A 57,671-nucleotide genomic window follows, 5' to 3' on the forward strand; every position below is an offset into this window, starting at 1 on the left:
CCGCAAATTTTAATACGATAGTTTATGGAAATGATAACAGCAGACTTGACGGGACAGGGATAATCAGGCATCAGGTGGATTTTGAACGCTCACCTTTTTCAAAAAATGTGAAAATATCATGCAAGCAGCTTGAAGAACTGATAACAGATGAAAATTTTGACCTGATACACTGTCATATGCCGATGAGCGGGGTTGTTGCAAGGATTGCGGCACAGAGAGTAAGAAAAAAGACAGGCAGAAATGTTCCGGTTTTATATACGGCACACGGGCTTCATTTTTATACGGGAGCACCGTTTAAAAACTGGATATATTATCCGATAGAGAGGTATCTGGCAAGATATACAGACAGACTGATACTTATAAATGATGAAGATTATAAAAGAGCAGGAAAATTTCCAGTGCGTGGGAAAGTTGAACACACAAAAGGCATAGGAATGAACTTGTCAAAGTATGAAAAATATCAGACGGATATAGAGCGAAAAGACAAGAGAGCAATATATAAAAGATTTGGCATAGCAGAGGGAAGTAAGATAATCGTAAGTGTCGGAGAGCTTAGCAAAAGAAAAAATCATATATGTGTTATAGAAGCATTGGCACAGTTAAAAGACCTCGATATAGTATATCTGATATGCGGAACCGGTGCTATGGACCAGGAGTTGAGAAGCAGTGTAAAAGACCTAGGTTTGGAAAAGAAAGTCATATTTGCAGGATATGTAAAAGATGTACCAGATGTGCTTTCAGAATGTGACTGCTTTGTATTCCCGTCATTTCAGGAGGGACTTCCGGTGGCAGTCATGGAAGCAATGGCGGTCGGACTTCCGGTTATCGCATCAAACATAAGAGGTATAACAGATCTTATCGAGCATACAAAGGGCGGCTATCTCGTTCACGGGTTTGAACCGGTAGACTATTCTGTAAAGATACGAAGAATGTTTACTGAAAAAGACGGAAAAAGTGCAGTTCCAAGGAAAGAACGCAGAGAGCAGATGGGAATGTGGAACATAGAAAAAGTCAAAGAATTTTCAATAGAAGTCGTAGACAGGCAGATGAGAAAGATATATGCCGAGGTCACAGGTGAGCCGGTGGGTTAAAGATGATTGACAAATTGTTGTAATATTGCTTAAAGGTGTGGTGTTAGATATTAATGCGTTAAGATATTTATGTTTATCGTATGATTTGAAAATAGTGATTGTAAGTGTTTAAGCAGCAGAGCGGATTGCGAACATCCGCTCGACATTGGAAAATATGGAGGAAGATAAAGTGGCAGGAAAAGTAATACAGGTACTTATGTCCACATACAATGGTGATGAATATCTGAAAGAGCAGATAGACAGTATTCTGGCACAGGATTGTGAAAAAAAAGCTGGTACAAAATTAAAACTTTTGATAAGGGATGACGGTTCAAAAGACGGAACGCAGAAGATACTTGGGGAATATGCTAAAAAATATCCTGAAACGATAGAATGGTATCAGGGACAGAATGTAGGTGTTATCAAAAGCTTCTTTGACCTTGTGGTAAAGTCGGACGAAAAAGCGGACTACTATGCATTTTCAGATCAGGACGATTATTGGCATAAAGACAAATTAAGTGCAGGCATAACAAATATTGACAAAATGTCAAAAGAAAAAGACACAAAGAAAAATATGCCATTACTCTACTGCTGTAGTCCGATGCTTGTAGATGAAAATCTCAAAGAACTCAATAACGAAATGACGAGAAAACTAAAGAAACCGGCATTTGAAAATGCTGTTGTGGAAAATATAGTCACAGGCTGCACGCTTGTAATGAACAAAACGCTTAGGGACATGGCAAAGGCACATCAGCCGGAGTTTACGGTAATGCATGACTGGTGGTTTTATCTTCTTGCAAGCTGCTATGGGAAAGTATATTATGACATGGAACAGCATATAAGCTACAGACAGCACGGCTCAAATACCGTAGGATACAATGTCAGCAAGACAAAAGAATTTAAAGACAGATTAAAAAGATTTAAGAGAAATAGACGGAATATATCAAGACAATTATCAGAATTTGTCCACATTCATGAAAAATATAGAAAAGACACATCCTGCTTTAAAACAACAGCTAATAACAAAGTTGATGACATATCGCAAAAAAATGTTGCTAAAAGCCATGAAAAGGAAACGACAGTACCATTAAATGAGGAAATATTAAAAAGCAGTTCTGTGAAATCAAAGATAGTAATGGCAAAAAGGCTTGCTGAATACAGAGGAAATATAAAATATCTTCCAAAGAGAATGACACTTGTAAAAGAAGCAGGAATATACCGTCAGAGAAAAACAGACAACAGGATATTTAAGCTGATACTTATTTTGGGAAGTTATTAAACGGTCATCTGTGAAACTGATTATAAATTATGATGTTGGGGGAAAGAGTTATTTTGCCCCAATTGATGCCACGGATTGCTCTATTGTGTTACATTATGGTGATTTAAAAGTTATTATAAAGAAAGGAATAAAAATGGGGATAAAAGCAAAAGCAGATAAGATAACAGGTTACATCAGAGATTATGGCATAAGCTATGCAGCAAAAAAAGTGTATTACAGATATAAGGTAAAATATAAGCTCGGAAGAAAATACTGTCCGTTTGAAATATCAGATGCTCAGAGAAAAAGTGAGCAGCAATATAAGCCTGCTCAAAAAATAAAAGTCAGTATAGTAGTGCCACTCTATAATACACCTGAAAATTTCCTAAAAGAAATGTTAGATTCGGTAGAAGCACAGACATACACTGACTGGGAACTCTGCCTTGCAGATGCAAGTGATGAAAAAAACGGGCAGGTAAAAAAGACGGTAGAACAATATCAGGCTAAAGACAAGAGAATAAAATATAAAAAGTTATCTAAAAATGAGGGAATATCAGAAAATACCAACAGAGCACTGGAGATGGCAGCAGGTGACTACATAGGACTTATGGATCATGATGATCTGTTACATCCGTCAGTCCTCTATAATGTGGTAAAGACAATAGAAGAAAAGAAAGCCGATTTTATCTATACGGATGAGCTTTCATTTGTCGGAACGACCGACAGAGTGCAAAGTATTCACTTTAAACCTGACTTTTCGTGGGAGACATTCAGAAACAATAATTTCATATGTCATTTTACGGCATTTAAGAGAAGTCTGCTAAAAGAGACAGGTGGATTTAGAAAAGAGTTCGACGGGGCACAGGATTATGATATGTTTTTAAGGCTGTTGGAGAAAGCTAAGAGGGTGTGCCATATACAGAAGGTGTTGTATTATTGGAGACTGCACGCCGGATCTGTGGCATCCGGAGTTGGTGCAAAACCTTATACAGTTGAAGCCGGCAGAAAGGCTTTAGAAGAACACCTGCATAGAGAGAATATCATAGGAAAAGCGTATTCATCAGAGTTATATGGTCCATTTTATACGGTGGATTATCATATCTCTAAAAATGACAAAAATCTAGTTGTGGTTGAAAGTAAACAGGCAAGAAAGTTTGCAATGCAGGAGATAAATAAGTCTGATTTAAAATATGATATTGTTGGAGCAGATGAATTCAAAGAAAGTCAGGTATCTTCTTATGATAATGTAATCTTTGTAGCAGATGGATATGAGAGATATGAAGACAGTGATAGAGAGAATGTAGGAAAAATTGATAAAGGTGTATTTGAGGAAGTATTACAATGCTTACAGCCGTCGGAGAATGTGGCATCAGGAGCAACGGTCTATTATAAGAAGAAAGTGTATCAGTCAGGATATTGTTATGATAAAGGATTGAAAAACTTTATTATGCCGTTATACAGTGGAGTTCCTGTAAAAGATCCGGCATACATGAACAGACTTAAATTCAGACAGAATGTGTCATTATTAGGTAAAGGGGTATTTGCAATCAAGTCTGGAACTTTATTGCAATACCTGCAGAAATCAGAGAATAAAGAGGACTTGCTTTCAAACGAATTCTATTTTGCGTTATGTTTGTATATAAAAGGAAAGGCAGAAAAATGTGTAGTATCTCCTTTAGTGCCTTTGAAAATATGCAGCAAAGTAAAAAATACGAGTATAAAGAAAGATTTTATTGAAATCAGACAAAAGGATTTAACATATAATGCTAATATGAATGTGTTTGGAAAATATTACTTCTTGTGGAAATAGCTCGAAGAAAGCACTTAAAATTTGCATTTCTACAATAGCTGTGATAAGATAAAGTAGGTTTTTAGTATATAAGTGAAGAAAAAAATAAATAGTGTATATAAAGTGGGATTTTAAGTAACAGGTGAGGAAAAAGTAATGAACTTAATAAAAGAATTATATAACTACAGAGAAATGATAATATCATTGGTGAAAAAAGACTTGAGAGGTCGTTATAAAGGCTCTGCTCTTGGATTTCTCTGGACATTTATCAATCCGTTATTTCAGTTGATAATCTACACACTCGTATTTTCAACGATAATGAGAATGGGTGTAGATAAATTTTATATGTTTTTATTTGTGGCATTAGTGCCGTGGATTTTTTTCAGTGCGTGTCTTCAACAGGGAGCTACCTGCATAATGGACAACAAAGAGATGGTGAAAAAGATATATTTTCCGAGGCTGGTATTACCATTATCGTTTGTTACCAGTTGTTTTGTAAATATGCTTTTGAGTTTTGTAGTCATTTTTGCAGTTATAATCGTGACAGGTTTTGGAATAAATCCTGTGGCACTTTTGTTTTTGCCATTAGTTATGATTATTGAGTATGCATTGGCACTTGGTATTTCACTTATAACATCTGCGTGTACCGTCTATGTCAGGGATTTACAGCATATATTATCAATAATAGGACTTGGATGGATGTATCTTACTCCGGTAGTGTATCCGTCAAGTATGGTTCCGGACAAGTACAGGACATTATTTAACTTAAACCCAATGACTCCGATTATTACGGCATATAGAGATATATTATATTATAAACATATTCCGCATATGACAACTCTTATACAGGCATCAGCTATGGGACTGATACTGATAATTGTGGGAATGGTAGTATTTAGCAGACTGCAGCGCAACTTTGTGGAGGAATTATAATGAGTGAAAATGCAATCGAAGTCAGAAATTTAAAAAAGATATTTAAAATATATCCGGATAAGAGCAATAGTATTAAAGAAAAAATATTATTTTTTAAAAGAAACAAATACGAGGTCAATCAGGTACTTGATGGAGTGAGCTTTGACATAAAAAAAGGTGAAGCAGTAGGTTTGATTGGAAAGAACGGTTGTGGCAAAAGTACAACATTAAAGCTTTTAAACCGCATAATGTATCCTACATCGGGAACTATCAGGGTAAATGGCAGAGTATCAAGTCTTATAGAACTTGGTGCAGGATTTCATCCTGATATGAGTGGAAGAGAAAATATTTATACAAATGCCTCAATTTTTGGTCTTACAAAAAAACAGATAGATGAAAAACTTGACGATATTATAGAATTTTCCGAACTTGGTGAGGCAGTTGACAATCCTGTAAGGACATATTCTTCAGGAATGTATATGAGACTTGCATTTTCAGTTGCGATAAATGTTGAAGCTGATGTGCTTCTGATAGATGAAATACTTGCCGTAGGGGATGTGAGTTTTCAGAAGAAATGTTTTGAAAAACTGCGTGAGATAAAGTATTCAGGAACAACGATAGTGATTGTTTCTCATTCGCTTCAGCAGATAGAACAGATATGTGATAAGAGTATATGGATAGAAAAAGGTCATATTCGTCAGATTGGGAATCCAAAAGAAATACATTTAAAATATTTAAAAGAAATGGAAGAGGAACGCCAGAGACTTATCCATGAAGCACAGAAAAATAAAGAAAATGACATAGAGGACAGAGATAGTTTTTGTGGAAAAAAAGTTATCCGTTCGGGTAGTGGCGAAGTATATTTTACAAATGTGACTTTAAAAGATAAAGAAGAAAAATTACAGAATGTGTATAAATCACATGATTTTATGCAGGTACAATATGACTTTGTAAATAAGTCAGATATAGAAGAAGCCGTGTTTTCGGTAAGAATTTATAAAGATGATAATACACATTGTTACGGAACGACATCAGATATAGAATGTAATGATACGATAAAAATAAAAGGAAAAAATAAATTTATCGTGGATTTTGATGACCTGTGTCTTCTTGATGGAAATTACATGATAGATGTTGATGTAAAAGATAAAACAGGTGATATAGTTTATGACAGCATACATGATACAATACGATTTGATGTGATAAATGAAGATGGAAGAACGGGTGTATGTGCTATTAGGACAAGTTGGAAAGTAGAGTAGATATATGAGCAAACAGGAAGAAATCTCAGGTGTACACAATTTTTTGAGAGAAAGTACATTGTTAAAACCGATAAAATTATGTTATGCACAGTTGCTTAATATAAAAAGATATGGTTTTAAATACGAATATCAAAAAATAAAATATGGTTTTATAAGAAGACATGAGAGTAAAGTTTTCTATAAAAAGATTGTCATATCCGAACAGGAAAGACAGAAACAAAAGCAGGAAACTTATGAAAAAACATTATGTTTTAGCATACTTGTGCCACTTTATAATACACCTGAGGGCTTTTTGCGTGACATGATAGAGTCTGTTCAAAAGCAGACATATTCTCAGTGGGAGCTTTGTCTTGCTGACGGAAGTGATGACGAACATAGCGATGTAGGAAAGATAGTAAAAGAATATGCAGATGCTGACAACAGAATAAAATATAAGGTGCTTGAGGAAAACGGCGGCATTTCTGAAAATACAAATGCTTGTATCGATATGTCAAGTGGGGATTATATAGTGCTTTTTGATCATGATGATATGCTGCATGAATCAGCACTTTATGAGATAAGAAAAGCTATAGATGATAAGAATGCTGATTTCATATATACAGATGAAGCGATTTTTTCAACAGATTACAGGAAACCGGACAGTTATCATCTTAAAACAGATTTTGCTATAGATGACCTTCGTTCAAACAATTATATATGTCATATATCATGCTTTTCAAGAGAATTACTTGAAAAGGCAGGAAAGTTCAGAAAGGAATTTGATGGCAGTCAGGACTTTGACATAATACTCAGATTGACAGAAAAAGCAGAAAGTATTGTACACGTTCCTAAAGTATTGTATTATTGGAGATGTCATGAACTTTCAGTTGCCTCAGATATATCAGCAAAAACATACTGTATAGATGCAGGAAAGAAAGCAATAGAGTCACATTTAGAAAGAGTGGGTGTTAAAGCAGATGTGAAAAGTTCTGAAATATATCCCGTTATATATAAAGTGACATATGAGATAGTCGGAAAACCACTTGTTTCTATAATAGTAACAAAGCAGTATGATGAGATAGATGATTGTGTGGCTTCATTAAAAGAAAATACATTATATGACAATTATGAGATAATAATTTGTGAAAACATAGATAAAAGAAATCATGCTGTGCAAAATGCAAAAGGTGATTATCTGGTGTTTGTGACAGACGGATGCCGTTTTGAAAATAATGAATGGCTCACGGAACTGTTGTCTGTAGTACAGAGAAGCGATATTGGAGCAGTTGGCTGTAAGATAAGTCATGCAGACACAACGCTAAGGGATTTTGGAATTACACTGGGAGTTGGAATCACCTGTGGATTATCATCAAATTTCTATGGCATGGGGTATGACTGTCAGGGTTATATGGGCAATATGTACTTTACACATGAAGTATCGGCTATGACCGACTGTGGGATGATGGTATCAAAAAAAGACTTTCAAGATGCAGGGGGATTTGACGAAAGACTTTCAGAATGGTTTGCGGGAGTTGATCTGTGTCTTAAATTGAAAAATGCAGGAAAACTAAATGCAATAAATCCATATGCAAAGATTGTTTATGTGCATAGAAAAAACAGGGACAGAGATATGAACGGATGCTATGTAGGTGATAAAGAATGTATGATAATTGTAAAAGAGAAGTGGAAAGATGATATATCATATGATGAGTATTACAATAGTAACCTTACAACTAAGTGCAGTAATTGGATGATAGGATAGGTAAAAATGAGTAATAAGATAGTGAAAAGTAAGAAAAAAAATACTATAAGTAAACATAATAGAATTGATAAAAATAAGAAAAGTATTATTGTATGTTTAGCGTTTTCTTTTGTAATAAGTCTGTTATTGAGCGGAATATACTTCAATTCAAATTATATCGACAAATATCAAAGCGTCTGGTATGAGGCATCCATAACAGACTATAAGGGATATAATATTGAAGGAACGGTGTATAATTATGATGAAAATGCTTCAGAACATTACATAGATTTTTCAGTGCCGGAGGTACCGATTAAGACTTTAAATATTCAGCTTAATGCAGCACCGGGAGATACAATAGAATTAGAAGCAGATATGCTCAAAGATGGAAAGAGTTTAGGGAAAATTGACAGTAATATACCGGGACATGAACAATATGCAAAGTTGTATTTTGAAAATAGAAAAATAAATTCAGTCAGAGTATATTTAAAAGGAACATTTGATTACAATAGTGCCAATGTGCAGAGTTTTCAGGTAAATGAAGATGTGAGTCGTTTAACGGGGGTGAGACATAGAAGTTTTATTATATTTTTTGTTTTGTTTGTTATACTGTCATATATATTTATTAAAAGAAAACATAAGTTTACAGCTGAGCAAATTGATGAAAAAATTATAAGATATAAGGAAAAAATTATAAATTCAATAGATGCATATAAGAAAATAATAGTATTTGAAATAATAGGGTATATAATATTATTTTTGTTTGTAGTATGTATGCTCAAGTTTAAATTTAAGATTCATAGTTATTATGTTTTATATACTATATTATCTTTATGTATATGGGGAACATTAAGTTCTTTATATTGGTATATAAAAAACAATAAAGTCAAGTTTGAAAAAATGTTTTTAATTGTTGGTAGCATGTTATCTTGTATGTTTATTGTACTTTTACCTAATCGATTAAATATTTCATATGATGATCAGATACATTACAAAAATATTGTAGCATTATCACATTATCCTGATAAAAGTGTAAGTGTTGCGGAAGATGATTATTATTTAAGTTGTTTTGTACCGCAGCTAAGAAATTCTTGTGATGTAAAAGATAAGTCATATCATAACATAATAAATGATAGCTATAGCAAGAGAACATCAGTAGAATATAATGAAAATATTACTTATAAAAGTGTTGTGTATATGCCGGTAGCTATAGCTATGATGATATTAAGAGGAATAGGATTAAATTTAAGTTTGATTATTCTGGGAGCAAAGTTAGCAGGAATGTTATTTTATCTATATATAGTATATAGAGGAATGAAACATTTAAAAAATGGAAAGATGGTTGTTGCAGCGGCATCAACAATGCCAGGTGCAATGTTTATAATTGCTAATTTTAATTACGATTATTGGCTTATTGGATTAACTTTATATTCAACATGTTATATCGTTGGAGAATATCAAAATCCAGATAAATATATTAAAATTAAGGATTTTGTTTATATAATTGCTTCTACATTGTTAGGAATTGCGGTGAAAGTTGTATATATACCTTTATTAGGGATAATAGCATTTTTGCCAAAGAAAAAGTTTGAAAAGAAAAAGGGCATTGTTGCGTTCAGATGTTTTTTTTGTGGAATTGTTATTTGTGCAATTATAGGGTTTGCTATACTGATATTTGGTGGTGGGTTAGGAATTGGAGATACCAGAGGTGGAGAAGAAATAAATGCTATGGGACAAATAAAATATATTTTATCTAATCCGCTTCAATATACGAAAATATTGTTGACATTTATAAAGGATTATTGGTCAATAAAAAAAATACCCGACTATAATACTGCAACAGCATATCTTATGAAACCGGCTGGATATTGGGGATATGTTGCAGCATTTATGTTACTGGTAATGCTATATGACAGGAGTGACAATAATACCGTTAAATGGTATTTATCTGCAAGCAGTATTCTAATTGGATTTATTACATCATGTATGGTTGCAACTGCTTTATATGTGGTCTATAATCCAGTTGGTTCATTAAGTATTGTTGGATGTCAGGCAAGGTATTTATTCCCTATTATTGTATCTGGTATGTTGGTTGTGTCAAGAATTTATATACCAATTAAATTACAGAGTAGTATTATAAAAAGAGCTGAAGAAATTATAACAATTTTATTTATTATTGTACTTAATTGCTGTATGTTAAGGACAATGCTATAAATATAAGGTGGGTAAACATGAAACATACATTTGTAATTTGTGCATATAAAGAAAGTGCATTTTTAGAAGAATGTATCTTGTCTTTGAAAAAGCAGACAGTAAGATCAAATATTTTAATAGCAACATCAACACCAAATAAATATATAGATGATATTGCAGAAAAATATGGGATTGTTGTTATGGTAAATAAAGGGCAGGGTGGAATAACACAGGATTGGAACTTTGGACTTAGTAAAGTTAAGACCAGATATGCCACAGTTGCACATCAGGATGATATATATGAGCCTGAATATTCAGAAAAAATAATTAAGGAGATGGCTAAATCGGACAATTCGATTATTGCATTTTCTGATTATAGTGAGCTTAGAAACGGCGAAAAGATACATGACACAACAATGCTTAAAATTAAGAGGATAATGTTATTGCCATTGAGAATAAAGGCATTTTGGAAAAGCAAGTTTATAAGAAGAAGAGTTTTGTCTATGGGCGATCCAATATGCTGTCCTGCCGTTACATTTGATCTTGAAAATGTTAAAAGACCGATTTTTGCCGATGGTTTCAGAAGCTGCGAGGACTGGGAAGCATGGGAAAAATTGTCCAAGTTAAAAGGAAAATTTATTTATATAAATGAACCCCTTATGTGTCACAGAATACATGAGGAATCGGCAACAACGGCTATAATACATGATAATGCAAGAGTTCAGGAAAATTATATTATGTATTGCAAATTCTGGCCGAAACCGATAGCGAAACTGATAAATCATTTTTATACAAAATCTGAAAAATCAAATGAGATATAATGAATAGATAAAGATGAATTAGAGCTATACAAGATTAGGGAGTTAAAATACAATGAAAAAACTTGTAATAATTCCGGCTTTTAATGAAGAAGGAAATTTAGAAAAAACAATAAAAGATATAAAAGATAATGCACCGGACTTTGATTATGTTATAATCAATGACTGTTCAACCGATAAAACACTTGAAATGTGTAGGAGACATGGATTTAGTTATCTTAATCTTCCGGTAAACCTTGGAATAGGTGGTGCTGTCCAGACAGGATACAGATATGCATATTATCATGGTTATGATATAGCAGTCCAGTTTGATGGTGACGGACAGCACAGTGCATCACATTTAGAGGATATGGTTACGACACTTATTGATACAGAGTCAGATATGGTAATCGGTTCAAGATTTATTGAAAAAGAAGGTTTTCAGTCCTCTGGTTTAAGAAGAATAGGAATTAAATATTTTACTGGACTTATTAAATTGCTGACTGGAAAGAAAATAACAGATCCGACTTCAGGAATGAGGATGGTTAATAAAAAGCTCTTGGAAAAATTTACAGATGAATATCCCAAAGATTATCCTGAACCGGAAAGTGTAGTAACGATTTTATCTGAAAAATATAAGGTAACGGAAATTCCTGTAGTTATGAATGAAAGAGAAGAAGGTGTATCTTCAATTTCATTAAAAAACAGTGTATATTATATGATTAAAGTTAGTTTTGCAATACTGATAGCAAGAATGAAAAAATAAAGGTGGATAAAAATGTCGATAAAATTACAGATTTTGATAATAGTTGTCATTATTTTGGCAATGTTATATATTGTTAATCATGTTAGAAAGAAAAGCATAGATTTTAAATACGCATTATTATGGCTTTTCGTATGCATATGTGTATTGGTACTAGCGATATTTCCTAAATTGTTGAATGTGGTTGCAAAAGCATTTGGGATAGCATCACCGGTAAATATGTTATTCTTTTTTGGATTTTGTTTGTCTATAGTAATTATATTTACGTTGTCTATAGCATTGAGTAACCTGACTGACAAGGTTAAAAAGATGGCACAGGAGATTGCTATTATCAGAAAAGATATGTATGAAAGATACAATGGGAACAATAGAGAAAATAGTGGAGGAAATTAAATGTGTGAAATTTCTGTAATAATACCAATATATAACGCTGAAAAGTTTATTGCCAGATGCTTGGAAAGCGTACTAAGGCAGTCATTTCAAAGTTATGAGATTATTTGTGTTAATGATTGCAGTCCTGATGGAAGCAGAGAAATTATATTAGAGTATGTTAAGAAATATTCCCCAAAAATAAGATTCCTTGAAAATGAAAAGAATACAGGTCCGGGCTTGTGCAGGGACTGGGGAGTAAAAGAAGCAAATGGAAGGTATGTGACATTTATAGATAGTGACGATTACATAGCAGACGATTTTTTAAAGACATATTATGATGAAATGAAAAAGGAAGATTATGATATTGTTATAGGTGGATATACAAAAGATATTGCGGGAAAGTATAAAAAATACTTAGTGAATGATTGTATATGGTCTGTTTTTAGTTATACCATAGGATGTGCAAAATTATATAATAAAGATTTTTTGATAAATAACAATATAGATTTTTCCGAGATAAGATGCGGAGAGGATATTCTATTCTCTATGTCTGTATTTTTTAATGATGCGAAATATAGTGTTATAAGATATGCAGGTTATTATTATTATTTCAACGAAAAATCAACTACAAGTACATTGTCATATGATAAAAAACTTGAGTGTGATATTTCTAAAATTTTTGATATGTTTTTAATGAAATATGATTATGAGTCTGCCGGTCAGGAAAAAAAATATCTGATACAATATAATTATATTGCGAATATGATAAATGCCCTGATAGTGTATGGACATGGTTGCAAACCTGATATTATGGATAAAAAATACAAATTTTTTATTGATGATTTAAAAAATAAATTTCCTGATTATAAAGAAAATAAATTTTTGAAGTTTGGAAAAGCTAAAAAGCAGTCATTAAAAATAAGGCTTGCAGTAGAGACAATGATGTTTTTTAATAAGATTGGTATAGACAAGTTTGTGTATAGAATAATTTCACTATTATAAAACAGGTATTATTTTGTTATTGGTGAGCATTAAAGAGTGATAGAGGTGAAAAAAATGGATTTGGTATGTGCATTTATTATTTTACATTATAATTCGTATGAAGCGACAAAAGTTTGTGTTGATTCAATTTTGGGGTTGGATAAGCAGGAATGTGTAAAAGTTATAGTAATAGATAATTCATCTGCTAATGATTCATATAAAAAATTATGTGAAACATATTCCGGTACGAAAGTTGAACTTTTACAAACGGAATATAATTGCGGTTTTTCGGCTGCAAATAATATTGCATATGAATATTGCAAAAAAAAGTATGATTGTGATTTTGTGATTTTTGCAAATAATGATTTAGAGTTTATTCAGAAAGATTTTGTAAAAAGAATATACGAAGAATATCAAAATAGTAAATTTGCAGTAGTAGGACCGGATATATATAATCCTATAATAGATACACATCAAAGTCCTATAAGTTATGAGATGCAGAGAAGTAAAAGTCAGGTGAAAAAGACTATTATATTTAACCGTCTGGCATTAACTTTTTTTGATTTATATTATATGTTTTTTGGAAAAAGCAGAAATGATAAGCCTGAGATAAAGGATGCAGGAGTTTATCAGGAAAATGTGATACCGTTAGGTGCCTGTTTAGTTATATCAAAGAAGTTATTGAAAAAAAAATCGGTTGTATTTTCACCGGAGACTTTTTTTTACTATGAAGAGTATATATTAGCAGACTGGTGTTTGAAGAATAATGAAAAAATGGTCTATCAGCCTGCGATAAAAGTTAAACATTACCATGGAATGGCTACAAAAACAGTTGGAAATGCAAAGCAAAGTGAATTGTTTAGAATGAAAAATATATATAATTCAAGTAAAATATATTATAAGCAGTTACAAATGAGGTGAAAAAATTGATTATAGATATGTTTGTAAAATTTTTTGAAAGAAGAATTGGATGGAGAATTAGAAACAGACATAATAAGACATATTGTTTGAATGTATATGATATAAATTGTGTAAGTGTTGGAGTTGGAACATATGGACCTATAGATATTGAAATGTCAAGAAATGATGTTTTCTTGAAAATAGGAAATTATTGTTCTATTGCAAATGGAACAAAGTTTATACTAAGTTCAGAACATGATATGAAGCATATATCTATGTATCCTTTTAAAACAATGATGGGGTTTAATGGCAATGATGCCACATCAAAAGGTGATATAGTATTGGAAGATGATGTATGGATAGGGTGTAATGCAGTTATCCTTTCAGGAGTTCATATTGGACAGGGAGCAGTTGTCGCAGCGGGAGCAGTTGTGACTAAAGATATTCCGGCATATGCGGTAGTAGCTGGAAATCCGGCACATATCATTAAATATAGATTTGACAAAGAATACATTGATGAGCTGTTGAAAATAGATTTTTCTAAGATAGACAAAAATATTGTGAAATATAACGAAAAATTGTTTTTCGATGAAGTAGGTGATTATAAAAAGTTGCGTATTTTGCCGCAGAAAGATAACAGGAATGTGTAAAATTAAAAAGAAAGTGTATGGATATGTTAATAAAGAGCAATGTAGATAAAAAAAAGGTTATTATATTAGGTGGAAATGGATTTATAGGAAAAAATCTCAGTAAGTGTTTTTATAAACATGGTCTTGATGTATATAGCTTAGATATAAGAGAGCCTGATGAGGAATTAGAGGGAATAAACTATATATCAGGTGATTTTTTTGATGAAATATTTTTAAAAGAGATTATTTCTGATAAGGATATTATATTTCATGCGATAAGCACGATACAGCCCGGAAATTCCAATCAGAAATATATGAGTGGTTATAACAGGGATATGATAGAGTCGATAAGACTTTTCTCGTATTTACTTGGGACAAAAAAGAAATTGATATTTTTATCTTCAGGCGGAACTGTTTATGGAAATCAGAAAATCCAGCCTATAAAGGAAGATGTGATGGCTTTACCGATAAATCATTATGGCAATGTGAAGCTGTGCATTGAAAATACTATGAGAGTGTTCAATACACAGATGCATTCCAAAATGTTGATAGCAAGAATTTCAAATCCATATGGTCCGGGACAGGATTTTAATAAAGGTGTTGGATTTATAGATGCAGCTATAAAAAAAGCAATGCTTGGTGATGTGCTGGAAATATGGGGAAATGGTGACACTGTTCGTGATTATATTTATATAGATGATGTATGTGAGATGTTATATTCACTTATTGATTATAGCGGTGATGAAGAGGTGTTTAATATAAGTTCAGGTATTGGAACAAGTCAGAATGATATTATAAATATTGTTGAAGATAAGATAAGAAAGATTAATATCGTATATAAGGACAGAAGAAGTGTTGATGTAAATAAAATTATATTAGATAACAGTAAAATTTCTAATATATGTGACATTAAATTAATATCATTAGAAAATGGGATAGAAAAGACCATTGACCATTTGAAAAAGTATCAGAATATATGGAAATAAATGTTTATAGGAAATATAATTGATTATTATTAGAGTGATATGGAGGTTATGAGAATGCAGCCTTATGTTTCGTTTTGTGTTCCAACAAATGGCATAAAAGAGTGGGTTATACCTGTTCTTGACAGCATTTATTGCACAAATGCAGATATTGAAGAATTTGAGGTGATTATCACAGATAATGGAAATGATAAGGATTTCTATGAGACATTGCTTGATTATTGCAAGGACAAGTCGAATTGTATATATAAAAGAACAGATGCAATTCAATTTCTTAATCAGATTGAAGCATTTAAAATGGCATCGGGAAAACTTATAAAATTTGTAAATCATCGTCATACTCTGGTAGATGGGGCGGTACAATATCTGATTGAAGTTTCAAAAAAATATTCAGATTTAAGACCGGAACTCTATTTTATGAATGGAGCAATAGCCGGGAAGTCAGGAGAAGAGGTTTTAAATACATTTGACGAGTTTGTATATGGTATGCAAAGATTTTCCTCATGGTCTGCCGGAACTGCAATGTGGAAAGAGGAATTTGAAAAAATATCTGATAATAAAAAGTATAATAGATTATTTCCTCATATTGATTTAATATTTAATAATAAAGAAGCATCAAAATACATAATAGATCATACGGTTTTGTTTAAAGAAATAATGATTGACGATAGCAAAAAGGGAAAATATGATTTATTCTATGCATTCGGAGTTGAATATCCTGCAATTATTCTTGAATTGTATAGGCAGGGGGAAATATCATATAAAACATTTGATAAAGTAAAAGAAAGTAATCTGGTTTTACTGGCTCAGTTATACTATGCATATGTGTTACGAAAAAAAGAGTGTTCGTATGATTTAAGCAGCTTTTCAGAGAATATACAGTGTTTCTATAGTAAGACAGAGATATGGAAAATGATAATTAAGATTGCTATTGGAAAATTAAAATTTTGGAAATAGAAACAGTTATTTTATATGAGGAGAAATTTGATGAAAATAAATAAGAATATAGAAAATAAATATGTTTATTATAGCAGTGCTTTACCGAAAGGGATTAAGGGGTTAATGTTGAAGTTGTATGCTAAGGGGATGAGTTGGATATATAAGCCTGTATTAAATATTATAAGACCGCATCAGAATAGTACGGAAGAAAAAAAATATGATGTAGTTGTTGGAGCAATTTTTAAGAATGAGGCAAAATATTTAAAAGAATGGATAGAATTTAACAGGATTGTCGGTGTGCAGCATTTTTATATGTATAATAATTTTTCTGATGATAATTATATGGAAGTTCTTGGACCGTACATTCAAGAGGGAATTGTCGATCTTATAGATTGGCCGGTAAAACAGGGACAGATTTCAGCATATAAAGATTGCTATGATAAGCATAGAAAAGATGCGAAATGGATAGGTTTTATTGATATAGATGAATATATAGTACCAAATAAAATGGAAAGCATATATGATTTTTTGAAATTGTTTGAAAAAAACAGAGCGGCAGTTATTATTAATTGGAGAATATTTGGAACATCAGGACATATCGAAGAAAATATGAATGAAACAATGGTTGAGAGATATACGGTTTGTTGGGATAAATATTGTTCAATAGGAAAATGTTTCTATAATACAAAATATGATATTGACAAAGATTATAAAAATAATACAGGTTTTCATCATACAGGATGGGGAAAACTAAAAAACATGAATCTTCCGCCGGTAAATGTTTTTGATAAAGTTTCAATTTTTCAAATGAATTATATAAAAACAAATGAACTTCCAATACAGATAAATCACTATTTTACTAAGTCATTTGACGAATATGTTGAAAAGAGAGCAAAAGGTGATGTATATTATGAAGTAAATCCTCATGATGAAGAATATTTTTATGCTCATGAGATGCGATGCAGGGCAGTTGATTATTCAGCTTATAAGTATCTTATAAAGTTGAAAAGAAAGATGGGAAACATATGAAAAGTTATTTAGTATTAATGCCATTTTTTATGGAATATGAGAAAAGTATTTGCAATGAGTTCAAAAAGAGATATGAGGTTACCTTATATGACAATGAAAAGGATTTATATGAAATAGACAAGTATATTCAGGATAGATTTTGGCTTAGGGTTTTGAGACAATTTTTCTTATACATAAAAAAACTTGATGTCTTTTATGAACATATGGAAAATAAATTTGCAGATAAAAATTTAGATATATTACTCAGAAAAAAATATGATGAGATTTTGTGTATTAACGGACATTTGCTTGCGGATAAAGTTTATCGCAGCTTAAAGGAAAATAATCCTGATACAAAAATGAGACTATATTTGTGGGATGATGCAAAGATATTAAGAAAAAATACACATTTTAAATACTTTGATGAAGTTATGTCGTTTAATATGGATGAATGTAAAAAATATGGTTTCAAGTACATGCCTATGTTTACTCAACATGAATGGATAGGACATGCAAAACAAAACAAGTATGATTTAGCATTAATTGGAACTGCACATCCTGATAGAATAAAATTGGCAAAAGAAATTTACGAGAAATACAAAGAAAAGTACAAAATGTTTATTTATTTTTATCATCCTGATTTTAAACCAGACTTTTTTGGGCATACAGAGTCTCTTAAATATGAGGAGTATTTAAAGATTTTGCAGGAGTCTCATGCTGTATTGGATTTACCATTGTATAAACAGGTTGGATTGACAACAAGACCTTTTGATGCATTATTGACAGATACTAAAGTAATAACTACAAATAAATATATAACGGAGTATCCAGTATATTCAGAAAACATATCTGTTATTGACAGGGAAAATCCGGTTATAGATGATGCTTTTATGACCGACAGTTATGTAAAGAATGATAAACATGCTATATCTGTTAGAGAATGGCTTGATAATATTTTGAAAGATTGAGTAGGATTAGGAGATTAGATTATATGCAGGCTGCAAAAAAAGGAATGCTTAATATCGTGTGTGGCTTTTTGGGACAGATTGTCATTATCGCTATAGGAATTGTAGTTCCGAGATTAGTTGTTGTAAGTTATGGTTCGGAAGTAAATGGTCTGCTGACTTCGGTAACGCAGATTTTTACTTGTTTTAGTCTGTTTGAAGCAGGGATAGGTGCAGCATCATTACAGGCTCTATATGCACCTGTTGTCCACAGTGATAGAGAAGAGATACAGGGAATAATTGTAGCTACTCACAAATTTTATATAAAAACAGGAACATTATATGCAGGTTCAGTTGTTTTATTGGCATTATTATATCCTGTTTTTGTAAAGACAAGTATATCATATTGGACAGTAGTTGGAATAATAGTATTTGGTGGATTGGGGAATTGTTTTAATTTTCTTTATCAGGGCAAATACAGAATTTTAATGGAAGCTGAGGGTTACCTTTTTATAGCAACCAATATAACAACCGTCATAAATGTAATAACCAGTCTGACAAAGGTTGCATTACTGCTGATGGGATATAATGTATTAGCAGTGCAGTTTTCATACTTTTGTATTAATATTTTACAAATGCTTATCTATTCATTCTTTATAAAAAAGCACTATTCATGGCTTGATTTTAATACAGCTCCAAATTTAGAAGCGATTTCGCAAAAAGGTGCGACATTGATACATCAGATATCAGGTATTATTTTTTACAATACAGATACTATTTTTTTGACGCTTATTTTGCAAAATCTTAAGGTGGTAAGCGTATATACTATGTATAATAATATAATCCAGATGGTAAATACAATGCTCGTTCAGTTGGTAAACGGTTTTAATTTTAGACTTGGACAGATTTTTAATACCGATAAAAAAGAGTATAACAGGCTGCATCATATAATGGAGGTGATAAGTCTTGGTAGTATGTTTTCGGTTATGACAGTTGTTTATATATGCATATTACCGTTTATGCGATTATATACTTCCGGAGTGAATGATGTTAATTATATAGACAAACTTTATCCTGTTTTTTTTGTACTTGTTCCGATCATGAGTTATGGAAGGAATATTGGAAATAATGTAGTAAATTTTGCGGGACATTTTAGGCAGACGCAGTGGAGAGCGGTTACGGAAACTGTTCTTAATATAGTTATATCAGTTGCACTTATCTGGAAAGTGGGGATAATAGGTGCATTGCTTGGTTCGATCATAGCATCTGCCTACAGAACGGTTGATATAATATTTTACGCATATAAGCATTTGCTTGAAGGAAAACCGTGGCTTACGCTTAAAAGGTGGCTTGTTTGTTTTATTATATTTATCGTTATAGTATGCACTGTAAATCAGAATATGTTATTTGCTGACAGTTATCTAAAAGTTATTTTATTAGGCGGAGTATCATTAATTATATGTATATGTATATATTTTGCCGGATTATTTATTACAAACAAAGAGGAGGCAAAGGATATAATCAATATGGCAAAAAATTATATATTTAAGAAAGAGTAGTAACGGTAAAATACAGAAAGGTGAAATTATGGGTTATTAAAAAAATAAGAAAATATTAGCATTGTTTTTAATTGTAATTGTAATTATTTTAAATTTTTCTAGTGTTGGCAAAACTATTTCAAAAGCATCATCAGATAAGAGTGTCAATTATTCAAATGCAGTTTCAGAAAGTAGAAAGATCATAAATATAAATAAGGACTGGAATTTTGACAGTTGCGATGAAAGTGATGATGGATGGGACTTTCCGACAGGAGCAAAATCAGGCAAAATTGATTTGCCGCATACATGGGAATATACTCATCCAACGAAATCTTATATTGCTAATATGAATAAGAAAACCGTTGAGTACACAAAGTCTTTGGATGACAGCAGTTATAGAAATAAAAATTGTTTTATTAAATTGAATGGTGTGAGCAGAAATGCGGATGTGTATATAGACGGGGAAAAAGTTGGAACACATATTTGGGGATATACGGCATTTGTATTTGATATTACGGATTATGTAAAGGGAAAACAGAATGTTCAATTAAAAGTAAAGGTTAAAAATATAGATACGGACACAATACCTATCAATGTCGATTACACACAATGGGCCGGAATATACAGAGATGTTGAGATTATTTTATATAATGACCAATACATATCGTTGGAAGATAACGGAAGTTCAGGAATTTTTATTAACAGTAATCAGGTTGCGAGCAATGCTGCGGTAAGTACTAAGAGTGAATTTAGCAATAAGGCAGATAAGGATACTGATGTAACATTGAATGCTGTGATAAAAAATGCAGAAGGAGAAGTAGTAGCTTCAAAAAATGAGAATGTTAAAGTTACAGCCGCAACGACAAGTGAGGCAGTTACTCTGAGTCAGGAAATTAAAAATGTGACATTGTGGAGCAGAAATGCAAACGGTTGAGAATAGAAATATTCATAAGAGAACACGTTACTATCAGGGAATGATAGATTTGAATATATTAGAAAAAGGAGAAAATTATAAAAGTTTAAAGAAAAGCTTCGTTATTTTTATTTGTACATTTGATTTGTTTGGAAGGGGACGGCATATATATACTTTTGAAAATCGTTGTATTCAGGATACAAGTTTATCACTTGGAGACGATACTATAAAGATTATATTAAATACTAAAGGAACGATGGATGATGTTACACCAGAGTTAAAAAGTTTGCTTGATTTTATTGACGGAGAGGAACCGAGAGATGAATTTACAAAGGAGCTGGAAGCAGCAGTGAAAACTGTAAGGAAAAATGAGAAATGGAGGTTGGATTATATGACATTGCAAATAAATTATCAGGAAAAATATGAGCAGGGGATAGAGCAGGGAAGAGAACAGAGCAACAGGCAGTCTGCACTAAGAATGATAAAAGCCGGAAAGCTGTCAAATGATGAAATTGCATTGTATTCAGGTCTTACAACAGAGCAGGTAGAAGCATTGGAAGAAATTTTTCAGAGAAAGAGAGAAAAAAGTTTTGAATAGTAAAAATAAATCGAGGGTATCATACAATGAACAGAATACAATAAAATTTAAAGAATATTTATACGAAAACAGATGGAATATTTTAGTTTCGTTTGTTTTTTCTATAATTTGTTGTATTGCTATGATATCTTTGAAAATGATAAATATAGATGAAGAAACGTGGTATTTATCAACAAAAAAAGAAATGTCTGATTTATGGCTTTATCAGGAAAGATATATGATTTATATATATAATATGATATTTTCTCCATGTGGAAGATTTATTCCTATAGTGTCGGATTGTCTTGGACTGTTTTTTTGGAATATGTCAGGCATTGTATTTATGTATGTTTTTTTTGATTTGTATGATATAAGTTCAAAGTATGGAAGAATAGCAGCATTGTGCTGGTATAGCAGTGTACCATTATGTATGGGAGAAGCGTTTGGGTTTGGTTTTATGATTATCCCTGAGACTTTTGCTATGATAATTGTTGCGTTAGCATTTTTATTGATTATAAAAGAAAAGCATGGCTTGCTGGATGTTGTATTTGCAGGTGCTTTGATGACTGTTTCAATGGGAGTATATCAGGCGTTATTAGAAATATTTATAGTTGCAGTTGTAGGCTGGTGTTTTGGTTGCTATCTAAAGGAAAATAAATGGCTAAAAATTGCAATTAAAGGTGTAGCTGTTTGTGTTATATCGATGATTTTATATTGTGGAATAAATTTTATCATCAAAAAATATGTTGGTTCAGCAAGTTATCTTTCTGATGGTTATATCGGATGGGAAAGCGGAAATGTCATTCGTGTACTGTTTATGGCGTGTGCCAATGTTATAAGAGTGTCATTGGGTATTACGATGATGGGAAAATATGTTTATGGTGCATGGGCATTAAGAATTTTATTTGTTATTTTTATTATAGCGGTTGGCAAATCCGTGATGAAAACCGATGATATAAAGAAAAGAGCCGTTATTGTACTAGGGGTAATAGTTTTGGTGGCTTCGCCATTTTTCCTTTATATTGCAATGGGAACATACAAAACATATGGTCGCATGTTGTTATCAGTGGCATTGTTAGGAGCAATTGAGCTATTGTTTGTTTTTAAATATTTGGACGGAATAAAGTTTAAAAAGATAATTTATTGTTTTGTGGGGATTGTTTTACTTTTAAACTGTATTTATATGAACCTGCTTTATTACAGAGGTTATAAAGTTTACAATAATGATGTGGTTACCGCTAAATCAATAATGAATGTTATAGAAGAAAAGAAATATGATTATACAAACAAACCTATTGTTTTTGTTGGGAAATATGGAAAATCATTAGAAGAGAATGGTGGCTCAGGAACGATAGGTGCATCATTTTGGAACTGGGATGACTGTAATATGAGCAGGACAAGGGACTTTTTGGGAATTTTAGGATATAAGGTTTTGCTTCCGTCATCAGCTCAGATAGATGAGGCACTTGGAAAAATTGGAGATATGTCTGTATGGCCTGCAGAAAATGCCATAGGAGAGACGGATGATATAATCATTGTTTATTTATCGTCACCAACATCTAAATGGATTGAACTAAATAAAAGTCTGGTGGGATAATAATTTTATTCTGCGACATTTTCGTAGTGTGTACGACGAGAAAATGGAAACAGTATATCGGAAATCCAGCCGAAATGACTTGTTTTGAGGAGATACCGAGAGTACATCACATAAGAATGGAGGATAGACAATTCATACGCTGATAATGGCGTGGGAGATTATAATAATAGGGTCGAAAATACAATACATTAGGAGAAATATATGAAATCGTTAGAAAAAAGAAAGTTATCTTATATTATTATTGTAGTTTTGGCAGTTGTCGTCAGTTGGGTTATCCCATTGAAAATGCAAGATATTACTTTTAATATAGAATATGATAGGAACATGTAGTCTTCGGCTCAGATATTTTATGATGTGGGTTCAGGGTGTTCGGAAGAAAATTCTGTAGTAGAAGAAATAAATGACAGAAATGTGGAGTTGAGTATTAGTGTCAAGACTTTTAAAAATATTCAGTTAATTCGTTTGGATCCGGTGTTTGAGAAACAGGATGATTTTAAGATTGAAAGTCTTAGGGTAGATTATGGCGGAAGTAAGATTTTAAAGCTGACTTCCAAAGAATTAAGAAAATATGTCACAACGGTGCATAATGTGGTTATAGCACAGAAAAATATGAAGTTGACGAATATTGATAATGATCCTATAATCAACTTTTCTTCAAAGTTTGTATCTGATATTAATCAAAAAGCAAAATATGGAAAAATAAAAAAGGATAGAAGAGTTTATAACTGTTTTATCAATTCTGCCATTGAGACATCAAATAACAAAAATCGTAAATTTACAAGTATGGATATGTTCCCTACAACACTTGCAGTATTAGGCGTAGACATAGATGGTGACAGACTGGGTCTTGGAACTAATCTGTATGCAGATAAAGAAACTTTGGCAGAGAAATATGGATATGAGTATATAGAACAGGAATTATCTAAAAATTCAAAGTTTTATAATAAAGATATTTTGGGTGAATAAGCTGCTTGGAAATATAAGGTCAATATTATAAAGTAAAAAAGAATGATGAAAAAGCGGATGCAGTGAGCATCTGCCTTTTCACATTGAAATTTTTCCCATAAACCTACGCACTTGACATATTTTAGTTGCAATTTACAGATAAATTAAATATAATAGACTATGTTTATGATTTTTAATTGCTTTAGATAATGTTGATGATAAAGGAGACTATAAAATATGTGTGGAATTGTTGGTTTTATTGGTAAACATCAGGCAGCACCTATTCTTTTGGACAGTTTGTCTAAGCTTGAATACAGAGGGTATGATTCAGCAGGGCTTGCTGTGAGAAACGGGGATGCAGATATAGAGGTAGTTAAGGCGAAAGGTCGTCTTAAAGTGCTTGCCGAAAAGACAAATGACGGTAAGGCTATGCAGGGAACTTGTGGTATCGGTCATACAAGATGGGCTACACATGGTGAGCCGTCAGAGACTAATGCACATCCGCATCACAGTGATGATGGTAATGTTGTTGCAGTACATAACGGTATTATTGAGAATTATCAGGAACTTAGAGATAAGCTTGCCAAAAAAGGATATGAGTTTTATTCACAGACTGATACAGAGGTTGCCGTAAAACTTATTGACTATTATTATAAAAAATATGAGGGAACTCCTGTCGATGCCATCAATCATGCGATGATAAGAATCCGTGGTTCGTATGCACTCGCGGTTATGTTTAAGGAGTATCCTGAGGAGATTTATGTTGCAAGAAAAGACAGTCCGATGATTCTTGCTACGGCAAATGGGGAGTCTTATGTTGCATCTGATGTTCCGGCGATACTCAGCTATGCGAGAAATGTTTATTATATAGGAAATCTTGAAATCGGAAGACTTAGAGCCGGGGAGATTACTTTCTACAATCTTGACGGTGATGAGATTGAGAAAGAGCCTAAGGAGATTAATTGGGATGCACAGGCAGCAGAGAAAGCAGGTTTTGAGCATTTCATGATGAAAGAGATACATGAGCAGCCAAAGGCTATAAAGGATACGCTTGGTTCAGTTGTCAAGGATGGAAAGATTGATCTTTCTAATGTAGGTCTTGCAAAGGAAGATATTGAAAATATCAGTCAGATTCATATTGTTGCGTGCGGTTCTGCATGGCATGTTGGTATGGTTGCACAGTATGTTATTGAGGATCTTGCAAGAATCCCGGTAAGAGTTGAACTTGCTTCAGAGTTCAGATATAGAAATCCTATCATTGATAAAGATGCACTTGTTATTATAATCAGCCAGTCAGGTGAGACGGCAGACAGTCTTGCAGCACTAAGGGAAGCTAAGAGCAGGGGAATAAAGACACTCGGTATTGTTAATGTTGTCGGTTCTTCTATTGCAAGAGAGGCTGACAACGTATTTTATACACTTGCTGGTCCGGAGATTTCAGTTGCCACTACTAAGGCATACAGCACACAGCTTATAGCAAGCTATATTCTTGCTATTGAGTTTGCGATGGTAAGAGGTCAGATAAATCAGGAGCAGTATGACGGATTTTTGTCAGAACTTAGTGAACTTCCTGATAAGATTCAAAAGATAATAGACGATAAAGAAAGACTTCAGTGGTTTGCTTCTAAACAGGCAAATGCAAAGGATATTTTCTTTGTAGGTCGTGGAATAGATTATGCTATCTCACTTGAGGGAAGTCTTAAGCTTAAGGAGATAAGCTATATTCACTCTGAGGCATATGCGGCAGGTGAACTTAAACACGGAACTATAAGTCTTATAGAGGATGGAACGCTTGTTATAGGTGTGCTTACACAGAATGACCTCTATGAAAAGACGATAAGCAATATGGTAGAGTGTAAGAGCAGAGGTGCATACCTCATGGGACTTACGACATATGGCAACTATAATATAGAAGATACAGTTGAATTTGCAACATATATTCCTAAGACAGATGGGCATTTTGCAGCAAGTCTTGCAGTAATTCCACTTCAGCTTTTAGCTTATTATGTTTCTGTAGCTAAAGGTCTTGATGTTGATAAGCCTAGAAATCTTGCAAAGAGCGTTACCGTTGAGTAAATGCTGTTTGGGCAGATATGAACAGGAATGTATGATAGGTTATTAACGGAAAGCCGTAATGGAATGGAGACTAACAGATAAGATATGATTAAAAAAATATGGGATTTATATTTAAAGTATAAAGAGCCAATCCTTTACCTTGTGTTCGGAGGATTTACGACACTTATAAACATTGTGGCATATGCGGTTTGCAAGCATCTTATGGGGATAGATACTATCCCCAGCAATGCAATAGCGTGGGTGCTCGGTGTTGCGTTTGCGTATGTGACAAACAAGATTTTTGTTTTCGAGAGCAAAACAGATACACTTTCGGCATTACTCAAAGAGTGTATGTCATTTGTATGGTGCCGCCTGGCTACCGGTGTTATGGATATGGTTATAATGTATGTGACTGTTGACTGCCTGCACTGGTCGGATATGATAATGAAAATATTGTCGAATGTCCTCGTGATAGTTTTGAATTTTGTGTTCAGTAAACTTATTATTTTTGCTAAAAAGGCTGAGAGTGTATAAGGGGCAGTCACACCTGCTTAATTAGGCATTTGTGAAAATGGCACAATCCTTGATTAAATAGAGGAATTAACACAGGATATAATTAGCCTTGCATTTACCTGCAGGACAAATAGGTGTAAGGAGAAAAAACATGAATAAATCAAAGAAAACAATAATATGTATAGCAATAGCAGTTGTTGTGATAATATGTGCCGTTATCTTAAAAAATACGGTTTTTGCACCAAAGGGTGCGTTTAAAGAGGGCAGTTCAGGTGTCATTGAGTATTCCGGTTATAATGTCGAGGGACTTCACTATGGGTTTAACACTCAGCAGGAATGTTATCTGAAAACGGACAATTATAACGGAGTAAAAGAAATTGATGTTAATTTTGCTGAAACAGCAGAACAGGATGTTGTTTTAAGTCTTAAATTTTTTGACAAAGATGGTAATAAATTGACTGATTACATTAATGCGACATGGAAAAAGGGAACAAATTATTGCAGGGTTCCTGTTAAGGACAGCGAAAAATATTCGGGTTATAAGATAATGATACCGCATGATTTTACACTTGACAGTATCAATTTTTCTTCAAAAGAAGGCGGAGACTTAAAGAGTCCTAATTAAGATTTAAAATCATAAGAAATGCCTTTGATAAAATTTTTAAAGATGTGTATGCAGTTAAAAAGACTGCTGGCATAATGCGTGTGAATAAGTTGTCTGATTATGACGGAAAAGGGGAGAAATATGAAATACGATTACTTAATAGTAGGTGCGGGACTGTTTGGTGCGGTTTTTGCACATGAAGCACATAAAAAAGGAAAGAAATGTCTTGTTATCGACAAGAGAGAGCATCTTGCAGGTAATATTTATACTGAAAAAATTGATGATATTGATGTTCACAAATACGGAGCGCATATCTTTCATACTTCTGACAAGAAGATATGGCAGTATGTAAATCAATTTGCAGAGTTTAATAATTATATAAATTCTCCGGTTGCCATATATGGGGATGAACTTTATAATCTTCCGTTCAATATGAATACTTTCAGCAAGATGTGGGGCATTAAGACTCCGGCAGAAGCTAAAGCTGTGATAGAAAGGCAGATTGCTGAGTTAAATATAGGTGAGCCAAAAAATCTTGAGGAGCAGGCTTTAAAACTTGCAGGTAAAGATGTGTATGAGAAACTTGTAAAAGGATATACCCAGAAACAGTGGGGCAGGGAATGTAAGGATCTTCCAGCATTTATCATAAAAAGACTTCCTCTTAGATTTACTTACGATAACAATTATTTCAATGACAGGTATCAGGGGATTCCGGTTGAAGGTTATACAAAAATGATTGAGAATATGCTTAAGGGCATTGAAGTTAGACTTTCAGTCGATTATTTTGATATAAAAAATCAGATTGATGCCGATAAAATAATATATACAGGTATGATAGACAGGTTTTTTGATTATAAACTCGGTGTTCTTGAGTACCGTTCAGTCAGATTTGAGACTGAAAAGCTTGATATGGAGAATTATCAGGGAAATGCAGTTGTCAATTATACTTCTGCGGATGTACCTTATACGAGGATAATCGAGCATAAGCATTTTAATTTTGGAAAACAGCCCGTAACTATTATAAGCAGGGAGTATTCTTCTGAGTGGAAAAAGGGTGATGAACCGTATTATCCGGTCAACAATGAAAAAAATGACAGTCTTTACCGGCAGTATGAGGAGCTTGCAAAAAATGAGAAAAATGTTTTATTTGGCGGAAGACTCGGTCAGTACAAATATTATGACATGGATAAGGTTATTGCGGCAGCACTTGAAATGTGTGATAATGAGTTATAGGAAAAGTGTATGAACATATGAGAGATGTTTTGTATCACATTGAGTGTGTGCTTTATGACATTGATTGATAAATTAAGCAGAAAACAGACGGAAAAATAATAGATTAACGAAATGAGGTGTTTTATGAAGATTTTAGTAACCGGTGGAGCAGGTTTTATTGCAAGCCATACAAATGTGGAACTTTTAAATGCAGGTTATGATGTAGTAGTTGTGGATAATCTTGTAAATTCAAGCAGGGAGTCTGTTGCAAGGGTTGAAGAACTTACAGGAAAAAAGATTTCTTTTTATGAGGAAGATCTTTTAAACGAAAAAGCCATTGATGCTATATTTGAAAAGGAAAACATAGATTCTGTAATTCATTTTGCTGCACTTAAAGCAGTCGGTGAATCATGCCAGATACCTCTTAGATATTTTGATAACAATCTTACAGGTACATTAAATCTTTTAAAGGTTATGGAAAAGCATGGTGTTAAGTCGATAGTTTTCAGCTCATCGGCTACTGTTTACGGAAAGCCTGAATCTGTGCCTATTAGAGAAGATTTTCCACTGTCAGTATCAAATCCTTATGGACGAACAAAGCTTATAATAGAAGATATGCTCAGAGATATATACAAATCTGATAATGAGTGGGATATAGCACTGCTTAGATATTTTAATCCTATCGGAGCACATGAGAGTGGAATGATAGGTGAAAATCCGCATGGCATACCAAATAATCTTCTGCCATATGTAGCAAAAGTGGCTGCAGGACAGCTTGAATGTGTAAATGTTTTTGGCGATGATTATGATACACCGGATGGAACCGGAGTGCGTGATTATATTCATGTTGTTGACCTTGCAACAGGTCATATAAAGGCTCTTGAGAAACTTGTCACACATCCGGGACTTGTGACTTACAATCTTGGAACAGGTGTTGGCTATAGTGTTCTTGATATAATTAAGAATTTTGAAAAAGCTTGTGGAAAAGAGATACCATACAAGATTACCCCACGCAGACCGGGAGATATTGATATGTGTTATGCCGACCCGGCAAAAGCTAAGGAGGAACTTGGCTGGGAGGCAACGAGAAGCATAGATAAGATGTGTGAAGATGCATGGAGATGGCAGACTAAAAATCCTAATGGTTATGAGGGATAAGATGATGTGTGGACAAAGTCAGGTATGCATGTTTAAATATAAAGTTTTGGCTGAAAGTTTGTCCCCGGTTTAGTAAAATATATTGCAGGAAAATGTCTGATACTTTGTGACAGCTTTGAAACGGAGAATCAGAGCAGGATTGTTATTTTGATTTTGCAAATTGCAGGAGGACTAAAAGTTGGAAAAACAAAATGCAGAAATGATGGAATATCTTAAATCCTTAGAAAATATTGTTCAGTTTCAGAGTTATGTTTTGGAACATATACACGATGATTTTTCAGTTTTGTTTAAGGTGCTTTCAAAGTGCTTTGGAATGGATGCAATGCTGACATATTCGTGTACAGAGTCAGGTCTTGTTGACAGTGTGGTTTACAGAAAAGATTCGGATGATGTGACAAAATATCAGACATATCTCAATGCAGGAAAAGGGAGACTGTTTAATACCAGACATTATATATATACATCTGTTGCTGAAATGTCGGATGATATGAGAGAAGAGCTATTGAGTTGTTATGAGTTTGTTGAAAACAAAAGAATAGTAGTTTGTTCAGGAATAGTAGAGGGTGTTTTATATAGTATTGTTCTTGTGCTTGGTGAGCAGGATGAGGAAGTGGGAGTTGATTTCAATGATTGTTCTGATATGTTTTTAAACACTGTGCATCTTATGATGGAAAATAAGATAATGAGTGAGAAAATGCGCTATGACAGTGAACATGATCTTCTCACGGGACTTTATAACAGACGAAGTTATTTCACGAAAAGCAGGGAAGAATATACTATGCTAGCATCAGTCGGTATATTTTTCATGGATGTAAATCATCTGAAAGAAACGAATGACAGATATGGACATGATGCCGGGGATGCACTTCTTAAAAAGGCTGCCGAGAGTATTAAGGCTATGTTGTCTGAAAATATACACGGTTTCAGAATGGGCGGCGATGAGTTTATAATGGTTGCATTAAACTGTGCTGAAAGTGATGTCATCAAGATAAAGGAAAGATGGGAAAAAGAGCTTGAGATAGTCAATGAAAAGTATGGTATGAGTCCGTGCAGTGTAGCTGTTGGGACAGCATTTGCAAAAGGTTCATTCAGAATAGAGGAATTGTGCAAGATAGCGGATGACAGGATGTATGAGGATAAAAAAAGAAAGCATAATTGCAGATAAACTATAAATGGGTCATTGCAAAACTGGTTATATGTTGTGTTATTTGTTATATTTGCACAAAATAATTATATATTGTAACAGTTTTGTAAGTATCTGTAAATTATAGATAAATGGAGGTTAATATGGAATTATACGATGAGTTAGTGGCTCGTGGTCTTATAGCACAGGTCACAGACGAGAAAGAGATAAAGGAACTTATAAACAATGGTAAGGCAACTTTTTATATCGGTTTTGATCCGACAGCTGACAGTCTTCATGTGGGGCATTTTATGGCTCTATGTCTTATGAAGAGACTCCAGATGGCAGGAAATAAGCCAATTGCACTTATCGGTGGTGGTACGGCAATGATTGGTGATCCATCAGGAAGAACGGACATGAGACAGATGATGACTGTCGAGACAATAAATCATAATGTTGAATGTTTCAAGAAACAGATGAGCCGTTTTATTGAGTTTGGCGAGGGTAAGGCAATGCTTGTAAACAATGCTGATTGGCTTACAGACTTAAATTATATGGAAGTTTTAAGAGATATAGGACCACATTTTACAGTCAATCGTATGCTTGCCGCTGAATGTTACAAGCAGAGAATGGAGAAGGGACTTTCATTCCTTGAATTTAACTACATGATAATGCAGAGTTTTGATTTCTACACATTATATCAGAAATACGGCTGTAACATGGAGTTTGGTGGGGATGACCAGTGGAGTAATATGCTCGGTGGTACTGAGCTTATCAGAAGAAAGCTTGGTAAGGACGCATATGCAATGACTATAAATCTTTTACTTAATTCTGAAGGAAAGAAGATGGGTAAGACACAGTCAGGAGCAGTTTGGCTTGACCCGGACAAGACTTCTCCGTTTGACTTCTTCCAGTATTGGAGAAATGTTAGTGATGCTGATGTACTTAAATGTCTCCGTATGCTCACATTCCTTCCATTAGAGCAGATTGATGAGATGGACAAGTGGGAAGGCAGCAAGTTAAATGAAGCTAAGGAAATACTTGCATTTGAGCTTACAAAACTCGTTCACGGTGAAGAAGAGGCAAACAAGGCAAAAGAGGGTGCAAGAGCATTATTTGCAGGTGGTGGAAATACATCACAGATGCCTGTTGCTGAGCTTTCCGGTGAAGATTTTGATGAGGATGGAAATATAGGAATACTTACACTTCTCGTAAAGGCAGGACTTGCTTCGTCAAATGGTGAGGCAAGAAGAAATGTGCAGCAGGGCGGAGTTTCTGTCGATGGTGAGAAAGTTACAGAGCCTAAATCTATTATAAATAAAGATAATATCACGGAAGATGGTATTGTACTTAAACGAGGAAAGAAAAAATTTATGAAAATTGTTGTTAAATAATTGAAAAATGAATAACTTTGCTAAACTCGTAACATACTATGTTTAAGAGATGGGATGATTGCACTGATTGACCTGTTTCTAATGCGTGGCTGTTGCTGTAATCTTACGGCAGCGGTAATGCTTCACTTAAGTACAAAAATATAGTTGTGTTAGGAGGAAATTATGCGAAGAAGAATTGTGATGTTAATAACTACATTGGCATTATCTACTATGATGCTTGCCGGTTGTGGAAACGGGAAGAACAATAATTCGGTTACATCATCTGCTACACAGGAACCTGAGGCTGAAAAGACAGCTGGACCTGTTGTAAATGAGGATGACAGTGATTATGATGAGAGTGATATGACCGGTGATGATGACGGTGTTGTGGGTGATGTTGTTGATGATGCAGCAGATGTAGTTGACGATGTTGCGGATGATACGGCGGATGTTGTCGATGATGCTACAGGAAATCAGGGAACTGATGGAACAGCAAATAATGCGGGACAGGCAGGGACAACTGACAATGTAAATGGAAATACTGCAACAGCAAAACCCAAAACGACAAAGAAGCCAAACAAAAAGAAAGCAAATAATAAGAAAAATACAAACAAGAATACAGACAAAAACAATAATAAAAAGAACAACAAAAGATAATAGTAACATGAAATAAGCCGGTGGTGCACTTATTGTTTTTACAACCGGTGGCACAAAAACAGACGGTTTTTGGTATAAAATTAATAATAAAAACGGGTAAACTATTAAGTTTTACCCGTTTTTTTGAAATAAATAATTTTAGTAGTTAACAGTGATATTCGCAATTAGTGAAACGAATTGCGAATATCACTGAATATAAATGGTTTTACTAATTATTGCAAACAGACGCTTTGCTGATTATAATTGAATCGAAAAAAGTATCCGGTCTTTATCGTTGAATACTACATCTTTTTCATATTTAAAACCAAGTTTTTCGGCTGTTTTGATAGAGCGGCTATTGTCATGGTCGATGACGACAACTATACGGTTCATGTCCAGGTTTTCTTTTGCATATCTTAAAGCTGCCTCACAGCACTCTAATGCATAGCCATAGCCCCAGTGCTCACTGTCAAGCAGATAAGAGAGCATTATTTCGTCCTTGCCGTCTATGGTTTCATTTTCAAAGCCACATCTTCCTATTAGTTTTTTACTTGTCTTGCCAAATACTCCCCAAAGACCATAGCCGTAAAAAGAATAGACTTTCTGTATATAGGCTTTTTGTTTTTCCATTTCAGCGTCAAGGTAATCGTCTATATTGTCTATGTACTTCCTTACCTGAGGGTCAGAGTATATGGTATATATCTGAGGTATATCTGATACAGCAAGTTCTCTTATGATAAGTCGTTTTGTCGATGCTATAGTTATCGGTTTTCCATGTGAGCGTAACAATGTGTTTTCGATAAATGTCTTGTCAATGCTGTCAAAAGACTCGATGAGCACATCTGCTTTGTAGAGATTCTGTGGCTTTACGGCATCTGGAGAAGAAAAACCTATGCAGGTGACATTACATTCTTTCGCTGCCTTTACACCATTTTCTGAATCCTCTATTATAACGGTATCCTCAAGTGATGCACCGAGTTTTTCAAGTGCAAGGAGAAATGTGTCAGGTGCAGGTTTTGGATGTTTGACTTGTGATGCTGACACGAGTTTTTTAAAGTATTTTTTTATACCGAGTTTTTTTACTACAGTTTCAATCTCTTTAGGTGAAGATGATGAAGCTATTGCAAGTTGTATGCCGTCTCTGTAAAGCCTTTTGATAAGCTCTATGACACCGGGAACAGCGATATAGCCTTCTTTTTCATGCATTTCTTTTTTGGTTTTGTTTAATTTTTCAAGAAGTTCATCTGTTGATATATCGAGAGAAAAATCTTTAATAGCTGTCTCTGCCATTTTTTTAGTTGAACTTCCTATAAATGAATAGCAATATTCTATATCAACATCAGCACCAAGCTCCTTAAATGTCCTGACTGCTGCTTTTGCGTGTTGTGGTTCACTGTCTATGATAACGCCATCCATGTCAAATATAATAGTTTTTAACATAATCATCCGCCCCCTTTTTACGCTGTCTATTTTTAGTTGTTGCAATAAACAGTATTGGTTTAATTTACATCTGTTTTTTTATTCTCTTTTTTGTTATAATATCATATGTGTATGTTAGGGTCAAAAGATATTTTATTTTAGATAAATATAAGCAAAAAGTTATAGAAAAATGGAGGAAAAGTATTATGGCAATAATTAAACCGTTTGTTGCAATAAGACCGGATACAGATGTCGCAGACAGGGTTGCAGCATTACCTTATGATGTTTATAACAGGGTGGAGGCAGCAGAAGAGGTGAGGAGAGAACCTTTATCTTTTTTGAAGATAGACAGGGCAGAAACTCAGTTTGATGACAGTGTTGATACATATGCACCGCAGGTTTATGACAAGGCAAAAGAAATTTTTGAGAGTATGGTGGCAGACGGCATATATGTAACGGATGATGACGAGTGTTATTATATTTACAGACTTACGATGGATGGAAGAGAGCAGACGGGGATTGTTGCATGTGCAAGTGTTGACGATTATGTAAATAATGTTATTAAAAAGCATGAAAATACAAGAGAGGAAAAGGAACAGGATCGTATCAGACATGTAGATACATTAAGTGCACAGACAGGACCTATCTTTCTTGCATACAGATCTAAAAAAGCAATAAATGATGTAGTGTCAAAAGTCATGACTGAGGAAAGTCCGCTTTATGATTTTACGGCGGTTGACGGCATAGGTCATACAGTATGGAAGATTGCTGAAAGTAAAGAGGTTGAGATTATCAAAAATGCGTTTGCAGGCATTGGAGAGATATACATAGCAGATGGACATCACAGGGCAGCTTCTGCGGTCAAAGTCGGATTAAAGAGAAGAAAAGAAAATCATGGTTATGACGGAACGGAGGAATTTAATTATTTCTTATCAGTGCTTTTCCCGGATGACCAGCTTATGATAATGGATTATAACCGCACGGTAAAGGATCTGAATGGACTTTCAGAGGATGAATTTATCGAAAAAATCAAAGATAATTTTGAGGTCACAACTTTAAGTGAAGCAAAACATCCTGACAAAAAAGGTAAGGTTTCAATGTATTTATCAGGAAAATGGTATATGCTTTCTGCAAAGAAAGAGCTTCTTGAGATAAATGACCCTGTATTGTCGCTCGATGTTTCACTGTTACAGAATTATCTTCTTGAACCGGTTCTTGGAATAAAAGATCCGAGAACAGATGAGAGAATAGATTTTATCGGTGGTATAAGAGGTCTTAAGGAACTTGAAAAGCGTGCTGATTCAGATATGAAAGTATCATTTGCAATGTATCCTACATCTATATCAGAATTGTTTGATGTGGCAGATGCAGGTCTTTTAATGCCACCTAAGAGTACATGGTTTGAGCCAAAGCTCAGGAGCGGTCTTTTTATTCACAGGATTTAATATTACAGGCAAGTCCCAAAGCTTTTGTTGCGTATGGTAATAAGTGGTGGAAAATTCTTTATTTAGAAGATATAGAGAGTGCATAACGGTAAACAGGAGGGATTTATGTTATATACAAGAGGGCTTTTAAGCTCAGCAGCGGGTGTCGTGGAGCAGTCTGCAAGTGGAAAGGCGATAGGTGTCGATGAACTTCAGAAAGTCATGAACTCATCTGCATCTGATAAGCAGAAAACAAGCTTTTTTATACAATATCTGCTTAGCCAGAGAGAATGGCTGCTTGATTTTGCAAAGACGCTTCTGATAGCGGTAATTGTTTTTATTATTGGAAGAAAACTTGTCAAACTGGCTCTCAAGGTTACAAAAAAGACTATGGAGCGTAAGGCGGTAGAGATAAGTGTTCAAAAGTTTGTTATGTCACTTGCCACATTTGCCTATAATATTCTACTCCTGATGGTTATAGCAGGAATAATCGGCATAGGTACAAGTTCTATTGTTGCGGTTCTTGGCTCGGCAGGACTGGCGGTTGGTCTTGCGTTGCAGGGAAGTCTTTCAAATCTTGCAGGTGGTGTGCTTATACTTCTTTTGAAGCCTTTTAGAGTGGGAGATTATATAATCACTGCCGGTGCTGAGGGAACGGTTATGAGTATAGATATATTTTATACAAGGATAGCCACCACGGATAACAAGGTTGTCGTTATACCGAACGGTACCATTTCAAACTCAAATGTCACAAATACAACTAAGCAGGACGAAAGAATGCTTGTGTTAGAGTTTACGGTTCCTTTAGATGCAAATATCGAGGAAGTGAAAACTGAGATAATGAAGCTTATCGAGAGCAATGAAAGGATACTTCATGAAATGAACAGATGTGTTGTTGTTGATAAACTTACACCGGTCAACATAAAGATGCAGGCAAAGGCATGGACAAAGAGCGAAGATTATTGGGATGTAAAGTATCTTTTACTTGAGCAGATAAGTATTGTGTTGCAAGGATTCAGGTGATAGGGTATAATTAAATGTGTTTTGAGAATGCAGATAAGCAAAGTGAATGTATTCATGGGTAAGCAGCGAAAGCGGATTGCAAATGTCTGCATTGTCATTAAAAACTGAAAGAAAGCTGGTGAGATTAAGTGGTTAAGTATTACAGGACAGATGATAAAAAGATATATGAGGTTTCTGAACTTACTCAGGGAATCTGGATTGATATGGTAAACCCGACGGTTTCTGAAGGTGAGGAAGTAGCAGAAAAGTTAAATATAGATATTCAAGATCTGTTGGCAGCACTTGATGAAGAGGAAAGCTCGCGTGTGGAGCTTGAGGATGGATATACACTTATTCTCATTGATATACCTACGACTGAGATAAGACACGATAAAGAAGCATATACTACTATACCGCTTGGCATCATACTTACATCAGATACGATTATTACTGTCTGTACTGAGGAGACTTCTATATTGCAAGCGTTCGTAAATGGAAGGGTAAAGGAGTTTAGTACAAAGAAAAAACTCAGATTTGTTTATCAGATATTGTTTAGAGTGGCATCATCCTATCAGACCAGCCTTAGGGTTATAGATAAGAAGCGTACTGAAATAGAGGAGAGAATCGATGATGATACGGAAGATATAGACCTTATAGATCTCCATGCCTTAGAGTCAACGCTTGTCTACTTTGCAACATCGCTTCGTGCAAATGCCGTTGTAATGGACAGACTGACAAGATATAAAAGACTTGAGCAGTATCCTGATGATAAGGATCTGCTTGATGATGTAATTGTCGAGAACCAGCAGGCTATTGAGATGACAAGCATATACAGAGATATAGTAAATGGAACAAGAGAACTTATGTCATCAGTTATTGACAACAGACTGAATAATGTAATGAAGACGCTTACGATAGTTACGCTCGTCATGGGTATTCCAACTCTTATTTCAGGAATATATGGAATGAACGTAAATTCAAAATGGGTTCCGTTTTCAAATACACCGTTTGGTTTTGGGATTATCTGTGGAGTGATACTTATTGTGTGTGCAGTTATGCTTATAGTATTAAAAAAGAAAAAGTTTTTGTAGGCTGTAGCCTGCAAAAACTTTTTCTTTTTTAGTTATAGCAAAATGTTCGTAACATAGTAGAAAGGAGCAAAACGCTGTTTTTGCTCTTTTCTACCCAGCAAGATATTCGTCATATAATTTTATAACATCACGCATAGCCTGTGGTCCCGGTGCACCGATTGTGTTTCGTTTATCGACACAGGTTTCCATGCTTATTGCATCGTATATATCTTCTTCAAATACAGGGCTTATCGCTTTGTATTCGTCAAGAGTCATTTCTCCAAGTGATATATTTTTGTCTATGCAGTAAAGTACAAGCTGACCAATAATTCCGTGTGCATCCCTGAATGGAACACCGTGTTTAACAAGATAATCTGCGGCATCAGTAGCATTTGTAAATCCGCCTTCTGCACTTGCACGCATACGGTCTTTATTGAATGTCATTGTGTCGAGCATACCGTTGAAAAGAAGAATACATCCCTTTGTAGTGTCGATGGCATCAAATACAAATTCTTTGTCCTCCTGCATATCTTTGTTGTATGCAAGTGAAAGACCTTTCATTGTAGTGAGAAGTGAAGTAAGTGAGCCATAAACCCTGCCTGTCTTTCCACGCACAAGCTCGGCAATGTCAGGGTTTTTCTTCTGCGGCATAATACTGCTGCCGGTTGAGTATGAATCATCTATCTCAATATATCTGTACTCGTTTGTGTTCCAGATGATTATCTCCTCACAAAAACGGCTTAAATGCATCATTATAATAGACATCGCACATGAAAACTCGATGAGATAATCTCTGTCAGAAACGGAGTCCATACTGTTTAATGTAGGACCGTAAAAACCAAGGAGCTCTGCTGTTCTCTCTCTGTTTAATGGATATGTAGTGCCGGCAAGTGCACCTGAGCCAAGTGGGCAGTAGTTCATGCGTTCATATATATCTTTAAGGCGTGAGCGGTCTCTTTTAAACATCTCAAAATATGCACCCATGTGATGTGCGAGAGTTATAGGCTGTGCTTTCTGGAGATGAGTAAATCCCGGCATTATAGTGTCAAGATTTTCTTTCATTATCTTTAAGAGACTATTAAGAAGATTTTTGAGAAGCTTATCCATCTCAAGGACTTCTTTCCTTGTATAGAGTTTCATATCAAGTGCAACCTGGTCGTTACGGCTTCTTCCGGTGTGAAGTTTCTTTCCGGCATCACCGACACGCTCGATAAGATGAGCTTCTACAAAACTGTGTATATCCTCATGCTCCTCATTGATTATGAGTTTTCCAGATTTTATATCTTCAAGAATTGATTTAAGACCTCCGATTATAGTGTCTTTGTCTTCATCAGAGATTATCTTCTGCTCAGCGAGCATAGTTACATGAGCGATACTTCCTGTTATGTCTTCCTCATAAAATTTTTGGTCAAATGAGAGTGATGCATTGAAATTGTGCACGAGTTGGTTGGTTTCCTTTGTGAATCGTCCTCCCCAAAGTTTCATATTGGTTGTTCCTCCGTTTCAGTTATAATGTCAGGTAATTGTTAAAATACCGAAATGGAATATCCACTTCGGTATTCTTGTAATTATAATATTTGCCTAAGTCTAAAATATATATTAAAATTAGATAATAGATCATATCAAATATATATTAGTCCTCAGCCTCAGGTTCTCCGTCAGAGAACTCGATATAGTCATCGTCAAAATCATCTGAGTAATCATCAGGATCAAAATCCTCAAGATAATCAGGTGTGAGATACTTATAAACCGCAAATGCGATACCTGCTACTGCTGCAATCGCACCGAGTACGGCAAGAACGATAACGATAGCGTTTTTGTTCTTTTCTTCAAGTTCTTTTTTGTGTAATAATTCAGAAACTTTTGCTGCATTGATCAAATCTTCAAATTTGTTGCTCATAATCCCCATCCTTTCTTCTTAAAAAAATGTCTGTTGAAATATATCACAAATTCGCAAGGCAAGAGAAGGTGTTATCTTCTTGTACCGAATTTGTGAACGATAAAATCATATAGCACGAAGTGCGGCAGATGCGATGCATCTGGATTTGGTCATTATTATATCATAAGATAACCGTTATATCTAGTAGTATAATAGTTATTTTTTCTTAAGTTTTGCAAAGGAAGCCATCATTTTGCGTGTGGTTTGGTTGTCAAATTCAACAGTCACCATATAATCACCTGAATGCTCAGTCATATCCTTGACTACACCTTCTCCAAATTTAATGTGTGAAACTCTGTCACCTGTTTTATAATCAGGCGTGGAAGAGGAAGCAGTGGCAGCCTTAGTGTTTCCAAAGCCCTTTTTGATAAGAGGATTGTCCAGGAGTCCGATGCCTGATGTCTGATGCTGTTTTTGTTTTGCTTTTTTTTCCGCAAGCGGATTCCAGGTTGTGGCTGCTGCATCTGGTTTTTTATATATCGGAGTTTGCTGCATTTTTGGCTGCATTTTGAGGAAGTCTGCCGCACTGTAACTTCCGGAAGGTTTTTTTGCAGACTGCGTGGTCTGTTGTTTTGCCGGACCTGTTTGCTTGATAAGATAGCGGGGTATCTCATCTATAAAGCGTGATGGTCTGTAGAATTGCATTTCGCCGTTTCTAAACCTTGCTTTAGCACAACTGAGTGAAAGTTTTTTCTGTGCACGCGTTATGCCTACATAGCAGAGTCGCCTTTCTTCCTCCATCTCCTCAGGGTCATCACCTGTTACTGCCATATATCCTGGAAAGATGCCGTCTTCCATGCCGACAAGGTAGACATACGGAAATTCAAGACCTTTTGCACTGTGAAGTGTCATAAGGAGAACAAGGTCATTACTCTCATCCACATTGTCAATATCAGCTACAAGAGCTATCTCCTCAAGAAAACCGCTAAGCGATGGTTCTTCATCGTCACAGCTTTCAATGTATGATGCAATCTTGTTGACAAGTTCCTCGATATTTTCTATACGGCCTTTTGCTTCCTCGGTATCTTCTTCCTCAAGAAGCTTTACATAACCTGTTTCGTCGATGATTTCTTTTATGAGATCATCAAGACCATAGCCGTCCATCTCTAAATGTCTCTTAAATGACTCGATAAGATTTACAAAGGAATTTATCTTTCCGGTACTTCGTTTGACACCATCGATGTAATCACAGTTTTGCAATGCTCCGTAAAAACTTGTTTCATGCTCTATGGCATAAGAGGTTATTCGGTCTATCGTTGTAAGTCCTATACCTCTTTTTGGAACATTGATTATTCGCTTTACCGATATGTCATCAAGACCATTTTCTATCGTGCGGAGATAGGCGAGCATATCTTTTATTTCTTTACGCTGGTAAAAGTTTACAGCACCGACTATCCTGTAAGGAATATTGTTTGTTACAAGTTTTTCCTCGAAAATACGTGACTGGGCATTTGTTCTGTAAAGAATTGCAAAGTCCTTATAGTCTGCCTGCCCGCTTCTTGTGACTGCTGCAATGGCAGCAGCGATGGAAGATGCCTCGTCATAATCGGAATCAAATTGTGAGAGATATATAAGATCACCTTTTTCGTGCTGTGTCCAGAGAGCCTTATCTTTTCTCACCTGATTGTTTTTAATAACAGCATTTGCTGCATCAAGGATGTTCTGGGTCGAACGATAGTTTTCCTCAAGTTTTATGACTTCTGTTTCAGGATAGGAGTTTTCAAAATTCAGTATGTTTTTGATGTTTGCACCACGAAATTTGTAGATGGACTGATCATCATCACCTACCACACAAAGATTGTGCAATGTCTCACCGTTATCACCTTTTGTGCTGGCAAGAAGATGTATAAGTCTAAACTGTGCTGTGTTTGTGTCCTGATATTCATCAACCATTATGTACTTAAATCTGTTTTGGTAATATTCAAGTATATCCGGGTTTTCTTTAAAAAGCTGTACCGTTTTACAGATAAGGTCATCAAAATCGAGTGCATTGGCATCGTGAAGCCGTCTTTCATATTCTCTGTATGCTCTTGCATAAAGTTCTTTCTGGTGGTCGCCCATCGCCATTTTTTCGTATTCCTCAGGTGAGACAAGTTCGTCTTTTGCTGAGGAGATAGCGTTCATAAAAGTTCTTTCTTTATATTTTTTCGGGTCAAGGTTAAGAAATTTGATTATCTCACGCATAAGCGTTTTCTGGTCGTCACCGTCATATATCGTAAAACTCCGTGAGTAACCGAGTGACTCAATATTTCTTCGCAATATCCTGACGCAGGTTGAGTGAAAAGTGCTCACCCATATATCATCAGCCTGTTCTGCAAGGAGTGACTGCACACGCTCACGCATCTCACCGGCAGCCTTGTTTGTAAATGTGAGTGCTAAAATGTTCCAAGGTTTTACTCTGTATTCATTTATCAAAAAGGCTATTCTGTGTGTAAGAACCCTTGTTTTACCGGAGCCTGCACCTGCAAGTATAAGGAGAGGTCCCTGAAAATGTTTAACAGCTTTTTCCTGTTCGGGGTTCAGTCCTTCTAATATATTCATTGTTACCTCCATTTATTAAAGTTTATCACGATATTTTTTTGCACTTTCAAAAAATTGCATCAGTTTGTCTGAATCACCACTTATAACTGCTTCTTTCGCATTTGTAAGAGTAGCAATGTATCTGTTGAGAAATGAAACTATTGCATCTGGGTTTGAAAGACAGATATTTTGCCACATTTCGGGGGAAGAAGAAGAAATGCGTGTTATATCCTTAAGTCCGCCGGCGGCAAGTCTGCCATATTTTCCGTCATCATCAAGCTTAGCCACGGTATTTATAAGAGAAGCCGATATGATATGAGGGCAGTGGCTTATGGCAGCAGTTACATTGTCATGGGTTTTATAGTCCATTATCTCACAATGTGAGCCTGCAGTGATTATAAAATTTTTAAGCCATGAAGTATATTCAGCCGGGACTTCCTCAGTCGGAGTGAGAATGTAGTAGGCATCTTTAAGATATGATGAGTCGGAGTTTGCATATCCGGTTTTTTCAGAGCCGGTCATTGGATGACCACCGATAAAATTTTTGTTAAGTCCAAGCTCTGCTACGGCTTTGTGGATATTTCCTTTTACACTTCCAACATCAGTAAGTAAACAATTTTCTGATATGTAAGGTGAGAGTTCGTTAAGATAAGAAATATTAGTAAGAACCGGAGCACAAAGAAATATAACATCACAATCTGAAAAATCACTTAGTGATGTGCTGATATTATCAACGATACCATCTTGTTTTGCTGCTTCAAGTTTTTTGTGTGTTTTGATTTTATAGTAGTTATATGCAATAATATTGGAAGAAGGATAGATTTCTTTTAATGCGTGTGCTATAGAGCCACCGATAAGTCCAAATCCAATAAATCCAAAATTATTAAAAGAGAGTTGTTCAGTCATGATTTAACCTTTCGTTATTTTTTTGCTTCACGAGAAAAAGTTACTGTTCACACTTATAGTGCGGTAAGCAACAAAAAACCTCTCATATAGAGCTTCTTTTATTGTAATTCAGCTAAAAAATCATGTCAATATAATCTAATAAAACTTTACACATATCTCAAAAAATAGTATTATATGATGCAAGGGTCAAAAGCGGATAGCAATATTGCAATCCATGGCATTTGATATAAGATGGGCTGTTTTGGTGAAAAATAAGCCGTATTTGATTTTTAGTTGGAGGAAAGTTATGAACACTTTACGCAGATATGTTAAAAACGCGAAAGATGTATTCCGTATCATAGCAGGAGTAATAGGCAGTTATGCAGGAGTTATTTCCAATATAATAGGAACTGCTATGGGTATTCTGGCATCAGTAATGGTGATAGGCGGAATAGTAGGTTTGTGTGTATATGTCAAAGTGCTTCCTATGTTTACAGAGGCAAGAGAGGAAGTATTTGACAAACTTGTTCATCTTAGTGAAGATGATTTTGTAATGAAAGAAGACACGGTGGTATATGACTCAAAGGGTAAGCAAGTAGGTTCAGTAAATGCCGGAAGTTATAAATATGTCAAGATAAATGATGTATCGCCATATATTTATGAGGGTTATATTGCCGTGGAGGACAAGCGATTTAAGACACACGGAGGTGTGGACCTTGTTGCCACGATGAGAGCAGGTGTTTCGCTTTTGAAACACAACATGGAGATAACACAGGGTGGAAGTACGATTACACAGCAGGTTATAAAGAACAACCTGCTCACGCAGAACAAGAGTTACACAAGAAAGATTGCAGAGATACTCCTTGCACCGACGATAGAGAGTAAATTTACAAAAGCTCAGATTATGGAGTTTTATTGTAATAGTAACTTTTATGGAAACAAATGTTATGGTGTTGGTGCGGCAAGCAAATATTATTTTGGGAAGAAGTGTGCAGACTTAGAACCACATGAGGCAGCGATGCTTATAGGACTGTCAAACAGCCCTGCATCATACAATCCTGTTCTTCATCCAAAGGCAGCATTAAAAAAGAGAAACAGTGTTTTAAGGATTATGTGTAAAGAGGGTGTTATTACACCTAAAGAGTACAAATCCGCACTGAAAAAGAAATTAAATATAAAGCAGTTTTCGGAAAAAGGTGGCAGTAAAGAGAGCTATGTTATGAGCTATGCTATCCATTGTGCAGCCATATCACTTATGGAAAAAGAAAATTTCAAGTTTAAATATGTATTTGATTCAAAAGAAGATTATCAGAAATACAATAAACAATATTCAAAAGTATATAGCGAAAAAATAGAGAGCATACGTTCAGGCGGATATAAGCTTTATACTTCAATAAATATGAAGAAACAGAAAAAGCTTCAAAAGGCAGTAGATAACGGACTTTCATTTAATAAAGAAAAAGATGGTGATACTGGCAAATATGCACTTCAGGGGGCAGCGGTATGTATCAATAATGAGACAAACTATGTCGAGGCGATTGTTGGGGGCCGTGGAAAAAATGACCAGTACAACAGGGCATATCTTGCTGCAAGACAGTCAGGAAGTGCGATTAAACCGCTTATTGACTATACTCCTGGATTTGAATCCGGTATGTATTCCCCGTCTACCATAGTAAATGACCATAAATTTGCAAACGGACCATCAAATGCAGGTGGCGGTTATCATGGAAATGTAAGGATAAGAGAGGCAGTAGCAAGGTCGCTCAATACAGTAGCATGGCAGGTGCTTGACAATATTACCGTAAAATACGGATTGTCATTCCTTGATAAGCTTCATTTCCATAATATAAGTTATATTGATAATGACAATATGGCACTTTCTCTTGGTGGATTTACAGAGGGTGTGCGTGTAGTCGATATGGCAAAAGGATTTTCAACGCTTGCAAACAACGGAAGTTACAGTGACAGGACCTGCATCAAGAAAATAGAACATGTTTCTGACGGTGTAGTTTACAAGAATAACAATGAAAAAGATCAGGTTTATTCACAGGATGCTGCATGGATGATGACTGATGTGTTAAAGGGAGTATTTAATGAGTCATACGGAACGGGACGCAAATTAAAACTTGATAACGGTCAGATATGTGCAGGTAAGACCGGTACGACAAATTCAAGTAAGGATGTGTGGTTCTGCGGATATACGAAGTATTATACAACTGTAGTTTGGGCTGGTTATGACACTCCTAGAGCAATGCCAGGGGCTTCAGGTGCTTCTATTCCGGGTGTTATATGGAAAGATTATATGGATGATATTCATAAAAAATTAAAACCGGAAGACTTTATTATGCCGTCTACGATAAGTCTTGCAAAATATGATGGAAATGGAAATATCATAGAGGGAACAGCTATTTCAGGAAGCAGCAAAAGAACATATGGTATGGATTATTTTTCAAAGACAATTCTCTCTGAGAAAGCAGATGAAGTTCAGGTACTTAAGGATAAAAAATATCAGAAAGAAGTGCTTAAAAAACTCAAGAATTTTGAAAAGAGGTATATCAGTAATATCGCCGATTACTACGATTTGGAAAATGATTATAAGGAACTTACGGACATGATATCAAGTATCGTGGATGATGATGTAAGAACAGATTATGCGGTAAGGGCAAGAAATAAATATGACTCTTTAAAGGACGAGACAGTAAGCTGGAAGAAAGTGGTAAAAGCATATGAAAAACAGCAAAAAGAGGAGAACGAACGTCTTGCAGAGAAGAAGAAAAATGATTCAGAGAGAGCTTTGAAAAATCAGATTTACAAAAATAAGATAGAGCTTGCAAGAACAAGAATAAAGAGGATGCATGGTTATTTGTATCAGCCGTCAAATATGCAGATTCTTATTGATTCGGCAAAAGAAGCTCTAGATGCTTGTAAGGGTTACTCAGAATATTATAATCTTAAAGCGATGTTTGATATGTATAAGAAAGAACTTGAGGAACTTCCGGTAAAGGGAGAAAGTAACAAAAAAAATCAGACGCCAACAGATACAAGTGAACCGGTGGCAACGGAAGAACCTCAGGAAGAGGAATAGAGGAGGAAGTGATAAATGGAAGAAAATAAAAATGATATAGATGAGCTTGTAAAAAGCATCGACTCCTCTTTTAAAGAGATGTCGCTTAAAGATATTGTTGCCACACATGAGGAGTATTTTGGGGCGGCTTCCCTGACTGACAATGAAAAAAAAGAGGAGAAGCCACCAAAACAACCGGTGAAAAAAAAGACTGAGAGAGTTAAAAGAACAAAAGATGAAGATGTTGACATGAAAAAAAAGGCATATAAGCCTGTTCAAGCTCATTTGAAAAAACGGGAGGATGACAATAAGGCGGAAAATCCTGTCAGAGTGGCTGATGCGGATAGAAAAAAAATTAAAGTGTTAAATGACAGGAAAATAAAGAATGCTGTAGAAAAAGAAAAAAAGCCTGAGGTTTCTCCAGAGATAAAAGAACAGAAGAAAAATGAAAGGATTGAAAAGATAGGAAGGGCAGGAGGATGGTTTCAGACGATCTGTTACATGAATATTCCTATAATCGGTTTCATATATGTTCTCGTACTTGCATTTAGTAAAAAAACATCTGAAGAGAGAAAAGACTTTGCAAGAGGATACCTTATCTATAAGGTTTTAGTATGGATACTGGCAATAGTTCTTCTTTATTGTCTGTATAAGCTTGGTCTTGGTTTTGTAGATGGAATATTATCTTTTATAAAGGCATAGGTAAAGTTATGAAAGTTTGTATATTATCGGGAAGTGAAAATCCAAATGGAAATACGGCTATTATGTGTGATAATGCAGCAGCATATTTAAAGGACATGAAAATAAAATACGATTTATTTAATCTGTATGAAGAAGAAGTTGATTTTGTAGCTGAAGAGATAAAAAAATATGATGTTGTCATAATAGCCACTCCAATTCATTCATTTTATTGCAGTGATGCGGTAAAAGAACTCATGGATTTTGCATTTGAAAATGAGGATTATTTTGATGGCAGGAGAAAAGAAAGTGGTATAAAGATAAAAAGTGCCATAATGGTATCTCATGGTTATGATGAAGGTTATGCGGTTGAGCCTTTTGAAATCGGATATAAAAGGTGGTGCGACCATGTTGGTATGGAATATGCCGGAAAGCTGGCGATAAGGGACACTGGTGATATAAGAAATTTTATTTTTAGCGAGCCGGCAAAAAAACATCAGGAATTTATAAAGAAAATATGTGGTATAGACGCTGAAGAACGGTCAGCAGCTATTTCAAGCAAAAGATTTTATCTGTCAGAAGCAAGTGAAAATAGGAGAGTATTTGAAAGATTATTTAACCTCTATATATACGAAATGTCATCATATGCCGAATGGATGGGAGAATGTATGACAGAGGATGCACTTTTTATACCGGATAAAGTTTCAGAATATTTTGAAATGTCGGAAAAACAGCCGTTTATAATTAAAGTAAAAGGGAAAATTGCAGGACTTATTGTGTTTTTAGTACCGGACAGGGAAAGAGAACCTGATGAAGCAGATTTTTATATTGAGGAATTATTTATACTAAAAGCATATAGAAAACAGCACATAGCAGAAGAATTGATAGAAGCTGTATGGAGTATAAATAAAGGCATATGCTCCGTATGTGCATTAAAAGCAAATAAAGGCTCGGTTAAATTTTGGAAAAAAGTCATAAAAAAATCCGGGTATGAATGTGAAGTAAAAGATATGGACGATGTGTATTTCTATAATATAAAAATAAAATAATATTTGGAAAAAAAAGTAAATATTGTGATATAATTTAAAAAGCTTTCTGAAAATGAAAACAAATAAAAGTAAGTCTGGTTTTAAGAATCAAAGGAGGAAAAAATGAAAACAGGATTATTAAAAAAAGCTGGTGTCCTTTTAATGGCAGCAGCAGTAACGGTAGGAAGTGTTTGGTGCGTTGGTAAAAAGAGCAGTGCAGCAGAAAATGATTTAAAAAGTATTTATTCAAGTGGGGATGTGAATGCTGAGGCAGGTGTAGAGCAGACACATGAGTTTTCAGTTGAGGCAGGAAAGAGTGTGTATTTCTTCATTTATTCTCAGAGTGTAGCGGATGGAATGATATCATATTACAAAGATGGAACTTATTTGGAGTCGTTTGCTATCAATTCAAGTGACTGGCATCAGTCAGAAGGGCAGTCAGACCTGTATTATTGGGGAGATTCATGGAAACCATCAGCGGACGCATCATATAAGGCTGTATTTTCATTTAAGTCGGCAGTGTATTATGATTTAGAAGTTGTTCAGAAAACTTCAGAAGATGCACAGATAAGTAACACTAAAATTACATTGACGGCAGGATTTAACCACAAGCTCTCTGTAAGTAACACATCAGATAGTGTAAAGTGGTCGACAAGCAACAAGGCAGTTGCAACAGTATCTTCTACAGGTGTTGTAAGTGCAAAGAAAAACGGAACGGCAATTATTACAGCAACACTTTCAGATAAAACAGAATTAAAGTGCACGGTAGATGTAAAGAAAAATGTTTATTCGAGAAGTAAACAGGCAGTGTCATCTTTGCCATATGGAAAATCAGGAGTGGATGTTTATAATATATCTTATGATAAAAAAGGAAATATTGTATTAAAGGCCAATATATTAAATAATACACAGTATATGGCAACAATGATAAAAAAGATTAATATTCAGGTAAAGACACTGGATGGAAAAAAAATTTGTTCATATACAGTAAAAAATAAAAAGATAACACTTAAGAGTGGTGGTAAAAAGTATGTTAAATATACTATTGCAAAAAAGAATGTCAAGATTAAAAAAGCTGATTTAAGAAATATTGCTGCACCAAAGGTTTCCGGTATGATTATGTATAAGAAATAGTCTGTATAAAATTTAACACTATTGATGAAGCACTTTCTGATATGATGCGATAGCAGCTGATAGTGTTATAATCGGGCAGCAGATAGGAGTTCAAATATCAGCCCGACTAAAATAATTAAGTTAAAATCCCGGAAGATCAAAAGAGAAGATTTTCCGGGATTGTTTTTATTGCATAAGAAAATGCTCGTAAAGTAATGTAATGCCAGGAGCAAAACGCTGGTTTTGCTCTTTTTTATGTTAAATATTAAATTAAAACATTTTAGCTGTTTTTACACGATTTCTTTCATTGTTATCTTTAGTATCTCATTTGAAATATTGAGTGCATGGTCGCCTATCCTCTCAAAATCAGTAAGCATTTCTGAAAAGAGTATGCTGCCCTCGTCAGAGCATTTTCCATCCTGAATACGCTCATACATATTATTACGGAAATGTTCGGTCATATCATCTATTTTTTGTTCCATACAGGTCACATTTTCATGCCATTTGACAATATTTTCAGGTTTTTCAAGAAGCATATCCATAGTCTGGTCACAGGTATCTTTTATTTCAGCTATCTCAAGATTGGCGTTGTCAGAAAAAATAATATTTTTTTCATGTATCATCTTGTAATATCCAGCAATATTGACAGCATGGTCACTTATTCGTTCGACATTGCTTGTGACCGTATAAAATGAGTTGAATATCTGGCTGCCGGCTTTTGTCGCTTCATGTGTAATTGCATTAGTTATATAACTCGATATTTCCTTGTTGAGAAAGTCCACGTATTCTTCGCGGTTTTCAACTTCTTTAAATTTTTTTTCATCACAATGCTCAAATACATCAAAAGAGTCGTGCACATTTTCTTTTGCCATTGCCGTCATTCTTGAAAGCTCGTTTCGTATTCCCTCGATGCATATAACAGAAATCATGGTTGTTTCTGTATGCACATTCTTTGGATCTAAAAGATATTTTACAAACATGCCGTTTTTGGGGTGTGCTTCATCTTTGCGGTCACGCAGTATAAGAGAAGCGGCTTTTGGAAGAAAACTGCCGATAGGAAGCAAAAGCAGTGTCGTGACGATATTAAACAATGTGTGAAGATTGGCTATCTGCGAAGGAACAGATGCAGGTGTAATATGCTGCATAATGCTGATAAGAGGTGTTATCAGGCATAATATAGTGAACACGATAGTACCGAATACATTAAAAATGATATGTATAAGAGTTGTCCTTTTTGCATTTGTTGTAGTTCCGATAGATGCGAGAAGTGCAGTTATACATGTACCGATATTCTGACCAAAAAGGATAAATGCAGCACTGTCAAGCCCTATGACACCGCTTGCGGCAAGTGCCTGAAGTATTCCGACCGAAGCGGAAGAAGACTGTATTATCGCAGTAAATACCATACCCATGAGTATTCCGACAATAGGGTTTTCAACCTTTGTAAGCATATTTACAAATTGCGGCTCATTGGCAAGAGGTTTCATTGCGGAACTCATCATGTTCATACCGATGAACAAAACACCAAGACCGGCGAGTATCTCACCGACATGTTTAAGTTTTTCATTTTTCTGAAATACAACTGCTGCTACACCTATAAATGCAAAAAGCGGGGCAATGGCACCGACATCAAGTGCAATGAGCTGTCCTGTGATTGTAGTTCCAATATTTGCTCCCATTATTATCCAGGTTGCCTGTTCAAGATTCATTATTCCTGAATTAACAAAACCGACAACCATAACCGTAGTTGCGGAAGAAGACTGAATGACAGCCGTGATAAGTGCACCGGTAAGAACACCGGTTATCCTGTTTGAAGTTATTTTTTTGAGAATATCTCTCATCTGATTTCTTGCAGTCTGTTCAAGGCCATTGCTCATCATCTGCATTCCATAAAGGAATAGAGCAAGACCGCCTAGTAATCCCATTATATTTGAAAGGCTCATAAATTAAAAATCCTCCTAAAAAAAGAAAGTATAGTGATTTTATATGATGCATTAATTAAAAAATAATATCTGTCTTTTGGACTTTAAGTCAAGAATCAACCATTGATTTCAACTTGGTTAATTGTAGTGTATTGTTTTGATATTAACATCATAATCACATAGAAAACTATTATATTAAGCCATTCTTTTTTTTGCCGTCGGATCTATGAAGATAACAGGTTACGATTTCGGTTGTTTTTGAAAAATGTAAAGAAATGTATTCAGAACAGACAGGATATAATGCAGATAATATAAAAACGGGCATGAAAATAAAGGAAAAATCTAAAATTCCTCCTTGTTTTCGTATGCGGTTTATCAGCTCATTAAATTGAAAATTTTCAGAAATGCTCAGCGTGTTTGTCGTGCAGATAAGTTCATAATGATACAGAGAATTATCATCTGTTCCGGATAAAGAAACACCGCCCTGTTCATCATTTGCGGTGGTATTATCTGTTGATGTAGCATTTGCATATAATTTATTTGCAGATATGTCATTTTCTGTTTGTAAAAAGAAAGGAGCTATAGTCTGAAAGTGCACTGTACCTGACAATTCATTAGTCAAAAGTGAATCGGTGCATATGGCAGGGAGTAAAATGAGAAGTATAATAAAAAATCTGCTGGTAAAATATTTCCTGATATTCATCGTATAACCTCCTTTCCTGCAGTGTGTAATTTTAGGTATTTGAGAAAATGTTATAATTCTTGCTCAAATATATTTGTATGATTAACATAACATATGGTTAGTTTTGCAGTTTCTACATTTGCGATTGTAGCATTAAAAAGCAGGTTAGTCAATTTGAAGATTTAGGAGTTTACATCAGGAAACACGCTCCCTGGGGGAATGAAGACACACAGTCAATTATAAAAACACTAAAGGAGAAAAATGTGCATGTAACTTTCTTTATGACCGGTGGCTGGGTCGATACTTATCCTGATGATGTAAAGGCACTATATAAGGCAGGTCACGAACTTGGAAACCACAGTCAAAACCACAAACAAATGTCAACAATTTCTGCGGCTGAATGTGAAGATGAAATAATGAAAGTACATAATAAAGTAAAAAAGCTCACCGGATATGACATGAAAGTTTTCAGACCACCATATGGTGATTATAATGATGTGCTTATTGAAAGTGCAGAAAAATGTGGTTATCATGCGATACAGTGGGATGTTGATACACTAGACGCTGTATGAAGTACAACAAAAAGCCCATAAAACAGGGCTTTTTGTTAATATAATATATACAATACGGTGAAAATGTCAATATAGTTTACATCTTATAATAGACTTTTACATCATCAGCGTTTGTGAACAAGACACTACTCAGTAAAAACTGACATACATTCTTTTTTTCATCTATGGAACCATGTGCAAGAATGTAGGGGACATTTTCAATCTCAATGCCTGAAAAAAGGTTGATGACATTTTCTGTGTCTCTTTTAATCTCATTTATTCTGGTTAGGATTTCGTGTTTTCTGGTATCAATCTTTTCAATTCGTTTGTTCAGATATTCAATGGCGGTAGTATTACCGGCAGAGCAGGCATCTAAAAGATTATCAATCTCAATGTCAAGTTTTGCCGCCTCCTGCTGTAAAAGATTTACTTCATGGCTTTGTTCTGCCGTGAGTTTAGAGCCTTGCATTGCATGAAACATATCAATGACTTTTGGATTTGTTGCATATCGGAGAATATCATCAATGACAATTTTTTCTAAAGCCGATACCTTTATACTTTTTGAAGTACAAGTACCGGCTGCATAATTTCTCTTACCGGAACAGGTAAAATATCTGACACCACGGGAACTGCCGCTAGGAGACATTGCCCTGCCACATACGGCACACTTTACAAGACCGCTGAGCATTGTCGTTTTTGCTGTGCCGGTGCGTGGAGAAACCTGTAACTTAGCTTTTTTCTTAAATTGTGTTTTAAGGAAAGTATCACTGTCGATAATCGGTGGATTTTTACAGATAGCGAGAGTCATTTCATTTACCGGGCGGGAACGCTTTGGATGTTTGCTACCTCTGTCACGCCGGCCAAAAACATTGAGAGAAAGTTTGCCGTCGCACTGTTCAGGAGTAACACGCACACGCACTCCCTGTGCTGCATAAAAATTGTAAATATCCATAGAGTTAGGGGCATACATGGGCTTGGATAAGAGCTCGGAAATAACTCTGGAAGTCCATGCACCGCCTTTTCGTGTCGTGATACCCGCTTTGTCCGCCTTTTTAAGTATCTCATATATAGTTCCATCAGGTTCGAGATACCATTTAAAGAACTGTTTTACCACCGCCGCTTCCCGTTCGTTTATCTCAAGAACAGTGTGCTTCTGGCCGTTCTCCACAATCTTTTTAAGGTTAAAGCCGTACGGAGCAGGACCGCCACCCCAATAACCAAGTTCACAGCGGTAATAGTAGTTGTCTGTCACTCTTGCGATGATAGCTTCACGCTCCATCTGTGCCAGCGAGCCAAAGAGAGTAGCCATCATAAGACCGCCGGGGGCAGCAGTGTTGATATTGTCGGCAAAAGAAACAAAGTGAACACCGAGTTCATGATAATCCTCGATAAGATTAACAAGGTCACGGATGCTTCGGCTTATACGGTCAATCTTGTAGCAGACAACAGCCTTTATTTTCCCAGCTTCAACATCATTGTTCATTTTCTGAAACTCCGGACGGTCGAGGTTTTTTGCAGACCAGCCTTTGTCTTTGTAGACTTGGTAATCATCCCAGCCGTTTCTTTTGCAAAGCGTGATGCAGTCGTTTATCTGTGACTCGATGGAGAGGGAGTCTTTTTTGTCGAGTGATTGGCGGACATATATGGCTACCATGTGGTGACCTCCTTTATTAGTTGCGTAAATTTTGGATACAGAAAATTATAAAAGTTTGTAGATGATAGATTTAATATACAATAGGTAGTATGAAAAAGCAAATTTGATAAAAAATGGGCAAAAAGTATAATAAAATTGAATTTTTTTGAAAAAAGGTGTATTTTTTTTTACTTTTTTTCTTTGTTATGTTATAATGATGTAGTAGAGGAATATATTTAAAGAGAGGAGGACTTTATCATGCAAAGACAATATAAAATTTTTAAGATTAGTAAAAATAAAGTGGATTTTACATTAAAAAAGTTAAATGAAAAAAGAAATTTTATAAGAATAACGGAGTCTGTTTTAGCTGTTGAATACGATTATATGAAAAATGGATACAAGAAGTTACTGGATGATATGTCTGAGCTCTCAGCAATGCAATATATAATAACAACAAGTATTTTTTATAAAATTTTAATATGTATGGTTAAAAAAGGTGTAACCATTAAGGAAATACACTTCAACGAACTGTTTAATGATGACAATCTTTTGATAGGTGAATGGATAAATAACATTAATAATAATATTGACAAAGATATTAGTATGCATAGATTATTGGATTTGTTGCAATGGTATAATTATGATGAGGGAATTGATTTGAATTATATGAGTTTTTGGATTGAAAAGGAACAAAGAAAGTGTTCGTTTTATATTTATAATAACGGGGTTGTTGCTATAGATGTAGAAAGTATATGTGATGAGGTAATTGATTTATTGAGGGAAATTGTATAGTTTATGAAGATATTGGTATTTATTATTATAATATTAATTGTTATATGTATCATAATAAGTGTATTAGGAAGAGAAGAGGGTCTTAATTTTTTAATAAAATTTTTGCCACCTCTATGTATATTAGTATTTTATTTTTCTAGGACAAGTATAAGTGTAAGTATTTTGAGTGCGTTAAAAATAAGAATAGAGAATTTGACTGAATTTTCAAGCACAAGTGTAGCAGTTGATTCTGCATTTATAACTTTAATATTAAATACAGCTATACAATGTTTGGCATCACCAATTAAGGTAGAAATAGGAATAGAAAATCCTAGAGGGTTAAGTGAGCTAGAAGTTGATTGTCAGAGAGCTTCGTATTTAAATTTTATACTTAAAGTTGATTATAGAAATAAAATTTTAAAAAAAGTTTTTGGAAGCAATAAACCAGCATATTTGAAAATATGCAATACTGATTATACAGCGATTGAAATAGATAGAAAAGAGCAGTATGACGGAATTCTGAAAATTTCGGATGATTGTAAAGAAGTAAAAGTTGATTTAAATAAGATTGTGTCTTTTGGGGAAAAAGATGGAAAGTTATATTTTAGATTAGCATTTGTATCGAATAAAACTATAAGATGGGAAGGTAAAATACATACTGAGCTTTATGTAGAGGGGAGAGTTAGAAAATTTATGTGGAGAGGTAATCCATGTACTATGAAACTTATACATATAGAGGAGTGATTTTTAATGATAAATTACACAGTTTATAAATTAAATAAATTTAATAATTTAGAGGATTTTATAAACAAGATAAATGAAAACAGAACATATTATAGGCAATCGTCACCGAAATATGGTTTAAAAAAACTCAAAAGCGAGATAAATGGTGGTAATAGAAATATAGAAATTATGGAGTTAGCTATAAATGATAAAAGTGAGAGATATGCATTTTTTGACATCAATATTCAGGGATGTAAATTCGATCATGATATAAATGAGTATATTGTTGTCGATAGTATTGTAGAAGTTGTAAGTTATGAAAGGGCGGATTATGTTGGAATTGTAATTTTGCAGTCGTATGGAAATGCACAAAGAGTTATTAAGAAAATTTTTGCAGATAAAGAAAAATGGGGTGAAGTTAATCCTGATGATCAGGTAAATGAGGATTTATTATATTGGTTTTTTTATAGAATGAGGGAGCTTCCAGATAAGCCTATATTGAAGGAACCATTGATATATTTGAATGGAATTTATAGTTACTTAGGTCGGACTGAGGATAAGGTAAATGCAACAAGAGGTGTTGGAAAAAGAGTGACGGCACTACTTGGAACTTTGGGAATGTTACTTGGAGAAGAAAGTTTACGAGCTTTGCGTCCTATTATTCAATATGAGAAAGAGGAATTAAATATTGAATTATATATTGGAAATTCTGGAAAAGTGTATGAGAATACATATTCAGGGGCTTTAAGTATTGACATAAGGGAAATGGGAGTTAATGACAAGGCAAAACTGTTTATTTTAGTATGCAAATATATTTTACCTGGCATAATTAGTGGATACAATAAAGACAAAGATAAAAATGAGTGGTCAATAAAGTTAAAACAGTTTTTTTTAAGAGGAATAGGGAATGAAATAAGGGAAAAAGTTGATGGGGAGATTGAACGTATAGATTCAGAAATAATGCAATATGAGGAAATAGAAAACGATGAGATATATGATGAAGATTGTGAAATTGCGGTGGTAGAGCAAGAAATTGAGGAAGGAATAGAAGAATGCTAATAATGCTTTATGAATAAAAGTAGTTGCACCGGTGCAACTTAAACAAAAAGAAATTATTAAACAGAAAAGAAAATAAACCCCCGAAAGTGTGTGAGACTTTCGGGGGTTCGTGTATCGTCCGACATGGACATATGATATCTTTGTCTACCGACATTATATCGTATGTAAAAAGTATTTGCAATATACAAAAATGTAAAAACAGCACCTCCCATTTTTAAGATTAGTTGTTTGGAAAATGTTGTAGAAAAATGTCATCTTATATGATAATATAGGTTTGTTGCCTCTCCTATACCGGCAAGGGAAGGAGGTGTTTGTTATGGAGTATATAGCCTCTCTTTTTGTTACTGTCATGGGTGGTGTGATTTGTCATTACATCATCAAATGGTTAGATGGTAATGAATAATCGGCAACTAACCTGTGGTATTAAGCCTTCCACATCAAAATAGGAATAAAAACCCCCGATGCGGCAACATCGGGGGTTTTGTTTTGTGTTCGCTATGGAACAATAGCTTCTCTTTGTCTACCGACATTATATCATATGCAAAAAGTATTTGCAATATACAAAAATGTAAAAACAGCACCTCTCGTACGAGAGGTGCTTTATATAATAACAAATTCAATTTATATACTGGTAAGACTGTGGTGCATTATGTACACCATAATCATTTAGTGTTTTCGGAGAGTCGAATTTTATAACATTTTTTAGTTTGTATGCTACGGCTTCTGTTTTGTTTTTGTAATACTCATCAAAAAAGATTTTATCTATGCCGGATTTTTTTTTCGTTAATTGCCATATCATCTCAGGGTCGCCAATAAGAATATCATCTACTTCTGCTTCACCAACAACTTTCATAATAGGAGATGTAGAATAGATAATAATTTTATCTACATGCTTTTTACATGCTGTTTTTCTAAATTCATATTCTTTGGTACCATTTAATATGTTTTCAACATGTTTAGGATTTATTGATAATAATATTGAGCACATTGTTTTCATCTCCGTTTCTTTTTTCATATTATAATATATATAGCAAAGTTTTACAATAGGTGTCGAACATAAGTTTTATAATAAAATATTATCTACAAGTCCTATTTGGGCTATTTCATGAAATTGCTTATCGGTTAATTCAAAAAAACCCCAATAAAGACTTGCGTCTAAACCTATGTCTACTAGTAAATCATTGCGGACAATTCTTTGTTTAAAAGCTGCATTATATGTCATTTTAATTGCTTTGCAATTACCTTTATTGTACCAATATTCTAAATCATCACGGTTAAATAAATTATATTTACATGAATATTTGTAAAATTCATCAAAAGATGCAAATTCATTTTGAGTTTTTACACTTTCTACAACACAGATAGATGTGGCAACGGCTGTATATTTAGCATATTGTCCAGGTTCTGCGGTTCGATAAAGTACA

51 protein-coding genes (2 of these 51 only partly in view) are annotated in these 57,671 nt (G+C 34.5%); 41 read left to right on the forward strand and 10 right to left on the reverse strand.

Going from position 1 to position 57,671, the window contains the following annotated elements; translation table 11 throughout:
* The 30 genes from DW721_RS06645 to DW721_RS06790 form a co-directional block, all read left to right on the forward strand.
* A protein-coding gene (locus tag DW721_RS06645; RefSeq protein ID WP_118745225.1) for a glycosyltransferase crosses the window boundary here: on the forward strand, nt 1–1,091 show its 3' portion. The gene continues 148 nt to the left of window position 1, outside the view; 1,091 of the gene's 1,239 nt are visible here — the last part of the coding sequence; its start codon lies off the left edge, out of view; it ends in the stop codon at nt 1,089–1,091.
* A gap of 169 nt (nt 1,092–1,260) precedes the next feature.
* On the forward strand, nt 1,261–2,349 hold the full coding sequence (locus DW721_RS06650; RefSeq protein ID WP_182436240.1) for a glycosyltransferase family 2 protein: 1,089 nt from the start codon (nt 1,261–1,263) through the stop codon (nt 2,347–2,349).
* A gap of 10 nt (nt 2,350–2,359) precedes the next feature.
* Nucleotides 2,360–4,138: a glycosyltransferase gene (locus tag DW721_RS06655; protein WP_118745227.1), complete on the forward strand. Its 1,779-nt coding sequence runs from the start codon at nt 2,360–2,362 to the stop codon at nt 4,136–4,138.
* A gap of 135 nt (nt 4,139–4,273) precedes the next feature.
* Complete coding sequence (locus tag DW721_RS06660) at nt 4,274–5,050, forward strand: ABC transporter permease (RefSeq protein WP_022014092.1); 777 nt, start codon at nt 4,274–4,276, stop codon at nt 5,048–5,050.
* On the forward strand, nt 5,050–6,291 hold the full coding sequence (locus DW721_RS06665) for an ABC transporter ATP-binding protein (RefSeq protein WP_022014093.1): 1,242 nt from the start codon (nt 5,050–5,052) through the stop codon (nt 6,289–6,291). Before DW721_RS06660 ends, DW721_RS06665 begins: the two co-directional genes overlap by 1 nt.
* A gap of 4 nt (nt 6,292–6,295) precedes the next feature.
* Complete coding sequence (locus tag DW721_RS06670) at nt 6,296–8,032, forward strand: glycosyltransferase (protein ID WP_118745228.1); 1,737 nt, start codon at nt 6,296–6,298, stop codon at nt 8,030–8,032.
* 6 nt (nt 8,033–8,038) lie between these two features.
* Nucleotides 8,039–10,225: a DUF2142 domain-containing protein gene (locus DW721_RS06675; RefSeq protein WP_118745229.1), complete on the forward strand. Its 2,187-nt coding sequence runs from the start codon at nt 8,039–8,041 to the stop codon at nt 10,223–10,225.
* Between the two features lie 17 nt (nt 10,226–10,242).
* On the forward strand, nt 10,243–11,025 hold the full coding sequence (locus tag DW721_RS06680) for a glycosyltransferase (RefSeq protein ID WP_022014096.1): 783 nt from the start codon (nt 10,243–10,245) through the stop codon (nt 11,023–11,025).
* A gap of 52 nt (nt 11,026–11,077) precedes the next feature.
* Nucleotides 11,078–11,767 carry a glycosyltransferase family 2 protein gene (locus tag DW721_RS06685; protein ID WP_022014097.1) on the forward strand — a complete coding sequence of 230 codons (690 nt, stop codon included), beginning with the start codon at nt 11,078–11,080 and terminating at the stop codon, nt 11,765–11,767.
* A gap of 12 nt (nt 11,768–11,779) precedes the next feature.
* Complete coding sequence (locus DW721_RS06690) at nt 11,780–12,157, forward strand: DUF2304 domain-containing protein (RefSeq protein WP_022014098.1); 378 nt, start codon at nt 11,780–11,782, stop codon at nt 12,155–12,157.
* Complete coding sequence (locus tag DW721_RS06695; RefSeq protein ID WP_118745230.1) at nt 12,158–13,138, forward strand: glycosyltransferase family 2 protein; 981 nt, start codon at nt 12,158–12,160, stop codon at nt 13,136–13,138. It abuts the gene before it with no gap.
* 54 nt (nt 13,139–13,192) lie between these two features.
* The gene (locus tag DW721_RS06700; RefSeq protein WP_118745231.1) at nt 13,193–14,038 is read left to right on the forward strand and encodes a glycosyltransferase; all 846 of its coding nucleotides are present in this window, start codon (nt 13,193–13,195) and stop codon (nt 14,036–14,038) included.
* A 5-nt stretch (nt 14,039–14,043) separates the two neighbouring features.
* Complete coding sequence (locus tag DW721_RS06705) at nt 14,044–14,667, forward strand: CatB-related O-acetyltransferase (protein ID WP_022014101.1); 624 nt, start codon at nt 14,044–14,046, stop codon at nt 14,665–14,667.
* A gap of 17 nt (nt 14,668–14,684) precedes the next feature.
* A complete protein-coding gene (locus tag DW721_RS06710; RefSeq protein WP_243035967.1) occupies nt 14,685–15,632 on the forward strand; it encodes an NAD-dependent epimerase/dehydratase family protein in 948 nt (315 codons plus the stop codon).
* A 54-nt stretch (nt 15,633–15,686) separates the two neighbouring features.
* Nucleotides 15,687–16,586 carry a hypothetical protein gene (locus DW721_RS06715; RefSeq protein ID WP_118745232.1) on the forward strand — a complete coding sequence of 300 codons (900 nt, stop codon included), beginning with the start codon at nt 15,687–15,689 and terminating at the stop codon, nt 16,584–16,586.
* Between the two features lie 30 nt (nt 16,587–16,616).
* Nucleotides 16,617–17,597, forward strand: coding sequence for a glycosyltransferase family 92 protein (locus tag DW721_RS06720; RefSeq protein ID WP_182436241.1), 981 nt, complete (start codon nt 16,617–16,619; stop codon nt 17,595–17,597).
* Nucleotides 17,598–17,800: 203 nt separating this feature from the next.
* Nucleotides 17,801–18,544 carry a hypothetical protein gene (locus tag DW721_RS06725; RefSeq protein ID WP_147355386.1) on the forward strand — a complete coding sequence of 248 codons (744 nt, stop codon included), beginning with the start codon at nt 17,801–17,803 and terminating at the stop codon, nt 18,542–18,544.
* A gap of 23 nt (nt 18,545–18,567) precedes the next feature.
* Nucleotides 18,568–20,079, forward strand: a complete 1,512-nt coding sequence (locus DW721_RS06730; RefSeq protein WP_118745235.1) for a polysaccharide biosynthesis C-terminal domain-containing protein — start codon at nt 18,568–18,570, stop codon at nt 20,077–20,079.
* Between the two features lie 61 nt (nt 20,080–20,140).
* Entirely contained in the window at nt 20,141–20,992 is an 852-nt protein-coding gene (locus DW721_RS06735; RefSeq protein WP_118745236.1) for a sugar-binding domain-containing protein, read from the forward strand.
* Nucleotides 20,979–21,569 carry an Rpn family recombination-promoting nuclease/putative transposase gene (locus tag DW721_RS06740; RefSeq protein WP_118745237.1) on the forward strand — a complete coding sequence of 197 codons (591 nt, stop codon included), beginning with the start codon at nt 20,979–20,981 and terminating at the stop codon, nt 21,567–21,569. The genes DW721_RS06735 and DW721_RS06740 overlap by 14 nt, the downstream gene beginning before the upstream one ends.
* 136 nt (nt 21,570–21,705) lie before the next feature.
* Nucleotides 21,706–23,145 (forward strand): glucosyltransferase domain-containing protein, encoded by a 1,440-nt coding sequence (locus tag DW721_RS06745; RefSeq protein ID WP_182436242.1) that lies wholly within the window; start codon nt 21,706–21,708, stop codon nt 23,143–23,145.
* A 354-nt stretch (nt 23,146–23,499) separates the two neighbouring features.
* Nucleotides 23,500–24,111 (forward strand): hypothetical protein, encoded by a 612-nt coding sequence (locus tag DW721_RS06750; RefSeq protein ID WP_118745239.1) that lies wholly within the window; start codon nt 23,500–23,502, stop codon nt 24,109–24,111.
* A gap of 216 nt (nt 24,112–24,327) precedes the next feature.
* Entirely contained in the window at nt 24,328–26,166 is a 1,839-nt protein-coding gene (gene glmS / locus DW721_RS06755) for a glutamine--fructose-6-phosphate transaminase (isomerizing) (protein ID WP_118745240.1), read from the forward strand.
* Between the two features lie 84 nt (nt 26,167–26,250).
* The gene (locus DW721_RS06760) at nt 26,251–26,679 is read left to right on the forward strand and encodes a GtrA family protein (RefSeq protein WP_022014189.1); all 429 of its coding nucleotides are present in this window, start codon (nt 26,251–26,253) and stop codon (nt 26,677–26,679) included.
* Between the two features lie 130 nt (nt 26,680–26,809).
* Complete coding sequence (locus DW721_RS06765) at nt 26,810–27,283, forward strand: hypothetical protein (protein ID WP_022014188.1); 474 nt, start codon at nt 26,810–26,812, stop codon at nt 27,281–27,283.
* A 120-nt stretch (nt 27,284–27,403) separates the two neighbouring features.
* Nucleotides 27,404–28,495 (forward strand): UDP-galactopyranose mutase, encoded by a 1,092-nt coding sequence (gene glf, locus DW721_RS06770; RefSeq protein ID WP_118745241.1) that lies wholly within the window; start codon nt 27,404–27,406, stop codon nt 28,493–28,495.
* Nucleotides 28,496–28,618: 123 nt separating this feature from the next.
* Nucleotides 28,619–29,632, forward strand: a complete 1,014-nt coding sequence (gene galE / locus DW721_RS06775) for a UDP-glucose 4-epimerase GalE (protein WP_055946123.1) — start codon at nt 28,619–28,621, stop codon at nt 29,630–29,632.
* Between the two features lie 178 nt (nt 29,633–29,810).
* A complete protein-coding gene (locus DW721_RS06780) occupies nt 29,811–30,797 on the forward strand; it encodes a GGDEF domain-containing protein (protein ID WP_118745242.1) in 987 nt (328 codons plus the stop codon).
* A 122-nt stretch (nt 30,798–30,919) separates the two neighbouring features.
* Complete coding sequence (tyrS, locus tag DW721_RS06785; RefSeq protein ID WP_022014184.1) at nt 30,920–32,149, forward strand: tyrosine--tRNA ligase; 1,230 nt, start codon at nt 30,920–30,922, stop codon at nt 32,147–32,149.
* 162 nt (nt 32,150–32,311) lie between these two features.
* The gene (locus DW721_RS06790; protein WP_118745243.1) at nt 32,312–32,785 is read left to right on the forward strand and encodes a hypothetical protein; all 474 of its coding nucleotides are present in this window, start codon (nt 32,312–32,314) and stop codon (nt 32,783–32,785) included.
* Between the two features lie 237 nt (nt 32,786–33,022).
* On the opposite strand, the gene DW721_RS06795 is transcribed toward DW721_RS06790, so the two are convergent.
* A complete protein-coding gene (locus DW721_RS06795) occupies nt 33,023–34,204 on the reverse strand; it encodes a GNAT family N-acetyltransferase (RefSeq protein WP_182436243.1) in 1,182 nt (393 codons plus the stop codon).
* A gap of 185 nt (nt 34,205–34,389) precedes the next feature.
* Here DW721_RS06795 and DW721_RS06800 point away from each other — a divergent pair, with 185 nt between their 5' ends.
* The 3 genes from DW721_RS06800 to DW721_RS06810 all read left to right on the forward strand — a co-directional run bounded on the left by DW721_RS06800 (nt 34,390) and on the right by DW721_RS06810 (nt 37,700).
* Nucleotides 34,390–35,628, forward strand: coding sequence for a DUF1015 domain-containing protein (locus DW721_RS06800; protein ID WP_118745245.1), 1,239 nt, complete (start codon nt 34,390–34,392; stop codon nt 35,626–35,628).
* Between the two features lie 105 nt (nt 35,629–35,733).
* Nucleotides 35,734–36,630 carry a mechanosensitive ion channel domain-containing protein gene (locus DW721_RS06805; protein ID WP_118745246.1) on the forward strand — a complete coding sequence of 299 codons (897 nt, stop codon included), beginning with the start codon at nt 35,734–35,736 and terminating at the stop codon, nt 36,628–36,630.
* Nucleotides 36,631–36,758: 128 nt separating this feature from the next.
* On the forward strand, nt 36,759–37,700 hold the full coding sequence (locus tag DW721_RS06810; RefSeq protein WP_022014476.1) for a magnesium transporter CorA family protein: 942 nt from the start codon (nt 36,759–36,761) through the stop codon (nt 37,698–37,700).
* A 90-nt stretch (nt 37,701–37,790) separates the two neighbouring features.
* Here the strand turns inward: DW721_RS06810 and argH are convergent, their stop codons facing one another.
* The 4 genes from argH to DW721_RS06830 all read right to left on the reverse strand — a co-directional run bounded on the left by argH (nt 37,791) and on the right by DW721_RS06830 (nt 43,044).
* Nucleotides 37,791–39,164, reverse strand: coding sequence for an argininosuccinate lyase (gene argH, locus DW721_RS06815; protein WP_118745247.1), 1,374 nt, complete (start codon nt 39,162–39,164; stop codon nt 37,791–37,793).
* Between the two features lie 148 nt (nt 39,165–39,312).
* The gene (locus tag DW721_RS06820; RefSeq protein ID WP_022014474.1) at nt 39,313–39,579 is read right to left on the reverse strand and encodes a hypothetical protein; all 267 of its coding nucleotides are present in this window, start codon (nt 39,577–39,579) and stop codon (nt 39,313–39,315) included.
* A 195-nt stretch (nt 39,580–39,774) separates the two neighbouring features.
* Nucleotides 39,775–42,159, reverse strand: a complete 2,385-nt coding sequence (locus DW721_RS06825; protein ID WP_118745248.1) for a UvrD-helicase domain-containing protein — start codon at nt 42,157–42,159, stop codon at nt 39,775–39,777.
* A 15-nt stretch (nt 42,160–42,174) separates the two neighbouring features.
* Nucleotides 42,175–43,044, reverse strand: a complete 870-nt coding sequence (locus DW721_RS06830) for a prephenate dehydrogenase/arogenate dehydrogenase family protein (protein WP_022014472.1) — start codon at nt 43,042–43,044, stop codon at nt 42,175–42,177.
* Between the two features lie 286 nt (nt 43,045–43,330).
* Here DW721_RS06830 and DW721_RS06835 point away from each other — a divergent pair, with 286 nt between their 5' ends.
* The 4 genes from DW721_RS06835 (at nt 43,331) to DW721_RS06850 (ending at nt 48,927) form a co-directional block, all read left to right on the forward strand.
* Nucleotides 43,331–46,108 carry a transglycosylase domain-containing protein gene (locus tag DW721_RS06835; protein WP_182436244.1) on the forward strand — a complete coding sequence of 926 codons (2,778 nt, stop codon included), beginning with the start codon at nt 43,331–43,333 and terminating at the stop codon, nt 46,106–46,108.
* Nucleotides 46,109–46,123: 15 nt separating this feature from the next.
* Complete coding sequence (locus DW721_RS06840) at nt 46,124–46,789, forward strand: hypothetical protein (RefSeq protein WP_118745250.1); 666 nt, start codon at nt 46,124–46,126, stop codon at nt 46,787–46,789.
* A gap of 8 nt (nt 46,790–46,797) precedes the next feature.
* Complete coding sequence (locus DW721_RS06845) at nt 46,798–47,814, forward strand: GNAT family N-acetyltransferase (protein ID WP_118745251.1); 1,017 nt, start codon at nt 46,798–46,800, stop codon at nt 47,812–47,814.
* 102 nt (nt 47,815–47,916) lie between these two features.
* Nucleotides 47,917–48,927, forward strand: coding sequence for an Ig-like domain-containing protein (locus tag DW721_RS06850; RefSeq protein WP_243035968.1), 1,011 nt, complete (start codon nt 47,917–47,919; stop codon nt 48,925–48,927).
* Between the two features lie 269 nt (nt 48,928–49,196).
* Here DW721_RS06850 and DW721_RS06855 read toward each other — a convergent pair whose 3' ends face one another.
* Together DW721_RS06855 and DW721_RS06860 are read right to left on the reverse strand one after the other, a co-directional pair.
* Nucleotides 49,197–50,849, reverse strand: coding sequence for a Na/Pi cotransporter family protein (locus tag DW721_RS06855; protein ID WP_118745252.1), 1,653 nt, complete (start codon nt 50,847–50,849; stop codon nt 49,197–49,199).
* Between the two features lie 169 nt (nt 50,850–51,018).
* On the reverse strand, nt 51,019–51,531 hold the full coding sequence (locus DW721_RS06860) for a hypothetical protein (RefSeq protein ID WP_118745253.1): 513 nt from the start codon (nt 51,529–51,531) through the stop codon (nt 51,019–51,021).
* 173 nt (nt 51,532–51,704) lie between these two features.
* Here DW721_RS06860 and DW721_RS06865 point away from each other — a divergent pair, with 173 nt between their 5' ends.
* A complete protein-coding gene (locus DW721_RS06865; RefSeq protein ID WP_347560361.1) occupies nt 51,705–52,082 on the forward strand; it encodes a polysaccharide deacetylase family protein in 378 nt (125 codons plus the stop codon).
* Between the two features lie 76 nt (nt 52,083–52,158).
* On the opposite strand, the gene DW721_RS06870 is transcribed toward DW721_RS06865, so the two are convergent.
* Nucleotides 52,159–53,715 (reverse strand): recombinase family protein, encoded by a 1,557-nt coding sequence (locus DW721_RS06870; protein WP_118745255.1) that lies wholly within the window; start codon nt 53,713–53,715, stop codon nt 52,159–52,161.
* A 237-nt stretch (nt 53,716–53,952) separates the two neighbouring features.
* On the opposite strand from DW721_RS06870, the gene DW721_RS06875 reads away from it, so the two are divergent.
* From DW721_RS06875 to DW721_RS06885, 3 genes are read left to right on the forward strand one after another with little or no spacing between them, the layout of a single operon-like run.
* Complete coding sequence (locus tag DW721_RS06875; RefSeq protein WP_118745256.1) at nt 53,953–54,486, forward strand: hypothetical protein; 534 nt, start codon at nt 53,953–53,955, stop codon at nt 54,484–54,486.
* Nucleotides 54,487–54,489: 3 nt separating this feature from the next.
* Nucleotides 54,490–55,209 (forward strand): hypothetical protein, encoded by a 720-nt coding sequence (locus tag DW721_RS06880; RefSeq protein WP_118745257.1) that lies wholly within the window; start codon nt 54,490–54,492, stop codon nt 55,207–55,209.
* A 6-nt stretch (nt 55,210–55,215) separates the two neighbouring features.
* Nucleotides 55,216–56,247, forward strand: a complete 1,032-nt coding sequence (locus DW721_RS06885) for a hypothetical protein (protein ID WP_118745258.1) — start codon at nt 55,216–55,218, stop codon at nt 56,245–56,247.
* Nucleotides 56,248–56,863: 616 nt separating this feature from the next.
* Here DW721_RS06885 and DW721_RS06890 read toward each other — a convergent pair.
* A complete protein-coding gene (locus DW721_RS06890) occupies nt 56,864–57,235 on the reverse strand; it encodes a hypothetical protein (RefSeq protein ID WP_118745259.1) in 372 nt (123 codons plus the stop codon).
* A gap of 75 nt (nt 57,236–57,310) precedes the next feature.
* Nucleotides 57,311–57,671, reverse strand: partial view of an N-acetyltransferase gene (locus tag DW721_RS06895; protein WP_118745260.1) — the end only. It continues 683 nt past the right edge of the window; only the last 361 of its 1,044 coding nucleotides appear in the window; the start codon falls outside the window, past its right edge; it ends in the stop codon at nt 57,311–57,313.

The organism is Clostridium sp. AM27-31LB (genome assembly GCF_003480745.1).
GTDB lineage: Bacteria > Bacillota > Clostridia > Lachnospirales > Lachnospiraceae > Butyribacter > Butyribacter intestini.

What these genes read in the sequence shown, in the direction of transcription:
- DW721_RS06660 (WP_022014092.1), top strand. Translation starts at nt 4,274, where the DNA reads ATGAACTTAATAAAAGAATTATATAACTACAGAGAAATGATAATATCA.
- DW721_RS06665 (WP_022014093.1), top strand. Translation starts at nt 5,050, where the DNA reads ATGAGTGAAAATGCAATCGAAGTCAGAAATTTAAAAAAGATATTTAAA.
- DW721_RS06670 (WP_118745228.1), top strand. Translation starts at nt 6,296, where the DNA reads ATGAGCAAACAGGAAGAAATCTCAGGTGTACACAATTTTTTGAGAGAA.
- DW721_RS06675 (WP_118745229.1), top strand. Translation starts at nt 8,039, where the DNA reads ATGAGTAATAAGATAGTGAAAAGTAAGAAAAAAAATACTATAAGTAAA.
- DW721_RS06680 (WP_022014096.1), top strand. Translation starts at nt 10,243, where the DNA reads ATGAAACATACATTTGTAATTTGTGCATATAAAGAAAGTGCATTTTTA.
- DW721_RS06685 (WP_022014097.1), top strand. Translation starts at nt 11,078, where the DNA reads ATGAAAAAACTTGTAATAATTCCGGCTTTTAATGAAGAAGGAAATTTA.
- DW721_RS06690 (WP_022014098.1), top strand. Translation starts at nt 11,780, where the DNA reads ATGTCGATAAAATTACAGATTTTGATAATAGTTGTCATTATTTTGGCA.
- DW721_RS06695 (WP_118745230.1), top strand. Translation starts at nt 12,158, where the DNA reads ATGTGTGAAATTTCTGTAATAATACCAATATATAACGCTGAAAAGTTT.
- DW721_RS06700 (WP_118745231.1), top strand. Translation starts at nt 13,193, where the DNA reads ATGGATTTGGTATGTGCATTTATTATTTTACATTATAATTCGTATGAA.
- DW721_RS06710 (WP_243035967.1), top strand. Translation starts at nt 14,685, where the DNA reads ATGGATATGTTAATAAAGAGCAATGTAGATAAAAAAAAGGTTATTATA.
- DW721_RS06715 (WP_118745232.1), top strand. Translation starts at nt 15,687, where the DNA reads ATGCAGCCTTATGTTTCGTTTTGTGTTCCAACAAATGGCATAAAAGAG.
- DW721_RS06720 (WP_182436241.1), top strand. Translation starts at nt 16,617, where the DNA reads ATGAAAATAAATAAGAATATAGAAAATAAATATGTTTATTATAGCAGT.
- DW721_RS06725 (WP_147355386.1), top strand. Translation starts at nt 17,801, where the DNA reads ATGGAAAATAAATTTGCAGATAAAAATTTAGATATATTACTCAGAAAA.
- DW721_RS06730 (WP_118745235.1), top strand. Translation starts at nt 18,568, where the DNA reads ATGCAGGCTGCAAAAAAAGGAATGCTTAATATCGTGTGTGGCTTTTTG.
- DW721_RS06740 (WP_118745237.1), top strand. Translation starts at nt 20,979, where the DNA reads ATGCAAACGGTTGAGAATAGAAATATTCATAAGAGAACACGTTACTAT.
- DW721_RS06745 (WP_182436242.1), top strand. Translation starts at nt 21,706, where the DNA reads ATGATAAATATAGATGAAGAAACGTGGTATTTATCAACAAAAAAAGAA.
- glmS (WP_118745240.1), top strand. Translation starts at nt 24,328, where the DNA reads ATGTGTGGAATTGTTGGTTTTATTGGTAAACATCAGGCAGCACCTATT.
- DW721_RS06760 (WP_022014189.1), top strand. Translation starts at nt 26,251, where the DNA reads ATGATTAAAAAAATATGGGATTTATATTTAAAGTATAAAGAGCCAATC.
- DW721_RS06765 (WP_022014188.1), top strand. Translation starts at nt 26,810, where the DNA reads ATGAATAAATCAAAGAAAACAATAATATGTATAGCAATAGCAGTTGTT.
- glf (WP_118745241.1), top strand. Translation starts at nt 27,404, where the DNA reads ATGAAATACGATTACTTAATAGTAGGTGCGGGACTGTTTGGTGCGGTT.
- galE (WP_055946123.1), top strand. Translation starts at nt 28,619, where the DNA reads ATGAAGATTTTAGTAACCGGTGGAGCAGGTTTTATTGCAAGCCATACA.
- tyrS (WP_022014184.1), top strand. Translation starts at nt 30,920, where the DNA reads ATGGAATTATACGATGAGTTAGTGGCTCGTGGTCTTATAGCACAGGTC.
- DW721_RS06790 (WP_118745243.1), top strand. Translation starts at nt 32,312, where the DNA reads ATGCGAAGAAGAATTGTGATGTTAATAACTACATTGGCATTATCTACT.
- DW721_RS06795 (WP_182436243.1), bottom strand. Translation starts at nt 34,204, where the DNA reads ATGTTAAAAACTATTATATTTGACATGGATGGCGTTATCATAGACAGT.
- DW721_RS06800 (WP_118745245.1), top strand. Translation starts at nt 34,390, where the DNA reads ATGGCAATAATTAAACCGTTTGTTGCAATAAGACCGGATACAGATGTC.
- DW721_RS06805 (WP_118745246.1), top strand. Translation starts at nt 35,734, where the DNA reads ATGTTATATACAAGAGGGCTTTTAAGCTCAGCAGCGGGTGTCGTGGAG.
- argH (WP_118745247.1), bottom strand. Translation starts at nt 39,164, where the DNA reads ATGAAACTTTGGGGAGGACGATTCACAAAGGAAACCAACCAACTCGTG.
- DW721_RS06820 (WP_022014474.1), bottom strand. Translation starts at nt 39,579, where the DNA reads ATGAGCAACAAATTTGAAGATTTGATCAATGCAGCAAAAGTTTCTGAA.
- DW721_RS06825 (WP_118745248.1), bottom strand. Translation starts at nt 42,159, where the DNA reads ATGAATATATTAGAAGGACTGAACCCCGAACAGGAAAAAGCTGTTAAA.
- DW721_RS06830 (WP_022014472.1), bottom strand. Translation starts at nt 43,044, where the DNA reads ATGACTGAACAACTCTCTTTTAATAATTTTGGATTTATTGGATTTGGA.
- DW721_RS06835 (WP_182436244.1), top strand. Translation starts at nt 43,331, where the DNA reads ATGAACACTTTACGCAGATATGTTAAAAACGCGAAAGATGTATTCCGT.
- DW721_RS06840 (WP_118745250.1), top strand. Translation starts at nt 46,124, where the DNA reads ATGGAAGAAAATAAAAATGATATAGATGAGCTTGTAAAAAGCATCGAC.
- DW721_RS06845 (WP_118745251.1), top strand. Translation starts at nt 46,798, where the DNA reads ATGAAAGTTTGTATATTATCGGGAAGTGAAAATCCAAATGGAAATACG.
- DW721_RS06850 (WP_243035968.1), top strand. Translation starts at nt 47,917, where the DNA reads ATGAAAACAGGATTATTAAAAAAAGCTGGTGTCCTTTTAATGGCAGCA.
- DW721_RS06855 (WP_118745252.1), bottom strand. Translation starts at nt 50,849, where the DNA reads ATGAGCCTTTCAAATATAATGGGATTACTAGGCGGTCTTGCTCTATTC.
- DW721_RS06860 (WP_118745253.1), bottom strand. Translation starts at nt 51,531, where the DNA reads ATGAATATCAGGAAATATTTTACCAGCAGATTTTTTATTATACTTCTC.
- DW721_RS06870 (WP_118745255.1), bottom strand. Translation starts at nt 53,715, where the DNA reads ATGGTAGCCATATATGTCCGCCAATCACTCGACAAAAAAGACTCCCTC.
- DW721_RS06875 (WP_118745256.1), top strand. Translation starts at nt 53,953, where the DNA reads ATGCAAAGACAATATAAAATTTTTAAGATTAGTAAAAATAAAGTGGAT.
- DW721_RS06880 (WP_118745257.1), top strand. Translation starts at nt 54,490, where the DNA reads ATGAAGATATTGGTATTTATTATTATAATATTAATTGTTATATGTATC.
- DW721_RS06885 (WP_118745258.1), top strand. Translation starts at nt 55,216, where the DNA reads ATGATAAATTACACAGTTTATAAATTAAATAAATTTAATAATTTAGAG.
- DW721_RS06890 (WP_118745259.1), bottom strand. Translation starts at nt 57,235, where the DNA reads ATGTGCTCAATATTATTATCAATAAATCCTAAACATGTTGAAAACATA.